The organism is Citrobacter sp. wls706 (assembly GCF_005281305.1).
In the GTDB taxonomy this organism is placed as follows: Bacteria; Pseudomonadota; Gammaproteobacteria; order Enterobacterales; family Enterobacteriaceae; genus Citrobacter; species Citrobacter werkmanii.
In genome coordinates this window covers 84,396-137,870 of the sequence record NZ_SZXG01000030.1, presented here as the reverse complement: position 1 = coordinate 137,870, position 53,475 = coordinate 84,396, and the positions used below count along the sequence as shown (strand labels likewise).

Sequence of the window (53,475 nt, the reverse complement as noted above, 5' to 3'; positions counted from 1 at the left end):
TAGCGGCTGGCGATTAGCAGAAGCTAGACTGAAAAGTTAGGGCTTAAATCATCAAATGGTGCGCTTCGCTTTTTGCTTGTAACGGTCGAAGATTACCGCCGCCAGCAGGATGAGACCACGTACGACGTACTGCGCAAAAGGAGAGATGTTCAGCAGGTTCATCGCGTTCTCAACCGTCCCCAGAATCAACACCCCGGCGACCACATATGAGATTTTTCCGATGCCGCCTTTCAGCGATACGCCCCCTAAAACACATGCAGAAATCACGATCAGCTCATAACCAATTGAGGTCATTGGCTGGCCGCTGGTCATACGCGATGCGAGGATAATTCCCGCAATTGCGGACACCAGACCGGAAAGAATAAAGATAATAATCTTGGTGCGAACAACCGGAACCCCGGCCAGGCGCGCAGCCTCCTCATTCCCACCAATAGCCAGCGTGTTACGACCAAACGTGGTTTTATTCAGCAGTAAGCCAAATACGATGAAACACACGATCGTTATCCAGATAGGTGCCGGCAGCCCAAACCAGTTAGCATAGCCAAGGGTAAAGAAACGCTCGTCTTCAATCCCGACCGCCTTACCGTCAGAGATAATGTAGGCCAGACCGCGGACAATCTGCATCGTCGCCAGAGTGGTGATCAGGGCGTTGATTTTTAACCGTGCAATCACAAACCCATTCACCAGACCGCATAAAATCCCCAGCAACAGCCCGGCAGCGACGCCAATCCACAAGCTTTCGGTCATGTTGATGACTACGGCAGTGGTGACCCCTGCACAGGCAATGACGGACGCAACGGACAGGTCGAAGTCGCCGGATGCCAGGCAAAAGAGCATCCCACATGCGACCATACCCGACATCGATACCGCCAGCCCCAGCCCCTTCATGTTGATAAAGGTGGCAAAGTTTGGCACGAAGATGGCACACACCAGGAACAGCGCGGCGAACACCACCAGCATCCCGTATTGATCCCAAATGCGGCCAAGATTTAGCGCCGACTTCGCAGCACCTGAACCCGATGTAGAAACGGAAGACATCATACTCTCCTTATTCAGGCCACAGCCTGGCTGACTTTAGGCATTGCAAGGCTCAACGCCTGGCGTTCATCCGCCTGTTCATGAAGTAACTCACCGGCAATCTCGCCTTCCCTCATCACCACGATACGATCGGCGACACCGAGAACTTCTGGCAGGTCACTGGATGCAAACAGCACGGCCACGCCGCGCGCCGCGAGGGCATAAATCACGTTATAAATTTCATGCTTGGCGCCCACATCAATGCCGCGGGTAGGTTCATCCAGCAAAATCACTTTCATCTCTTCCGATAACCACCGGCCAAGAATAGCCTTCTGTTGATTACCGCCAGAGAGGTTCATGATCAGTTGCTCCGCCCCCGGTGTTTTGATGTTGAGCGAACGAATATGGTGATCGGCATTGGTTTCTTCCCAGCCGTTATTGATCACGCATCCGCCCAAGACATGTTTACGACGCGCGCTAATGTTGATGTTGTTACGCACCGAATGAACCGGAATAATCCCTTCGGCTTTGCGATCCTCCGGACACAGCATCATCCCTGCTTCAATGGCGTGGCTCGGTTTGCGGATATCAATTGGCTGTTCATCAATAAACACCTGGCCTGCGGTGATACGCGTGCCGCCAAACAATCCTTTCATTAATTCGCTACGTCCGGCGCCCACCAACCCAAACAGTCCGACGATTTCACCGCTACGCACTGATAAACTGATCGGCGTCCGCACGCCGGGGGCTTTGACCTCATGCAAACGCAGACGCTCTGCGCCATAAGGCCTGGATTTCCAGCCATAAATATCACCCAGGTCACGCCCCACCATCGCCTGCACCAGCGCGTCGTGATCAACCTGCTGCATGTCCGTAAACGTTTTAACGTAATGCCCATCTTTAAATACGGTAATGGCATCGCTAAGGGCAAAAATCTCTTCCATACGGTGCGAGACATACAGAATGATGCGCCCTTCGTTGCGCAGCTCACGGATAACGCGAAACAGATTCTCAATCTCGCGTGCCGACAGGGAACTGGTCGGTTCATCAAAAGCGATAATTTTGGCGTTACGCGCCAACGCTTTTGCAATCTCCACCATCTGCCATTGACCAATGGAGAGGTATTTCAATGGCGTATCGGGATCGATATCCATGCCCAGATGCTTAAGCTGTAGCCCCGCTTCATAGTTCAACAGCGAGCGGTTCACAATGCCGCTTTTATGCGGCAGTTGCCCTAAATAGATATTTTCGGCAACGGTCATCTCCGGGACGAGATGCAGTTCCTGGTAAATAATGGCGACACCGGCGTTCAACGCGGCTGTGGTATCCGCAAACGAAACTTCTTGACCGCGGATTGCCAGAGATCCCGTCGTTGGCGCATAGTTACCGCTGAGAATTTTTAAGAGTGTTGATTTTCCGGCGCCATTTTCGCCCATCAGCGCATGCACCTGACCGGCATAGCAATCGAAACTGATATCCGTAAGCGCTTTAACGCCGGGGAACGTTTTGCCAATGCCGCGAAATGAGAGATACGGGGTAGACTGTTGCATAACGTCTCCGTGATTCAGATCTTTATACCGGATGGCGGCTTTGCCTTATCCGGCCTACTGAGTACGTAATTCGTAGGCCGGATCAGACGCTTTGGCGACGCATCCGGCATTGATGTTACTTACCGCCTAAACCTTTCTTCGCCAGTTCTTCTTTGAAGTTATCGCGGGTAATCAGCACCACATCCGTCACTTCAGTAAACGCCGGTGGCTCTGCACCTTTCGTCACCCAGTTGTAGAGCATTTGGCTTGATTTATAGCCGTGAACGTCCGGGCTTGGCAGCAGTGAACCATAGAACCCGGTCGCTTCGCCTTTGGAGAGTTCACTCACCGCGTCAACGCCGTTAATACCGATACCAATCACGTTTGGCGCTTTAAAGCCCTGCCCTTCGGTCGCACGCACGCCGCCCAGTACGGTGTTATCGTTCATGCCAACAATCAGCCAGTGTTTAACTTCAGGATGCTGAACAAGCATGGAGTTGGCGGCGTCGAATGCGCCGGGGATATCATTCGATTTGGTTGGGACCTGGTAGATCTGTTTTTCCGGGAAGCCTGCAGCTTTAAGCGCTTCCATTGAACCCGAAGTACGGCGACGCGCGGTATCCAGTTCGTTCGCAGTAATGGCCATTACCGCGGTAGATTTCACATCCCAACCGCGCTTTTGCATCTCCTTGTACAGTTCCTGGCCCTGGCGTTCACCAATTTTTGTTGCCGCCATCATTACCAGCGGCACGGTATCCATCGGTTTTCCTTTCGCGTTGGCAAACTGGTCATCGACGGCAATGACTTTCATATCGTAGCCGCGCGCCTTCGCCATAATGGCAGGCCCGAGTTTGGGATCCGGCGTACAAATCACAAACCCTTTCGCGCCACTGGCAGCCAGGCTGTCAATCGCGTTAAGGGTTTTCTCACCATCCGGGACGGCGATTTTAATCACCTCAAAACCAAGGTCTTTACCGGCCTTATCGGCAAATTTCCATTCTGTCTGGAACCACGGTTCTTCCGGTTGTTTGACAAGGAAACCGAGCTTCATGGACTCAGCGATAGCGGATTGTGACATAATGGCAGCCAGACCGATGGCAGCCAGCGCTTTAGTGAATTTGTGCATGGTCAACTCCAGCTTTAACGTTCTTTTATGTAGGGTAAAATCAGACGATTTTTTGTAATTCGGACGTAAAACAAGGCATTACCTTTTATTGATAAGATCAATGCCAGTGCTGGGAGTATTTTTAGCGGGAAATTGATTCTCCATAAGAGAGCAGCATCACACCACAGAATTACAGTAATTGCGTACATAAATTCAGCGAGAAATGACATAAAAAAACGCGATTTTGACGAAGAAGAAAAAGAGAAATAGCAGATTAGTCCATAACATCAGTCAGCAAATCCTTGTCCCCGAATGCTCAAGCATTCGGGAGAACAGTGTTTACCATGGGTAATAAATGTGGTCGGCGTGATCGCGAACCGGAATATCATCTCCCAACAGACGCGCCGAAAGCGTAAACGCAAAATCAAAAATATGCCCTAATCCTTTGCCGCTAATAAGATTGCCATCCTCAACAACGGGCGCATCGATATATTCCCCATCCGTGACGTTTTGCCACAAATCTCCCGAGCACACGTAGCGACGCCCCTTTAGCAGACCGTTGCCACCCAGCACGCGCGCGGCCGCAGAGCACACCGGACAAATAAGTTTTCCCGCCTCATCATGGCGGGTGACAAACTGGATGACTGCCTCGCTGGCGGCAAGATTAACGCTACCTTGCGGCCCCCCAGGCAACACGACGGCATCGTAGAGATGCGCCTGACGCGCGGCCAACGTGCTGTCGGTCACCATCGGCACGTCATGATAGCTCACCACCGCACGTGACTCAGCGCAGGCCAGTGTTTCGACTTCGATATTCAGGCGACGCAGAATATCAACAGTAACTATCGCTTCTGCCTCTTCAAAACCGGGCGCCAGCAGCACCGCAACCTTTTTCATTTGTAATCCCTCGCTTTATCCACATAGAGCCAAACAATCAATGCTGAATCGTACAGGCCATTAAAGTTATTAATTTCGGCAAAAATGATCTGGCGCAAAAAATTAGCCATCTGGTAACTTTCAATTACCTCACCAGTCGTGAAGTTTCTACAACCAGAGCGGGTCGAAAATCACCAGAGACAAGACGATAACCGAACGTTAAATTTTATTTTGTGATATGAAACACCATTTCATAAATGAAATTAAGATTTAACTTCATACATATCAAACAATTACATTAACAACCCCTATATTAAGGAATACCTGCATTAAGAATATTGCTATAACAATATGTAAAAAAACATAAATACGCAGATTTAAGGATTTTCTTATTCCGGGTCACGCGCTATGCTGATTCTCGATCGGAAGCGAATATAATTCGTGATCACTAAAGGACCGGCGGAACGGATTTATTCTGCTAACAGTTTTAATTGTACGTAGATGTGAAGTGCGGCGGCAGCCCGTTGCACTGACGTTAGTAACGTACACTCTCCTTTCTGGAAATAAGGATATTGATATGGCTGCTGTTGGAATTGTTCATAAACTCAACACACAAATGAATCTTGAGTTCTACGCATCGAATCTTTACCTGCACCTTAGCGAGTGGTGCTACGAACATAGCCTGACAGGCACCGCAACGTTTCTACGCACGCAGGCGCAGGGTAACGTAACTCAAATGATGCGTATGTTTAATTTTATGAAAAGCGCCGGGGCTAACCCCATCGTCAAGGCCATCGATGTTCCGGGTGATGAACTGACTTCCCTGGAAGAACTGTTTCAGAAAACACTGGATGAGTACCAACAGCGTTCGAGTAAGCTATCACGCTTAACCAATGAAGCAGAAGCATTGAACGATGAGCCAACCGTTGATTTTCTCCACGATCTGGAAAAAGAGCAACAGCAGGATGGCGTGCTGTTACAAACCATTCTTGATGAAGTTCGCAGCGCGAAACGCGCGGGACTGTGCATGGCGCAAACCGATAAGCATCTGCTGAACGTCGTAAACTACCAACATCACTAATCTTCAATTTTCATAACGCTCGCCGGATAGTGATGCCACGCATCTTATCCGGCGAGCGCTCAATGATCTCTACGCTCGCGCCTCTCATTCTCAGAGACACAAAAAAGCCTTTCTAAAACCTGAAACAACGGTTTATTTTAGTGAGACTCATTCTGCGGCGTGAATTTCAACTCGATCAAGGCAACTGCTTTTTGTATTGCGCGCATAGTTACCGGATCGGCGCCCGCAGGGTGACTTGAAAAGTCGATGCTTTTCAGCTGGCTGGACATTTTCTCCCGAACTTCTACCGGGGCGATAACATCAATAACATCCAGAATTTGTTTGATAACTAACTGACAGGCAACAACGTCCGAGAGCAGTTCCTGATCGGCATTCAGTGTTTGGGACATAATGAGCTCCTTATAGAAAGGTCGTCATAGTACCCATTCAGCGATCGAAACGATAGCGGTGTACGCATAGCGGATACGCTGAAAATAAAAATAGTTCCAGTCAGTTTCTTTTGAGATGGCAAGCACAAATGAGTGAACATTTATCGGTTGAGAATAAACGCGGTCTCTCCCCAGCGGCATTACTTGTTGCCGGCGCTTTCTTTATGGAGTTTATTGACGGCACGGTGATCGCCACCGCCCTACCCGACATGGCCAAAAGCTTTGGCGTACAGGCGGTTGACCTCAACATTGGTATCAGCGCCTACCTGATCACCCTCGCCGTACTTATCCCCGCCAGCGGCTGGATTGCGGACCGCTTCGGCGCCAGAAAAGTGTTTACCCTCGCACTGGCGATATTTACCCTCGCCTCGGTCTTATGTGGTTTGTCCACCCGTCTTGAGAGCTTTGTCGCCATGCGAATCTTACAGGGCGTGGGCGGCGCGCTAATGGTTCCAGTTGGCCGCCTTGCGGTACTACGCACCACGCCAAAACATCAGTTAATCACCGCTATTGCGACCCTGACCTGGCCCGCGTTAGTCGCGCCCATCATCGGTCCGCCGCTTGGGGGATTCATCACCAGCTATGCCAACTGGCGCTGGATCTTTTTCATTAACGCCCCACTGGGAATACTGGCGATAGCGCTGGCGCTACGTTTTATTCCGGATATTCATGACGACGAGCGCCGTCCGTTTGATATAACGGGTTTTGTCGCCACCTCTGTTGCCATGGTGAGCCTGGTGTATGCCATGGAATTACTGGGAACACAGCAGCCGCAGGGTTGGCTAACCGCCGGACTTCTCACGCTGGGAATAGCGACTTTCCTGTTTGCTCTACGCCATTTTCGTCGCGCCGCCTGGCCAATGATTCGTCTCGATGCCATGAGTGTCCCAACTTTTCGCGTCACGATGTACGGCGGGTCGCTGTTTCGCGCTTCTATCAGCGCCGTACCATTTCTGCTGCCGTTAATGTTTCAGGTAGGCTTTGGCATGAACGCTTTTCACGCAGGTTCGCTGGTCCTGGCGGTGTTTGTGGGCAATCTGACGATAAAACCTGCCACCACACCGTTAATACGCTGGCTGGGCTTTAAAAAATTGCTGCTGATCAACGGGGCGCTCAACGTCCTGGCACTGCTGGCCTGTGCATTGATAACGCCGCAAACGCCCGTATGGGTTATTTTGCTGGTACTGTATCTGGGCGGCGTATTCCGTTCAATCCAGTTTACCGGCGTCAGTACGCTTGCCTTTGCGGACGTCCCCGCGCCGCAAATGAGCTACGCCAATACGCTGTTCAGTACGGCAACACAGTTAGCTGTGGGATTGGGGATTTCATTAGCCGCTATTGGGATCCGTATCGGCGATGAAGTCAGTGAATGGCTGGCACTGGGCAATATTCCGGGGCTCAGCTTCCGTCTGGCCTTTGTGGTTATCGCCATAATTTGTCTGATAGGTATGGTCGATACGCTGCGGCTTACCCGTGATGCGGGAAGCGCAGTCTCTGATAAGAACAGATAGCCCGGCAGGTGAACACCGCCGGGCCAGCAGGATTTAGCCAATAATCTCGCGCACGAACGCTTCGATAGACTTGTCCTGGCAGTTATCGAAGAAGCATTGCTGGAAGCGTGGACCCGACACGGCGGTTTTCACCAGTTCAGGATCGATAGCGCGCAATGTATCCAGATAATTCTCTTTTACCACTGCCGCTTTCACCTGATTCAGAATACCGGCGTTACGCACCTGCGGTACTTTACGTTCCGGTGGGTAACCTTCCCCGGTACGTCCAGTAAACGCTTTTTCAAACATATAGCGCACATTCAGCTCGGCGCCCCAGCCAAAACCCTTGGCGAAGGCCAGTGAAAGCGCGTTACCGTTGTTGATCTGAGAAAACAAGAATGCGTCCGCCGGATCAAGGCAGTACCCACACACCACTCCCGGATGGATATTCAGTGACATCATTGCGCCCTGACCCGTACCGCAGCCCGTGACCACAAAATCCACGGCTTTGGAATTAAGCAGAATGCTGGCCATAATCCCTAAATGAATGTAGGTCAGATGATGGTCATTTTCATCGCTCATACCGACGTTAAAAACGGGAAAACCTTTCTCATCCGCAACGGCTTTAAGCTCGTTATGAATGATGGCGTTTTTGCTTGCCTGACTGTTTTCCATCATCAATGCAATTTTCATTCTGTCATCTCCTGAATGCGTAGCGGGGACTGCTGAAAGTCATAACATTCAGGCCACATTACTATTTTGCAAACTCACTTTCAAATTTAATGAACTTTTGTTTTATAAATTAATGTAGTGCTCACATTTTTCCCTCAGCAGCCCAGAATAGCCTCAAGAACCAGACGTCGTTGCGATTAATCGCAGGTGATTTTCAGGCTATTCAAGCCATTGATACGTCAACACGTATGCCATGATAGCCTATCTCCGAACTTTCAGAGCGATCACATGAAGACCTTTATCCTTGCCCTTTTGCCGCTCGTGCTGACAGGATGCACTATTACCAAACAGGCGCAGGTCAGCGAAGCCAGCGCTATCACCGGTGTGGTTCGACTGACCTACAACCAGGCCATGTTGCAAACGGCACGAACCGATGACTACGTAACCCAGGGAACAGCCACCAAAGAGTGCCAGCGTATGGGCTACGCCAGCGCCGCAGCATTTGGTCAACCGGTGTCAACCTGTAGCGTATATGCCGGTTCTTTGTGTTTGAATACCAAAATTACGCTCGCCTGGCAGTGTCACGGCGTCGCGGTATCTCAAGCGCCCTCATTCAATTATTAATATTTCGACCAGCATTTTTTTGCTGGTCATTAGTTACTTCGTTATTTATATCCTCCGCTTAATAGCGTTAATGCGTTTTATTCCCATTCGTATTTTTAATAAATAAATTTATTATTTTACCTTTTGCAAATAATTAAATAACAAATTATAGTGGCGCCACGTAATATTTAATGACGTTTGTGGAGCAGAACCATGCTGAAAACAGAAATGATCGACCAACTGAATGAGCAAATGAACCTTGAATTATATTCATCTCTGCTCTACCAACAGATGAGCGCGTGGTGCAGCTATCACAGCTTCGAAGGTGCTGCCGCGTTTCTGCGCCGTCACGCCCAGGAAGAGATGACGCATATGCAGCGTCTGTTCGACTACCTGACTGACACCGGTAGCTTACCGCGTATTAATGCCGTCTCTTCCCCTTTCGCTGAATATGCTTCTCTGGACGAACTGTTCCGTGTAACTTACGAACATGAACAGCTGATCACGCAGAAAATTAATGAACTGGCACATGCGGCAATGACCCACCAGGATTATCCGACGTTTAATTTCCTGCAATGGTATGTTGCTGAGCAGCATGAAGAAGAGAAATTATTTAAATCTGTTATTGATAAGCTATCACTGGCAGGAAAAAGCGGTGAAGGTCTTTATTTCATCGACAAAGAGCTGGCTACGCTCGATACACAGAATTAATTCTGTTAGATAACGGTGGTGAGTTGCCACCGTTATTCGATAATCTTAATGGCGGCAGATCTTGCTTTCGTGCGTAGAGAAGCCGTCTTCTTTTGCAATAAACTTCCCCTTCGCCGCTAAAAATGCCACCAGCTCGGCCGCCGTCATACCTTGCGCAGAACAGGTGTGAAAACGTGCGTGCTCGCCAAAACGTGCCGTAATTGCCGCTTCAAGACTGCCATTTGAATACTGCTCGCCAGATTCAATCATCATATTGAGCACTTCATGACCGTGAATAGATTCCATACTACCTCCTCAATAAAGGGCATAGCCTAATGTGAACCGCAGGGCGCTGCTTTGCGCTAACACAGGTTTACCAGCAGATAAATGTTATTTCGTATGCATCTTAAAATATCAAATAATCGTAAAGTTTAATGTACACGTATTGTAACGGTGATTTGACGAAAATAACGTTTTGCCTTAACCTGCGCCGCAGATATAACCGTTGATTATCTCCGGGACAGAGGAAAGCGTGAAAAACAGAACCCTGGGTAGTATTTTTATCGTGGCGGGAACCACGATTGGTGCCGGAATGTTGGCAATGCCGCTGGCTGCGGCAGGCGTGGGGTTTAGCGTCACGCTGGTATTATTAGTCAGTCTTTGGGCGTTGATGTGCTACACCGCGCTGTTGCTGCTTGAAGTGTATCAACACGTACCGGCTGACACCGGGCTGGGTACCCTGGCGAAACGTTATCTTGGTCGTTACGGACAATGGGTAACGGGCTTTAGCATGATGTTTTTGATGTACGCGCTGACAGCGGCGTATATCAGTGGCGCAGGAGAACTGCTGGCCTCCAGCATAAGCGACTGGACCGGGACAGCTATCTCTCCAACCACAGGTGTGCTGCTGTTCACCTTTGTTGCCGGTGGTGTGGTTTGCGTTGGGACGTCGCTGGTCGATCTGTTCAACCGTCTGTTGTTTAGTGCCAAGATAATTTTCCTGGTGGCGATGCTGGCCCTGTTAATGCCGCATATCCATAAAGTGAATCTGCTTACGCTGCCGCTTCAGCAAGGGCTGGCGCTGTCCGCGATCCCGGTTATCTTCACGTCGTTCGGTTTTCACGGCAGCGTTCCGAGTATCGTCAGCTATATGAACGGTAACATCCGTAAACTGCGCTGGGTATTTATCACCGGTAGCGCCATTCCTCTAATCGCCTATATTTTCTGGCAACTGGCTACACTTGGCAGCATTAACTCGTCCACGTTCATGGGACTGTTAGCCAACCATGCTGGTTTAAACGGATTGTTACAGGCATTACGTGAAGTTGTGGCGTCACCGCACGTTGAACTGGCGGTGCATTTGTTTGCCGATCTTGCGCTGGCGACCTCTTTCCTCGGCGTCGCGCTGGGATTGTTTGACTATCTGGCAGACCTTTTCCAGCGCCGAAATACCGTAGCAGGAAGGATGCAAACCGGCGTGGTGACTTTCCTGCCGCCGCTGGCATTTGCGCTGTTCTATCCCCGTGGCTTCGTGATGGCGCTGGGATATGCAGGCGTTGCCCTCGCGGTACTGGCGCTGCTGATCCCCGCCATGCTGGCGTGGCAAAGCAGAAAACATAACCCGCAGGCTAACTACCGCGTGGCAGGTGGCGCACCGGCGCTGGCGCTGGTGTTTATGTGCGGAATTGTGGTGATAGCGGTACAGTTTTCCATTGCAGCAGGGTTACTCCCCGAAGTGGGTTAAACAAAAGGGGCTTTACGCCCCTTTCTGTTAATGCAGACAGCACTGCTTGTATTTTTTCCCACTGCCGCACGGGCACGGATCGTTACGTCCGACCTTGGCATCCACTTTTACCGGCACCTTCACCGGCGTTTCCTGCGGATGCGCCATCCACCAGGCATGCAGATCCAATGCTGCCAGACGGATAGCGTCCACGCTTTCCTCAAACTCTTCTGGCGTCAGTTTCTCAACCACAGCAAAGTTTTCTTCCGTACCGTGCAGCGCAATAGCCTCGAGCGCCGGTTTCAACGTATCTGGTAGTGCGGACCAGTCCGACAACGCGACGCCGCGCATATAACCAAAGCACCACTCTTCAACGATGGTCAGTTCATGCTCGTCAATTTCACGCAGACCAAACAGCGGCTCAAACTGCTCAGGATATTCGTCCAGACGATCGGCCGTATCCGCCATGTGCTGAAACGCCAGGTTCATGAAACGCGTCATTTCTTTTTCGGAGGACCAGCGCGGCACATATTGCGCGCCGCCCCAAATTGCAACCAGCCACTGCTCCGGTTCAATTTCATACGGTGAACTGAGCACCGCCGTCAGCAAACCATCCAGTTCTGACACATCCAGAATAGCTTTGTCCGTATTGTACTTAGTCAGTACATCATCCAGCCATTCCAGTTCGCTCTCGTTTAATGGTCCCGTTTTCATAACGCTTTTCCTTAGTCAAAAATTCTTGCCTGTGATCATCCTACATGGCTGGAGGGATAACAGATACAAATGGGCGTGGGCGGTTTACAGCTACCGCCAGTTCAGGTTAACAGGATACGAGGGGAATTCCGGTAGTTAACGCACAAAAGAGAACACCAGGCCGCCGGGCATCATACCGGGAAAACAGAACAAAACCACCCGTAGGTGGTTATTGTTGCTCAATACGGTTAAGCGTCGCGCTGTACCCGGTTTTTGCTACCGCTTTAAGGAGAGTATCGGTAGGAAAACCTTCAGGTACGATCGCTTCTGCCTGCCTTGTCTTGAGAGAGGATTTCGCCTTAATGACGCCATCAGTTTCGCGTAACGCCTGATTGACAGAAATTACGCATAACGAGCAGGTCATATTTTGTATATCAAGCACCACTTTTTGATTGGCCGCCTGAACCCATAACGGCAACAATAAGCCTGCCACTAACATGAAAACCTTCATTCAAACACCTCATAAAACCAGGCAACCAGCGTTGGGTAAAATAACACCGGTAGAATCAACGCCAGCGCACACCAGTAGAGAACACGCGCCTGTTTCAGGGTTAGCCAGCCAGAACACCACAACCGCCTGGAGAAATAGAGTCGCCAGAAAACACGCAGTAGTAATCCCAAAGACAGCAGCATCAAAGGAATTCGTAAAAACTCAAACCGGGTTAAAACAGCAAAGCTCGCCGCTGAGATACCAAACAGCAGATATAACAGCGGCCCAACGCAGCATAATCCGGCAGTGACGGCAGCCGCAGCGGCCGTCAGCAGGGTCAGTCCCGCGCCTTTAGCGTTGTTCTGTGGCGACATAGCGGTAGGAGAACGCTTTAGGATCGTAGAAATTGATCGGGTCGCCATCGACTTCGGCGTAAGGATAACCAAAGTTGTTCATAGCTCCCTGCTCTGTCGCCGGATACAGCTCGAAATCACGTCCGTAGTTAAATCCTACCCAGTTCATTTCCCAGTTACCAAACAGGTAAGCGTTGACGGCCTGGACATCGGCATCCTGGTGCGATTTTTTCTCAGCCAGACGCATTTTGGTCACGTCAGCGGGATCGCACGGTAACCAACCGTAACCTGCGAGATAGAATTCGGCGCGACAGTGTTGTCCACCGCTGACATCGGCAACGCCTGCGCTGTCGGCTTTGCCAAAGGCGCTTGTCGAGTAACGCTCGAGCTTATTGGCTTTGCCCAGACGGATGCCAAACAATTCGCGTGCGGGAATACCGCTGGCGCGTGCCAAAGCAACAAAAACGGAGCTCATATCGGTACATTTACCCTTGAGCTTGCCGCTTTTTAAGATCTCTGCCACATCACCGGTACCGCAGCCAATAACGTCATTATCCCGTTCCATATGGCTGCTCACCCACTCGTAAATGAGACGCGCTTTTTTCAGCGGATCTTGCTCATTACCGGTAATTTTGCGCGCAGTTTCCAGAACCACCCCATCCACTGGAGTATGTGCCGTCGGTAACAAGTAGGGTTTTACATCCAGCGGATAAATAATCTGCTCCGGTGCATGCCAGGTTTTTAGCGCATCCTGCTGCAACGGCTCCCAGTCGGCGGTTTCAATATCGATATCAACGTTAATCAACAATTCGCCCTGGGAGTCTGGCCAGGTGGCGAACAGCGTCTTCGCGCCATAGGCATTGTTGGTGGTGACATACGCCTGCTGATAGTTCCCGCTAAAGGCAAGGGCTGTCATTTGTTGAAACACAGTATCTACAGGTAGCGGGATCCAGAGTTTCACCACCCCGCGCGATCCCTTAGGAGGATTGAGTTTATACGTTTGTGATAAGACAAAGCGTCGACGCGCGACAGACGCGACTGTTGGCTCTGCGGCATGTACCGTCTGGCTAACAATCGTAGGGCCGACTAAACCGGCGGCGGAAAGGAGAACGCTATTTTTGAGAAATTGGCGACGTTGCATTGCTGTCTGTCCATGTTGTAAGAGTTGAGCTACGGTCCATTGGGAAACCGTATGCGATCATCACAGCAGACAGACGCTGACTTAAAAAGGCGAGCAGATGGAGGTTATTCATCAATAACAGACCTGTTAACTGTGAATGAAATGAGAAACTACAAGGCCGCTATTAAGCCATTTACAGGCAAAAAAGTACAGCAGTGAGAGCGCCTTCAAAATATATGCACACTGGTTGCCAGCTTACGGGCTAGCCCTCTGGCCCCCTCACGCATGACCATATCGTGATTCCAACGAAATACAGGTGCTGCCAGCGGGGCAAGATAATTCATCCAACGGATCGTGGTACGGACATTCCAGTCATATTTGACAATAGTCTCTTTGCCACTCGCAGTAAAAGACCACACGCCTCGCCCTTCTACCGCCCCGCTGGCTTGTCCTTCAAGCAGAGAGCAAGGCAGAATATTCAATACGTTGATATCAAAGGTTAAGCGATAAGGTAGAACGCCTTTCCAGGTATAACGATGCAGCGCGCCAATGCCCTGTAAATCCCCCTTCTTGATCTCAACGATGCGTTCCAGACTTACCCACCATTCCGGCCACTGATCGGGATGAGAAAAAATATCCCACACCTCCTGAATAGAAGCCTCAACCCGCCAGACCGTGGAAAAATGATACTCAGCCATAGTACAGGCTCCCTCAAGGCGTGAAGAAATTAGCGGGAAAATGGATGTTAATAGCCATCGCTTCCAGAAGATCGATTTCTAATCGCTGCCCATCTGGAGCATAGCCGATCACTTTGGCAGGGAGTCCGTGATAATTATCCAGTCAGACGTCGTAGCGGGGAACGCCATCAACCGCCATTGTTCCCGACCCAACCACAGACACGCGCGTCGTCTCCCACCCCCTCAGACTTAGTATGGACAGCTGGCTTAAATTGTTGGTTTTCTTTTCAGTTGGGATGGCAACAAAAAGCTATACTTTAATAGCCGCACTCTTAACAGGTATTAATCATGAAACTGCCATCGGTATTTTCATGCGCCGTTCTCATATTACTGCTACTGGCATCATTATCTGCCACTGCCAACGCGTTACAAAACCAGGCCGCAAGAGAGCAAGAGTTAAGCGCAGCACTCCGTGCCGGTAATGGAATCATCATCATTGGCGGGACGGATGATTCTGCATTCACGTTGCGGGCACGAAACCGAATCCACAGACATTTAGCGATTCAGGATGACTTTGGCGATCCCATCATGATCAATGGTTTCCAGGACCACAACGATAATCCTGCCCGTAATGGTTTTATCAACAACCCTGCACGAGGGGGCTTTATGTTTAACGCACCGATTCGTCGATAGAGTGATTATCTATAGCAAGCAAGTGTTTGAAGGCGATTTTACGTATCACGCAGGATAAAACGATGGATTGCAGGCACAAAAAAACCACCCGTAGGTGGTTTCACGACACTGCTTATTGCTTTGATTATTCTATTCTTTCCCATGGTACCCGGAGTGGGACTTGAACCCACACAGCGCGAACGCCGAGGGATTTTAAATCCCTTGTGTCTACCGATTCCACCATCCGGGCTCGGGAAGAAATTGGAGGCGCGTTCCGGAGTCGAACCGGACTAGACGGATTTGCAATCCGCTACATAACCGCTTTGCTAACGCGCCGAAATCTTCTGGCTTTTCAGCCAGACACCCGCTATTGCCGATGTCTTTAATTTGGAGCGGGAAACGAGACTCGAACTCGCGACCCCGACCTTGGCAAGGTCGTGCTCTACCAACTGAGCTATTCCCGCATCATCAAGTAACTTTGTTAATCACTTGATTTTGTTATCGTCTGGCAATCAGTGCTGCCGTTCGATGCGTTGCATTCTACTTACCTGACGCAATGAGTCAACGATATTTTTCACCACTGACGATCGTTTGCTGAAATTTGCGCCGAAACGATCACTGTTCAAGCAAATCTCCCCATGCAGCGCTCAAATACTGGAACATTGACCACAAAGTCAGTACCGCGGCAACGAAGAAAAGTGCAATCCCGGCATACTCTACCCAGATATTTGGACGCCACAGCAGCCACGCCAGTGCAGCCATTTGCGAAGTGGTTTTCACTTTACCGATCCAGGACACTGCAACACTGCTGCGTTTGCCCAGCTCAGCCATCCATTCACGTAGCGCAGAGATGATAATTTCACGCGCGATCATCGTGGCGGCAGGAAGCGTCACCCACCAGCTGTGATAGTGCTCCGTCACCAGCACCATCGCGATAGCCACCAGCACTTTATCAGCAACGGGGTCGAGGAAGGCGCCAAAACGCGTGCTTTGGTTCCAGCGACGCGCCAGATAGCCATCAAACCAGTCGGTAACCGCCGCAATACAGAAGATCAGCGCACAAACAAAGGGAGCCCAGGTGAATGGCAGATAAAACGCCAATACAAAGAATGGGATCAGGATGACGCGAAACAGCGTGAGCAACGTAGGGATATTAAATTGCATATGACGGATAACTATCTGTTGTCAGTGAAATTACCCCTATGTTGCTACAGAGGGCCTAATGTTTCAACGAGTAGAAGATCTTTTCTGCCAGAGCTTGCGAAATACCCGGCACTTTTGCAATTTCTTCAATACTTGCGTTACGAAGACCTTGCAAACCGCCCATATATTTCAACAACATCTGCCGACGCTTAGGCCCAACGCCTTCAATGGTCTCAAGCGTACTGGTACTTTTCACCTTCGCGCGTTTTTTCCGGTGTCCGCTGATCGCATGATCGTGAGATTCATCACGGATATGCTGTATCACATGCAATGCGGGCGAATCCGGCGGCAGACTAAAGCCCTCTCCTTCCGGCTCAAAGAACAACGTTTCCAGACCCGCTTTACGGTCGGCCCCTTTCGCCACCCCCAGCAAAAGTGGGTGCTGTTTATCCCAGGGAACATCCAGCTCAGCAAAAACGGCTTTCGCCTGTCCCAACTGCCCTTTACCGCCATCGATCAATATAACGTCCGGAACCTTACTTTCTTCTATTGCCTTACCGTAACGCCGACGCAGAACCTGATTCATCGCCGCATAATCGTCGCCCGGCGTAATGCCGGTGATGTTGTAACGACGATACTCTGCGCGCAGTGGGCCATTGGCATCAAAAACCACGCAGGAGGCGACCGTCTGCTCGCCCATCGTATGGCTGATGTCAAAACACTCCATGCGTTTTACAGCGGGTAACTTCAGTACCGATGCCAGCGCTGTCAGACGCTGAGTAATGGTCGACTGCTGAGAAAGCCTGGTGGTTAACGCCACTGCTGCGTTGGTACGTGCCAGCTTCAGGTACCGCGCACGATCCCCGCGCGGTTTCGTCTGGACGTTAATCTTCCGCCCGGCCAGTTCAGACAATGAATCCGCCAGCAGAGTTTTATCGCTAAGATTAAAATCGAGCAGGATCTCACCGGGTAAGGTACGCATCTGACTTCCCTGCAAATAAAACTGCCCGACAAAGGTTTCCACGACCTCACCGAGTTCTGTACCACCCGGTACTTTCGGGAAATAGCTGCGACTGCCCAACACTTTACCCTGACGAATGAACAGTACGTGCACACAAGCCATGCCGGCGTCAAACGCCACGCCGATAACGTCCAGATCGTCTCCGGAATTCGAGACAAACTGTTTTTCGGTGACGCGACGTACCGCCTGAATTTGGTCACGAATACGCGCAGCCTCTTCAAATTCGAGATTTTGGCTGGCCTTTTCCATCCGGGCGATCAGTTGGGTTAATACCTGATCGTCTTTCCCGGATAAGAATAAACGGACGTACTCGACCTGCTGTGCATACTCTTCCTCACTCACCAGGCCCGCCACACAGGGACCGAGGCAACGGCCAATTTGATATTGCAGGCAGGGTCGCGAGCGATTGCGATACACGCTGTTTTCACACTGGCGGATGGGAAAAATTTTCTGCAGCAGCGCCAGCGTTTCTCGTACGGCATAGCCGTTGGGGAACGGTCCAAAGTACTCGCCTTTAGCATGCTTAGCCCCACGATGCATCGCCAGGCGTGGGTGAGTATCGCCGCTGAGGAAAATAAAAGGATAGGATTTATCATCGCGCAGCAATACGTTATAGCGCGGCTGATACAGCTTGATGTAGTTGTGTTCAAGCAATAACGCTTCGGTTTCGGTGTGTGTCACCGTGACATCAATCTGCTGGATTTGCGCGACCAACGCTTCGGTCTTACGCGATGCGAGATTGCTACGGAAGTAACTGGAAAGCCTTTTTTTCAGGTCTTTCGCTTTCCCGACATAGATAACCGTCCCGGCGGTATCATACATACGATAAACGCCGGGCTGACTGGTTACGGTTTTCAGGAACGCTTTGGCATCAAACTGATCGGTCACTGGCTTGTTAATGTCTCCGCATTACACAGGCCATGGCGAATTGCCAGGTGAGTCAACTCGACATCGCCGTGAATGTTTAATTTACTGAACATTCGATAACGATAGCTGTTCACCGTTTTAGGACTCAGATTCAGTTGTTCTGAAATCTCATTGACCTTCTGGCCTTTGGTGATCATCAGCATAATCTGCAACTCGCGTTCAGACAAACTGGCAAACGGGGTTTCCGTTTTCTCAGGTTCAATCTGGCTGAGCGCCATCTGCTGAGCGATATCGGAGGCAATATAACGTTGCCCGGAATAAACCGAACGAATCGCACTCACAACTTCCTGGGGGGCGGCTCCCTTGCTGAGATACCCCGCGGCACCTGCCTGCATGACCTTTGCGGGTAACGGGTTCTCGGTGTGTACCGTCAGCATAATCACTTTAATATCTGCCGTTGAACGCGCAATTTTGCGGGTTGCTTCGAGACCGCCAATACCGGGCATATTCATATCCATCAGCACAACGTCCACGGAATTTGAGCGGCACCATTTCACCGCATCTTCACCGCAGCACGCTTCGCCGACAACTTTTATGCCTTTTATATCTTCCAGAATGCGTCGTATCCCTGCGCGCACCAGTTCGTGGTCATCAACAAGAAAAACGTTGATCAAAGGAATATCTCCAGAATAGGGATAACGCTACCGATAGTTAATCGGTCCTATGTTAACGGGTTTTATCTCAACTTTGAAATGTAAAAAACGTCCGACTTTCGATTTTGCTCTCGTTTTTGGAAATTAGATTGTACGACGTGTGGAAACTTGCAGGCCACATAGCCTGCTGCCACACTTATATCTGCGTAGCTGTTTCAGAATAGTGACAAAAAATTCATATTCCTGCGCTGAATGCAAAACCGGCAGCCAAACTTGTAACAATAATTAACGAGGAAAATACTCGAAATAAACAACAAGTGGAGAAAATATATGCACTGCAACATGTTGTTTATTTTAATGTCCCTCCCCCTTTGTTTGCACAAAAAACAACCACTGATATTTTTAGCCTCGCTTATGGTATACTCCGCCGCCTTAAGATTTGACATCGCACTTTTTCATTGAAACATAACGAGGAAAATAAATGAGTACGCCTGACTTTTCCACTGCTGAGAATAACCAGGAACTGGCCAATGAAGTTACCTGCCTGAAAGCCCTGTTAACACTGATGCTGCAGGCAATGGGTCAAGCCGATGCTGGACGCGTGATTCTTAAAATGGAAAAACAGATCGCGCTGATTGAAGATCAATCACAGGCTGCGGTATTTTCCAGCACTGTTAAGCAAATTAAACAGGCCTACCGCCAGTAATAAGAAACCGGCTGAGAGCATTGCTATCAGCCGGTTTTGCGTCTGACACTCAGAACGATAATTAATTCAGATAAGCCCGGTCGCAGCGGCATAACACGCTATCTGCGTTTTGTTTGGCGCATTGAATTTCTTTTGCATATTCTTCTGGTGAAAATTAACGGTATTTTCAGAGATCGACAGTATTATCGCTATCTCTGAAGACGTCTTCCCCTCTGCGGTCCATTTCAATATTTCTTTTTCCCGCTTGCTAAAGCGCATCTCTGGCGTCATGACCATGTCATCTTCCAGTCGCGTCAGCACCGACAGACTTTCCCGCACCAGAAGCTGCATTCTGAGCTCCACTTCATCATTCGCAAAACGACTATTACGGATACTCGCTCGCGATACCGATAAAAACCCCAGCGCCCGATTCGGCAACATCAGGCATTGCGTCATCCCTTTGCGTAAACCGTGATTGCGTGCGGCGTCCCACAAAGGTTGGGCATCACGAAACAAGGTATCGTCCCAGGGTAAATGCCCCTGACTGAAGTTTTCAGGCTTCAGCACCGGATCAATGGCGAAATAATTCTCGGACTGATAATGCGCCACCCATGCTTTGGGATAGGTCGTATGAAGTGACGTTTTAGGACGGGTAAAGGGTACGGGATGACGAACACAGAGTGCGTAGAAATCGAACTCTAAATGCTGCGTCTGTTGTTGTAATTCATTATAGACATCCTCTGCCGTCGCCATTTCCTGAAAGCGTAACAGCATGCTCCGTCGCCAGGTGAAGAAATCATGATCCTGCATACTAAGTGGTAATGCCCCTGAGATTGATAATCATCCAAACATATGAAATAAGCTAACACATAAATGTATTTTATATATGCAAATTATCGGACAAATGAAAAATTACTTGAGCGTTACTCAACAGCCAGAGCAAGCAACAGAATCAAGCGTTAATAATAAAGCAATATTTATAAATAGTTATGCGAGCGGCACTCACCACAAAAAATGTCGGTGAGTGCTGCTTGTACTATTTACTGCATGAGGAATTTTTCGAGAAACTGACGGGTTCGCGGCTGTTGCGGATGCGTAAATAAAGATTTAGCCGGCCCCTGCTCCACTATTCGTCCTTGATCCATAAATATCGCCCGGTCGGCCACGTCACGAGCAAAGCTCATTTCATGCGTCACAATCACCATGGTGCGTTTTTCCTGCGCCAGCTGGCGAATGGTATTAAGCACCTCGCCAACCAGTTCAGGATCAAGCGCGGAGGTAGGTTCATCGAATAAAATAACCTCTGGTCGCATCGCCAGCGCCCGGGCAATCGCCACACGCTGCTGCTGCCCACCGGACAGACGGCGCGGATAGCTGGTTTCTTTTCCCGCCAGCCCGACTTTTGCCAGCAGTTCGCGCGCACGGGCTGTCGCTTCGGCTTTCGGTTCGCCTTTGACAATCACCGGACCTTCAATAATGTTTTCCAGCACCGTACGATGGGGAAACAAATTAAAGTTCTGGAACACAAAGCCTACGTGCTGGCGCAACTGGCGAATCAGCCCTTTCTGCTGAGTTAACGACCGCGCGGTATCAATGGTTATCTCACCCACTTTAATGGTGCCCGCCTCCGGTTGCTCCAGCAAATTAATGCTCCGCAGCAGCGTGGTCTTGCCCGAACCGCTCGGTCCGATAATCGCCACAACTTCACCGGGTTTGACGTCGAGATCGATCCCATGCAGTACCGTTTGCCCATGGAATTTTTTGACCAGGTTTCTGACTTCGATAGCGCTCATTTCGGCTCTTTCTCCTGGCGGTTCAGTTGTTCTTCAAAATAGTTCTGCAGCGCAGAAAGCACTGTTGCCATTACCCAATAAATCAAGGAGGCCGCCAGATACATAGTGAACACTTCCAGTGTACGCGAGGTAATCAGCTGCGCCTGACGAAACAGTTCAGGAACCTGGATAGTTGCGGCCAGCGATGTGTCCTTCACCAGGCTGATAAAGCTGTTGCTCAGCGGCGGTAGTGCAACGCGTGCCGCCTGCGGCAGGATCGCCCGGCGCATGGTCTGCCAGCGAGTCATGCCAATACTGGCCCCCGCTTCCCACTGACCTTTGTCGATGGAGGAGATTGCCGCCCGCAGCGTTTCCGCCGCGTAGGCCGCCGTATTCAGCGACAAACCAATCATCGCCGCCGGGATGGGATCCAGCTCAATACCAAACTGCGGCAGACCGTAATAGATCATGAACAATTGGGCGATCAACGGCGTTCCGCGAAAGACCGAGATATAAAAGCGCGCCAGCCAACGTACAGGTAACAGCGGCGACAGCCGCATTAGCGCCAGGATAAACCCCAGCACGAGGCCAAAGAACATCCCGCCGATACTCAGTTGCAGCGTAAAGACCGCGCCTTTAAGCAGATACGGCAGGGAATCGATCACCAGTTGGATACTTTCTTGCATTAGCGTTTTTCTACCTGATTGTTACACGTGAGGATGGTAGGCAAACAGTGCAGGCGCCCCACCGGTATGGATAAAGAGAATTGGCCCTTCATCTTTAAAGCGCTTCTGGCTGATGCCGTCAATCAGACCCGCCATCGCCTTGCCGGTATAGACCGGATCCAACAAGATGCCTTCCAGCCGTGCCAGCAGTTTTACCGCTTCCATGCCCTCTTCGTTTGGCGTACCGTAGCCCGGCGCATAATAATCATCCCATAACAGGATATCCGCGGAGGCCGTCAGTTCCAGTTCACGGGCAATGTCCTGTTGTAGCGTAACAACTTTTGGCTTTTGATCGGCCACGCTGCGCGAGACGGTCACGCCAATCAGCTCAACGTGTGGCATCAGTTGTTCCAGGCCAACGGCCAGCCCGGCATGCGTTCCCGCGCTGCCCGACGCCACGACCACGGAAGACAGCTCTACGGCCCCTTCACACTGTTGCGCAATTTCCAGCGCGCTTTCCACATAGCCCAGCGCGCCCAGAGCATTGGAACCCCCAACCGGGATCACATACGGACGGAACCCTTGCGCTTCAATCCGCGTCGCCAGTTCCTGAAGCTGTGCATTCGGATCGCTCAGCGCATCGCACATTTCAATCTGGGTATTAAACAGGTCCAGCAGCAGACGGTTGCCGTTGCTGAGATAGTTTTCCGCCGTGGTGCCAATCGGGTTTTCCAGCAGCGCCACGCAGTGCAGGCCAAGTTTAGCCGCTACCGCCGCCGTCTGGCGCACATGGTTAGACTGGATAGCGCCCGCGGTTATCAACGTATCGGCCCCTTCACGCAGCGCATCCGCCGCCAGAAACTCCAGCTTACGCAGTTTATTGCCGCCCATGGCCATCGGCGTAACGTCATCGCGTTTGATGAAAATATCGCGCCCAAGATAGTCGGAGAAGCGTGGAAGATATTCGAGCGGTGTTGGCGCGCCAATAAATTCCAGACGTGGAAAGCGCGTTAAGTTATGCAGCGGCATACAGCCTCCGGTATTAGTTGTTGTGATGTTCTTTTTATTATGCACGTTCAGGCGCAATGAAATAAAAAAAGGCGCTGTTAAAGGCGCCTTTTTTCATCGGATGACGATTATTTCGTCACATCCGCTCCAAACCATTTTTCAGACAGCGCTTTCAGCGTACCGTCTTTTTGCATTTCGGCAATGGCAGCATCAACCGCTTTCAGCAGATCTTCATTGCCTTTGCGCAGCGCCACGCCGGACTCCTGGCGGGAGAATGCTTCACCGGTGACGGCCAGCGTATCTTTGGTTTTTTTCACCAGGTCCAGTGCAGCCAGGCGGTCAACCAGAATAGCGTCGATACGGCCTACGCGCAGATCCTGATATTTGGTCGGGTCATCATCATAGGTACGAATATCCACGCCCTGCACGTTCTGGCGCAGCCACTCTTCATAGTTGGTACCCAGACCAACGCCGACTTTTTTACCTTTCAGATCGGCGGCAGTCTTAATAACACCTTCATTGCCTTTCTTCACCAGCGCCTGAATACCAGACACAGTATACGGGGTAGAGAAATCGTATTTTTTCTTACGTTCGTCAGAAATGGTCACCTGGTTGATAACCACGTCAATGCGTTTGGAATCAAGCGAGGCCAGCATGCCGTCCCACTTGGTCGGCTTCAACGTGGCTTGCACCCCAAGGTGCTTTGCCAGTGCTTCGGCGAACTCCACTTCGAAACCGGTCAGCTTGCCGTCATCGCCCTGAAAGCTAAACGGGGGATAGGTCCCTTCCAGGCCCACCAGCAGCGTGCCGCGCTCTTTAACTTTATTTAACAGACCTTCATCTGCAAAAGTCTTTACGCTCATTCCGGCGACAAGTGCAACAGCCATTACACCCATCAGAGCCTGACGTCCCAGAAGTGCTAATTTCATAGTTACCCCGAATATTGTCATTAGTGACCATCATTAATCCACAAAATCATTCGAGTTGTATCAAGGCGGCAAGCGAGTAAGTCCCCAGGAGCTTACTAAAGTAAGTGACTGGGGCGAGGGAGTGCAGCCAACGCAGAGACAGCTTGAAGGATGACGTGTATATGACCGTAGTGTAAAGCGTTTGTCGTGATTCACAAACACCACTCCGTTACACCTTATTCGTTTTTAATATATATCAGAACTGGCTGTCCAGGTGGATTTCTGCATATGTCCCATATGCGTATGGGCTTTAAATTGCTCATACTTACGCAATGCGATGCGATAATTGTTGGTGCTGGTTTCCGGCAGCCACGGGGCAAGGTTTTCGTCGAGGAACCCTTCCTGTAGCAATTCGTGAGAGATATTTTGTTCGGTCAGATGATTGCCAAGGCGGCGCAGGCGGACAACGTATTCACGTACCGTACCGTGGCTCATTTCGGTTTGCTCAAACAAAAATTGTTTAAAACCGATAATGTCAAAAAAGTCGCTCTGCTCTTTGCAATGCAAATCACCGCAAAAACGACACAGCGCCACCCACTCTTTCTTCTCCTGTTCCCACTCAGCTTCATCCAGCAACGTGTCCAGGCGGGCGATGGCGATTTTATTAACAATTTGCCCACGGCGAACCAGCGTGATCCTGTCGAGCAACTTCAGGCAATGGGCGCAATGCGTCTGGCTGTGTTTGAAATCTTTGAGGTAGCGGCTTAGAGGCCGTCTTTTTGATTGCTGCACCGTCATGAGAACTCCTGGTAGTCAATTCGTAATGCGGCATTGTTCAGGGGTAATGATTACCCCTATAGCTTACCCAGCTTGGTGCGTAGACGTTTGATGGCCTGACTGTGCAACTGGCTGACCCGTGATTCCCCGACTTCCAGTACCGCGCCGATCTCTTTCAGATTCAGCTCTTCCTGATAGTACAGCGTTAACACCAGCTTTTCGCGCTCCGGCAACGCCTCGATCGCCTCCATCACGCGCTGGCGAAGGTTACCCTCAAGTAGCTGCTGTAACGGGTTTTCCTGCTGATGTTCTTCCGTCACCAGCTCAATACTATCGCCATGCTCTTCCCGCCACTCGTCATAGGAGAAGAGTTGGCTATTATTGGTATCAAGCAACATCTGACGATACTCTTGCACAGGAATAGCCAGACGCTCCGCCACTTCGGTTTCCGTCGCGTTGCGCCCTAACTCCTGCTCCAGTTGTCCCATCGCCTGTGCCACTTCGCGAGCATTGCGCCGAACGCTACGCGGCACCCAATCCCGGCTACGTAGTTCGTCCAGCATCGCTCCACGAATACGCTGCACTGCGTAAGTGGTAAATGCCGTTCCTTGCAAAGCGTCATATCGGTCAACTGCATTCAATAACCCGATGCCGCCCGCTTGTAGCAGGTCATCCAGTTCTACGCTCGCCGGCAAACGCACCTGAAGGCGCAATGCTTCGTGACGCACCAACGGTACATAACGCTGCCACAGCGAGTGTTTATCCATTACACCTTCAGCGGTATACAGTGAATTCACGATAAACAGCCCTGCGTTAAATGAGTTATCGGCATGATTATCCGTTTCTGCAGGGGTTTTAATCGGGTGAATAGTGGGTGAAATGGGGGGTTATTTGGGGGTTACGGGTAAAGCTAAATGTAAAAAACCCCGCCGGAGCGGGGTTTGCGCGATAAGCGTAAATTAACGCAGCAGAGACAGAACGTTCTGCGGAACCTGGTTGGCCTGTGCCAATACAGAGGTACCTGCTTGTTGCAGGATCTGTGCTTTAGACATGTTGGACACTTCGGTCGCGTAATCAGCATCTTCGATACGGCTACGTGCAGAAGACAGGTTGTTTACTGTGTTGCCCAGGTTAGTGATAGTGGAATCAAAACGGTTCTGCACCGCACCGAGGTCAGAACGCAGTGCATCAACCTGTGCCAGTGCCTTATCGATAGTTTCCAAAGGATTGGCTGTCGCTTTCTTAGCAACGCTTTCGGTAACCAGAGTCGCTTTACCAGCCTGATTCTGGCTCAGGAACATCGTAACACCACCGTTGGTAACTTTGCTACCATCAGCAGAGACATCATAGACCTTGCCATCAATAGTCAGAGCGCTACCAGTTTTTGTACCCGCAGATTTAAGGTCATCAACTGTAGCAGCCAGGTTAGTTTCAGCACTTTTCGTTGTTAACTTACCAGATACAGATGAGGTATAGACACTCTCACTGGACTTTAATGTAGAGTTGGCTAAGTCAGCGCCTGCTGTAGTAAATGTAACAACACTTCCGCCAATGTTTGCAGTGAAGGTACCATGGCCGTCAGCACCTACATCAGAACCACTTACAGTAAAGTCGATACCCGCAGCGTTGAACGTCTGACCAACTTTTAAATCTTTAGCCGCGGTTGCGATTGCTACAGCATCAGCATCAGCAGCGGCGGTTGCTGTTGTGGAATATTTAGCTGTTCCGTTTGTTTTAGTAGCATCTTTAACCAATGCGCCTGTTTTTGCATCTACAAACTTAGCTTCAAAGCCACCAGCACCATCATCGCCAGATACTGCACCTGTTTTCAGATCAACACGAAATTCCTTCCCACCCACGGTATAAGCATCATAACCAGTAGCGTCAAACTTAGACACTAAATCGCTACCTGTTGCTGCTTTTGATCCATTGACGTTAAAACCATCCATTCCCAGAGTTTTGGAATCAATCTTTTTCAGGTCGATAGAGATGGTTTCGCCGTCGTTTGCACCGACCTGGATTTTCAGGGTGTTGTCCTGAGCCAGTACTTTCACGCCGTTGAACTGAGTCTGGCCAGATACGCGGTCAATCTCACTTAAACGTTGTGTGATTTCGTTCTGGATGGAGGTCAGATCGCTATCGGAGTTGGACCCGTTAGTTGCCTGAACAGACAGTTCACGCACACGCTGCAGGTTGTTGTTAATTTCGTTCAGCGCACCTTCAGTGGTCTGCGCGATAGAAATACCGTCGTTGGCGTTACGGGAAGCCTGAGTCAGACCTTTGATGTTTGCGGTGAAGCGGTTTGCGATCGCCTGACCAGCAGCATCGTCTTTCGCGCTGTTGATACGCAGGCCGGAGGACAGACGCTCGATAGCGGAGCTCAGGGTAGACTGAGATTTGTTCAGGTTGTTCTGGGTCAACAGCGACAGGCTGTTTGTATTGATGACTTGTGCCATGATCTTTTCCTTATCAATTACAACTTGATGTTATTGGGCTGTTGCCCACGGTTTCTCACCGTAACCCATGTATCGGCACCTTAAATTCGAACTTTAGAAAATTTTCACTTTCCGCCCTCTTTTTTCTTAGCCCCTGAAATACCCTCTTTATATGCCATTATTCTGCGCATTATTTTTGCAAAACTATCATTAAACTTTGCGCGCAGATTGCCGATAACCCGCTTAACTACTGTTTGCAATCACAAGGAATTAGGCATGCCTTCATTTACTTCATTGGGCGTCGGCTCAAACTTACCACTGGATACATTGCTGACAAACCTGACTACTGCTGAAAAAAAACGCTTAAACCCAATAACCCAGCAGCAGAGTACGAATACTGCAAGACTAACGGCCTACGGCACGCTAAAAAGCGCGCTGGAAAAATTCCAGACGGCAAATACAACGCTGAACAGCGCCGATCTGTTTAAAAGCACAACCGTAACCAGCAGTACAGAAGATCTGACGGCCACGACCACTGCTGGCGCAGCGCCGGGGACCTATATGATCAGCGTAACGCAACTGGCGCAGGCGCAATCATTAAGTACCAAAAGCGGTATCAGTTCGGTGAAAGAGGCGTTAGGTGATACCTCCTCCGACAGCCGCACCATTAAAATTGAGCAAAAAGGTCGCAAAGAGCCGCTGGAAATTAAACTCAGCAAAGACCAGACATCGCTGGAAGGAATTCGAGATGCCATTAACGACGCCGATAGCGGAATTTCCGCCAGCATCGTTAAAGTTAAGGAAAATGATTACCAGCTGGTCTTAACCGCCGACAGTGGTGTTGATAATAAGATGACTATTTCCGTCAGCGGCGACAGCAAGCTCAATGATTTACTGGCCTACGACAGTACCGCCGGCAGCGGAAATATGAAACAGTTGGTGGAAGCCAAAAATGCGCTATTAAAGGTTAATGGCATTGATATTGAGCGCCCAAGCAACACCATTACCGATGCTCCGCAGGGCGTCACACTGAACCTGACTAAAGAAGTCACCGACGCGCGAATTACCGTCACCAAGAGCAATGATAAAGCCACGGAAGCGATTAAAGGCTGGGTTGATGCCTATAACTCGCTGCTGGATACCTTCTCAACGCTGACCAAATACACTGAAGTTGATCCTGGAGCCGAAGCGCAAGATAAAAATAATGGCGCGCTGATCGGCGACAGCGCGGTACGTACTATCCAGATAGGAATCCGCGCCCAGTTTTCCAATGGAGCCAGTGACGGTGCATTTAAAACGTTAGGTGAAATTGGTATTACCACCGACGGCACCTCCGGCAAACTGAAAATTGACGACACCAAGCTCGAAAAAGCGCTGAAAGATAATACCGCGGCGACCCGTCAGTTGCTGGTTGGTGATGGCAAAGAAACCGGGATTACCACCAAAATTGCCACTGAAGTAAAAGGTTACCTGGCCGATGACGGCATTATTGACGTAGCCCAGGACAATATTAACGCGACGCTGAAAAAACTGACCAAACAGTATCTGGCCGTCAGCAATAGCATTGACGATACCGTCGCACGCTATAAAGCGCAGTTTACCCAGCTCGACACCATGATGAGTAAGCTGAACAGCACCAGTACTTATCTGGGCCAGCAATTTTCAGCCATGAGTAATTCCTGATAACACGAGGTAAACATGTATACCGCGAGCGGTACCAAAGCCTATGCGCAGGTCAGCATAGAGAGTGGCGTGATGAGCGCCAATCCGCATCAGTTGATCGAAATGTTGTTTGATGGCGCGAACAGCGCTCTGGTGCGCGCTCGCCTGTTTATGCAACAGGGTGATATCGTCGCCAAAGGCGAGGCCATTAGCAAAGCCATTAATATTATCGACAATGGTCTGAAAGCAGGTCTGGATCAGGAAAATGGCGGTGAAATCGCCACCAACCTGTCTGCGCTGTATGACTATATGATTCGCCGTTTACTGCAAGCCAACTTGCGTAATGATTGTCAGGCTATTGAAGAAGTTGAAGGGTTGCTCGGCAACATTGCGGAAGCCTGGAAACAGATCTCACCGAAAGCGTCGTCCCAGGAGTCTCGTTAATGACCTCAGCCGTGGAGTTTATCAACCGTTGGCAGCGCATCGCGCTACTCAGTCACTCGCTGCTGGAACTGGCGCAGCGGGGTGAGTGGGACCTTTTACTGGAACAGGAAGTTAGCTATCTGCAAAGTATTGAAGTGGTCATGGAAGAGCAAACTCCACCTGGCATTACGCGAAGTATTCAGGACTTAGTGGCCGGGTATATTAAACAGACGCTGGATAACGAACAGTTGCTCAAAACACTGTTGCAGCAGCGGCTGGATGAACTTAGCAATCTCATCGGTCAGTCGACGCGCCAGAAGACGCTCAATAACGCTTATGGCCGTCTTTCCGGCATGCTGTTAGTACCCGACGTCCCCACCGCCCCGCAATAATTTTCTGTTAAATCTGAATAATCTTCCATACTCCAGAGGTCGGCCAAACGACTTCTGGAGCACGGAAGATGAAAAATCCCACGTTATTGCAGTACTTCCACTGGTATTACCCTGATGGCGGTCAACTCTGGCCCGAACTTGCCGAACGCGCAGGCGGACTCAATGATATCGGCATCAATATGGTATGGCTGCCCCCCGCCTATAAAGGCGCGTCCGGCGGCTATTCCGTTGGCTACGACTCCTACGATCTGTTTGATTTGGGCGAATTCGACCAAAAGGGAACCATCGCCACCAAATACGGTGATAAAAACCAGCTGCTGGCGGCGATTGACGCACTTAAGCACAATGATATTGCCGTACTGCTGGACGTGGTGGTTAACCACAAAATGGGCGCGGATGAGAAAGAAAAGATCCGCGTCCAGCGCGTTAACGCCGAAGACCGCACGCAAATAGACGATGAGATTGTCGAGTGCGAGGGATGGACGCGCTATACCTTCCCCGCTCGCGCAGGCCAGTATTCGCAATTCATTTGGGACTATAAATGCTTCAGCGGCATTGACCATATCGAGAACCCCACCGAAGACGGCATTTTCAAAATCGTTAACGATTACACCGGTGAAGGCTGGAACGATCAGGTGGACGATGAACTGGGTAATTTTGATTATCTGATGGGCGAGAACATCGATTTTCGTAATCACGCCGTGACCGAGGAGATCAAATACTGGGCGCGCTGGGTGATGGAGCAAACCCAGTGCGACGGCTTTCGTTTAGATGCGGTGAAACATATTCCGGCATGGTTTTATAAAGAGTGGATTGAACACGTACAGGAAGTCGCCCCCAAACCACTGTTTATTGTCGCGGAATACTGGTCCCACGAAGTCGACAAGCTGCAAACCTACATTAACCAGGTGGAGGGGAAAACCATGCTGTTCGACGCTCCTTTGCAGATGAAATTCCACGAGGCCTCCCGTCAGGGCCGCGATTACGACATGAGCCAGATCTTCACCGGCACGTTAGTCGAGGCCGATCCGTTTCATGCCGTCACGCTGGTTGCCAATCATGACACCCAGCCATTGCAGGCACTGGAAGCCCCTGTCGAGGCGTGGTTTAAGCCGCTGGCCTATGCGTTGATCCTGCTGCGGGAAAACGGCGTACCGTCGGTGTTTTATCCTGACCTGTACGGAGCACATTACGAAGACACCGGCGGCGATGGCGAAACCTATCCTATCGACATGCCAATCATTGAACAGCTTGCCGAACTGATCCTCGCCCGCCAGCGCTTCGCCCACGGCGTACAGACGCTCTTTTTCGATCATCCTAACTGTATCGCTTTTAGCCGCAGCGGAACGGACGAAGATCCCGGCTGTGTGGTGGTGCTGTCTAACGGCGATGACGGGGAAAAAACCATCAATCTCGGGGCGAATTACGGTAATAAAACATGGCGCGATTATTTGGGAAATCGCGAAGAAAGCGTGGTGACCGATGAAAACGGGGAAGCGACGTTTTTCTGCAACGGCGGTAGCGTCAGCGTGTGGGTGATTGAAGACGTGTTGTAATACTCAACCCCGGTGGCTACTGGCTACCGGGGCGTGCTGCTTATGGCAGCGGTGTGGCCAGCGGCGTTTTCGTTAACGCGTCAGCGCACTCCTGCGTCGGGCGATCCACTCGTTGCAGCGTCATGCCATCATACTCCAGCGTATTGCCTTCGCGCTCAATCTCATACAGCTCACGTTTCACCGTCACGTTGGTGAGATCACCGGAAATCATCGTCAGTTTCCCCGGCAGGGCAATGACCCGCTGCCACTGGCGACAATCCAGCGTGTCACCCTCTTTCGTCACTACCAGGCTGGCAATGGCTTCCGGGCTGACCAGGCTACGTTGCGGTCCTTTTGACTGCCAGTAACCTTCCAGACCGGCTGGCGCGGGCGTTTTCACCACGTCGTTATAATTCTCTACTTCGGCGCATCCGCTCAGCGCCAGAAATACCCCAACGATCGCTAATTTTTTCATCATTCATCCTGCATGCGAAGAAAATGGGATTGTGGCATTAAAGACCTGATGCCGCCAGCCTTTCGGTGGCATTGAGAAAAATTGATCCAGACGGTGTTACCTCTTATTACTCATAGTCAAAAATTCTGATCGGTGTAGTATCCACACTTCTTGTTACATACCTTCTGAGTTCAGAGGCAAAACACATGTCATGGCAACACTTCAAACAGGCCTGGTTAATTAAATTTTGGGCCCCTGCCCCTGCGGTCATCGCAGCGGGTATTCTCTCTACTTACTATTTTGGCATTACGGGAACCTTCTGGGCCGTGACCGGTGAATTCACCCGTTGGGGTGGTCAAATCCTGCAATTATTTGGCGTTCACGCCGAAGAGTGGGGTTACTACAAGCTGATCCATCTTGAAGGCTCCCCCCTGACCCGCATCGACGGTATGATGATCCTCGGTATGTTCGGCGGTTGTTTTGCTGCCGCACTCTGGGCCAACAACGTCAAATTGCGCATGCCGCGCAGTCGGATACGCATCATGCAGGCGATAGTCGGCGGGATGATTGCCGGATTCGGCGCCCGTCTGGCGATGGGGTGTAACCTGGCCGCGTTCTTCACCGGTATTCCGCAGTTCTCGCTACACGCCTGGTTTTTTGCGCTGGCAACAGCTATTGGATCATGGTTTGGCGCACGTTTTACCCTGCTGCCGATATTCCGTATTCCGGTCAAAATGCAGAAAGTCTCCGCCGCTTCCCCGCTGACGCAAAAACCGGATCAGGCGCGTCGTCGTTTTCGCCTCGGCATGCTGGTGTTTATTGGCATGATCGGCTGGGCGTTACTCACTGCGATGGATAAACCCAAGCTCGGCCTGGCGATGCTGTTCGGCGTCGGGTTCGGTCTGCTGATTGAACGGGCGCAAATCTGCTTCACTTCAGCCTTCCGTGACCTGTGGATTTCCGGTCGTACCCATATGGCAAAAGCGATCATCTTCGGGATGGCGGTCAGCGCCATCGGTATTTTTAGTTATGTGCAGTTAGGCGTCGAGCCGAAGATTATGTGGGCGGGTCCAAATGCAGTGATCGGTGGCTTGTTGTTTGGCTTCGGTATTGTTTTAGCGGGCGGGTGTGAAACCGGCTGGATGTACCGCGCGGTTGAAGGCCAGGTGCATTACTGGTGGGTTGGGCTGGGCAACGTTATTGGCTCAACCATTCTGGCCTACTACTGGGATGATTTTGCTCCCGCGCTTGCCACCAACTGGGACAAAGTGAATCTGCTCAACACCTTCGGCCCGCTCGGCGGCCTGCTGGTGACCTATCTGCTGTTATTTACCGCGCTGATGCTCATCATCGGCTGGGAAAAACGTTTCTTCCGCCGTGCAGGGCTGACGCCTGCCAAGGAGTCTGTATGAAAAATATCGTGCCTGATTATCGCCTGGATATGGTCGGCGAACCATGTCCGTACCCGGCAGTTGCCACGCTGGAAGCGATGCCGCAATTGAAGAACGGTGAAATTCTGGAAGTGGTGAGCGACTGCCCGCAGTCAATCAATAATATTCCACTGGATGCGCGCAATCACGGCTATAAGGTGCTGGATATTCAGCAGGATGGCCCAACGATTCGCTATTTGATTCAGAAGTAACTGTTTGCCGGATGGCGCTGCGCTCATCCGGCCGACATTATCTGCACGTTGTCCCTACACCTGCATCGACATCACTTCCTGATACGCCGATACCAGTTTATTACGTACCTGAATCCCCATCTGCATCGACACCGATGCTTTTTGCATATCGGTCATCACATCATTCAGCGCAATACCCGGTTCACCGAGGGTAAATTTCTCAGCCTGGACACGGGACGCGGTCTGCACATCGCTGATTCTGTCTAACGCCGCATGCAACTGACCGGCAAAACTCACGGTCGGTTGTGGCTGCATATCCTGCATTTTTGCTGACATCGCCGTGGTTTGTAACTGGCTGATGACCCCTTCAATCCCCTGTATTGCCGACATTCTGATCCCCTGGATGAATTTTCACATAGCTGAGATTACCAGTTAGTCAATAAGATAAAGGCGTTAAATAACGATAAAAAACCACGGTTTTTAACCCATAGAAAAATTCGAAACCGCAAATAATGAGACCGTCAATTTTTCGAGTTTGCTGACCCGGGAGTGAGTCTTGTTCCACTTTGCAAAAAACGCCGTCCACGATAAGCCACGAGGTGCGAGATGAGTGCGACAGCATCGACTGCAACCCAGCTTAAACCTCTCGAGTGGTTAAATCGCCTGCGCGCGAATCCCAGAATTCCTCTGATTGTGGCAGGAGCCGCTGCCGTCGCTATCGTCGTGGCGATGGTTCTATGGGCCAAAGCGCCCGACTACCGCACCTTGTTCAGCAATCTTTCCGATCAGGATGGTGGCGCGATTGTCACCCAACTGACGCAGATGAACGTTCCCTATCGTTTTACGGAGGGAAGCGGCGCTATTGAAGTTCCGGCCGATAAAGTCCACGAGCTGCGCTTGCGTCTGGCGCAGCAAGGCCTACCGAAAGGTGGAGCCGTTGGCTTTGAGCTGCTGGATCAGGAAAAGTTTGGTATCAGCCAGTTTAGTGAGCAGGTCAACTACCAGCGCGCGCTGGAAGGTGAATTAGCCCGCACCATTGAAACCCTGGGCCCGGTAAAACGTGCCCGCGTGCATCTGGCGATGCCTAAACCTTCGCTGTTTGTACGTGAGCAAAAAGCGCCTTCGGCCTCCGTCACCGTTAATCTGGAACCGGGTCGAGCGCTGGATGAAGGTCAAATCAGCGCGGTCACGCATTTGGTCTCCAGCGCTGTTGCAGGCTTACCGCCGGGCAACGTGACGCTGGTCGACCAGGCGGGTCATCTGTTAACCCAGTCGAACACCAGCAGCCGAGATCTCAACGATGCGCAGTTGAAATACGCCAGCGACGTCGAAAGCCGCGTGCAGCGCCGAATCGAATCGATCCTGTCGCCGATTGTCGGCAACGGTAACGTCCATGCACAAGTCACCGCGCAACTGGATTTTGCTAATAAAGAGCAAACCGAAGAGCAATACCGTCCAAACGGTGATGAGTCCCAGGCCGTGCTGCGCTCACGTCAGTTAAACGTCAGTGAGCAGGTTGGTAGCGGAGCGCCTGGCGGCGTACCGGGCGCATTGTCTAATCAGCCAGCGCCGGCTAATACCGCGCCAATCGCCACCCCCCCGGCTAATCAGCAAAATGCGCAAACCACGCAGACAACGAATAACAGTAACAATGCAGGTCCGCGCAGTACGCAGCGCAATGAAACCAGCAACTATGAAGTCGACCGTACCATTCGCCACACCAAAATGAACGTTGGCGATGTGCAGCGTCTCTCGGTAGCCGTCGTGGTCAACTATAAAACGTTACCGGATGGCAAACCGCTGCCGTTAACTGCCGAACAGATGAAACAAATTGAGGATCTGACCCGCGAGGCGATGGGGTTCTCCGACAAACGTGGCGACACCCTGAACGTGGTGAACTCTCCGTTCACAGCGACCGACGATTCCATGGGTGAGCTTCCGTTCTGGAAACAGCCGTTCTTTATCGATCAGTTAATGTCCGCAGGTCGTTGGTTGCTGGTTCTGCTGGTCGCCTGGCTCCTGTGGCGCAAAGCCGTTCGCCCGCAGTTGGTCCGTCGCAGCGAGGAAGCCAAAGCCGCACAAGAACAAACGCGAATCCGTCAGGAAACCGAAGAAGCGGTAGAAGTTCGCCTCAGCAAAGACGAACAGACCCAGCAACGTCGCACGAACCAGCGTCTGGGCGCAGAAGTCATGAGCCAGCGTATTCGTGAAATGTCAGATAACGATCCGCGCGTCGTGGCGCTGGTCATTCGTCAGTGGATGAGTAACGATCATGAGTAATGCCCTTACCGGTACCGATAAAAGCGTCATCCTGCTGATGACCATTGGCGAAGATCGCGCGGCGGAGGTGTTTAAGCACCTTTCCACGCGCGAAGTTCAGGCGCTCAGTACGGCGATGGCCAACGTACGCCAGATCTCCAATAAACAGTTGACGGAAGTGCTGGCGGAGTTTGAACAAGAAGCCGAACAATTTGCCGCGCTAAACATTAACGCTAACGAATATCTGCGCTCGGTGCTGGTGAAAGCGCTGGGTGAAGAACGCGCGTCCAGCCTGCTGGAAGATATTCTGGAAACCCGCGATACCACCAGCGGCATTGAAACGCTCAACTTTATGGAGCCGCAAAGCGCCGCCGACCTTATCCGCGACGAACATCCACAGATTATCGCCACCATTCTGGTGCACCTCAAACGGGGCCAGGCTGCCGATATTCTGGCGCTGTTCGACGAACGTTTACGTCACGACGTCATGCTGCGTATCGCCACTTTCGGCGGCGTACAGCCTGCCGCGCTGGCGGAATTAACCGAAGTATTGAATGGCCTGCTCGACGGCCAGAACCTCAAGCGCAGCAAAATGGGCGGCGTGAGAACGGCGGCGGAAATCATCAATCTGATGAAAACCCAGCAGGAAGAAGCCGTTATTACCGCCGTGCGCGAATTCGACGGCGAACTGGCGCAGAAAATTATCGACGAGATGTTCCTGTTCGAAAACCTGGTGGACGTCGACGATCGCAGTATCCAGCGTCTGCTGCAGGAAGTGGATTCCGAATCGCTGCTGATTGCCCTGAAAGGCGCCGAACAGCCGCTACGCGAGAAGTTCCTGCGCAACATGTCGCAACGTGCTGCCGATATTCTACGCGACGACCTCGCCAACCGTGGTCCGGTGCGTTTGTCGCAGGTAGAAAACGAACAGAAAGCGATTCTGCTTATTGTGCGTCGTCTGGCGGAAACCGGCGAGATGGTGATCGGCAGCGGCGAGGATACCTATGTCTAACGAACTGCCGTGGAAAGTCTGGACCCCGGACGACCTCGCCCCACCGATGGCGGAGTTCGTGCTGGCCGACCACAGTGAAACACCGTTGTCAGAAGCGACCGCCGAGCCGGAACTCTCTGCAGAGCAACAGCTTGAGCAGCAGCTCGCGCAGTTGCAAATGCAGGCCCATGAGCAAGGTTATAACGCCGGTCTGGCGGAAGGTCGACAAAAAGGCCACGAACAAGGCTATCAGGAAGGACTGAATCAGGGCCTGGAGCAAGGCCAGAACCAGGCGCGCGCGCAGCATGCGCCTATCACTGCCCGTATGCAGCAACTGGTGAGCGAATTTCAGAATACGCTGGACGCTCTGGATAGCGTGATTGCCTCGCGCCTGATGCAAATGGCGCTGGAGGCGGCGCGTCAGGTGATAGGTCAGACGCCTGTCGTAGATAACGCCGCGCTGATTAAACAAATCCAACAACTGTTGCAGCAGGAACCGCTGTTTAGCGGTAAACCGCAGCTGCGCGTACATCCGGACGATCTCCAGCGGGTGGAAGAGATGCTCGGCGCCACCCTCAGTCTGCACGGCTGGCGGCTGCGCGGCGATCCCACGTTGCATCACGGCGGCTGTAAAGTCTCTGCCGACGAAGGCGATCTGGATGCCAGCGTCGCTACACGCTGGCAAGAGCTCTGCCGTCTGGCCGCGCCAGGAGTCGTGTAATGACCACTCGTCTGACTCGCTGGCTCAATACGCTGGACAACTTCGAAGAGAAAATGTCGCTGCTGCCTGCGGTGCGTCGCTACGGGCGTCTGACCCGCGCCACCGGACTGGTGCTGGAAGCCACCGGATTACAGCTGCCGCTGGGCGCCACCTGCGTCATTGAACGCCAGGACGGCAACGAAACTCAGGAAGTTGAAAGTGAAGTCGTGGGCTTTAACGGTCAGCGACTGTTTCTGATGCCGCTCGAGGAGGTCGAAGGCGTTCTACCCGGCGCGCGCGTGTACGCGAAGAATATTGCCGGAGAAGGTCTGCAAAGCGGGAAACAATTACCGCTGGGTCCTGCTCTGCTGGGCCGGGTGCTCGACGGCAGCGGCAAACCGCTCGACGGTCTGCCCGCGCCGGACACTACCGAAACCGGGGCGCTGATGACGCCGCCGTTTAACCCGCTGCAGCGTACACCTATTGAACACGTACTGGATACCGGCGTGCGCCCCATTAACGCGTTGTTAACCGTCGGACGCGGTCAGCGTATGGGACTTTTCGCAGGTTCGGGCGTCGGTAAAAGCGTCCTGCTTGGCATGATGGCGCGTTATACCCAGGCAGATGTCATCGTCGTCGGACTGATTGGCGAACGTGGCCGCGAAGTTAAAGATTTTATTGAAAATATTCTCGGCGCCGACGGTCGCGCACGCTCGGTGGTGATTGCCGCTCCGGCAGACGTTTCACCGCTGTTGCGTATGCAGGGCGCGGCCTACGCCACGCGCATCGCTGAAGATTTCCGCGATCGTGGACAGCACGTATTGCTGATTATGGATTCCCTCACCCGCTATGCGATGGCGCAACGTGAGATCGCGCTGGCGATCGGCGAGCCGCCAGCAACCAAAGGCTATCCACCGTCAGTATTCGCCAAATTACCGGCGCTGGTGGAACGTGCCGGAAACGGTATTCACGGCGGCGGTTCAGTTACCGCGTTTTACACCGTCCTGACCGAGGGTGACGATCAGCAGGACCCGATTGCCGATTCCGCACGCGCAATTCTGGACGGCCACATTGTGCTGTCCCGCCATCTGGCCGAGGCTGGTCATTACCCGGCCATCGATATAGAAGCTTCGATCAGCCGCGCCATGACCGCGCTCATTAGTGAACAGCACTATGCGCGGGTGCGTAACTTTAAACAGTTGCTATCCAGCTTCCAGCGTAACCGCGATCTGGTCAGCGTGGGGGCGTATGCCAAAGGCAGCGATCCGATGTTGGATAAAGCCATCGCCTTATGGCCACAACTGGAAGCATTTTTACAGCAAGGCATTTTTGAACGGGCTGACTGGGAAGATTCCCTGCACGCTTTAGAACTGATTTTCCCTGGTGTGTGATTGAGCAGGAGAGCATAGGTCATGGCACAACATGGTGCATTAGCAACGCTGAAAGACCTGGCTGAGAAAGAGGTAGAAGACGCCGCTGTCTTATTGGGAGAGATGCGTCGTGGCTGTCAGCAGGCGGAAGAACAGTTGAAAATGCTAATCGATTATCAGCATGAGTACCGTAACAATCTGAATAACGATATGGGTCAGGGTATTACCAGTAATCGCTGGATTAACTATCAGCAGTTTATTCAGACCCTGGAAAAAGCGATTGAGCAACATCGCCAGCAGCTCAATCAATGGACACAGAAAGTGGACCAGGCGCTGAACAGTTGGCGCGATAAAAAACAACGGTTGCAGGCGTGGCAGACTCTGCAGGACAGACAAAACTCGGCGGCGTTACTCGCCGAAAACCGTCTGGATCAGAAAAAAATGGATGAATTTGCTCAGCGTGCAGCTATGAGGAAACCCGAATGATTACTTTACCCCAACTGATTACCACCGACACCGACGTAGCCGCAGGTCTTCAGTCAGGCAAAGCGGTAGATTCACCCGAGGATTTTTTAGCGCTGCTGGCTGGCGCATTAGGTGCGGACGACGCGCAGGGTAAAGGCGCGCCATTGACGCTTGCCGACTTGCAGGCGGCGGGCAGTAAACTGCAAAAAGGGTTGCTGCAAAAAAATGGTGATGTCACCCAGGCGGTCAAGTTAACCGATCTGCTGGCGCAAAAAGAGATGCAAACCGATGCTTCTCTTGCCGACATGACAGACGCGCAGCAACTGTTGTCAGCGCTGACGCCGTCGCTGAAAGTGAATGCCCTGACAACACTGGGCAAAGTTGCTCCGCAGGATGAAAAAAACACCACGCTCAGCGATGACGATCTCGCCAACCTGAGTGCGCTGTTCGCCATGCTGCCGGGACAACCACTGGCTACGCCTGCCGTCGACAGCCCCCCTGCCCCCGTTGATGCCACGCTTTCGGTGTTGTCTCGAGGCACGGCACACGGCGCTATCCCCGATAACGCGGCCGAGCTGCTGCCCGGTGACGCCAAAAAAGGTAAAGCGGATATTGCCTCTCCTGGCAGCGGCCTGGATCAGACAAACAATCCGCCGCTAACCCCCCTGACGGCAGCGGCGGCGACCAGAGCAGAAATTGACAGCGCCCCCTCGCCGACCAGCATTGGCGTGACGGCTGCTCCGTTAAGTGGCCCACAGACACATGCTCAGCCGTTACCCACCGCCGCGCCGGTGCTAAGCGCTCCGTTGGGTAGTCAGGAATGGCAGCAATCATTGAGTCAGCACGTCACACTATTCACGCGTCAGGGCCAGCAGAGCGCAGAGCTGCGCCTGCATCCACAGGATCTGGGTCAGGTGCACATTTCCATTAAGCTGGATGACAACCTCGCACAGCTGCAAATGGTATCACCACACAGTCACGTGCGCGCCGCGCTGGAAGCCGCGTTACCGATGCTGCGTACGCAGTTGGCTGACAGTGGGATCCAGTTGGGACAAAGCAACATCAGCAGTGAGAGCTTTGCCGGACAACAGCAGTCTTCCGGGCAGCAACAGCAGGCGGGTCGTGCTCAGGGACAAGATATTTTTGCCGCTGAAGATGACACCATCCTGGCAACGCCAGCCTCACTGCAAGCCGCTGCCCGCGGTGATGGCGCAGTAGACATCTTCGCCTAACGCCAGAGGTAGCATGATTATCCGCGTCTTTTCCACGCTTTGTCGTGGACAGGACACGGGATAATCAGCCCATAAGCTGTACCGAAACAGGAAGCCCGTATCTGATGACTGACTCCGCGATTAACAAAAAAAGTAAACGCGCTATTTGGATCCCTCTGCTGGTATTAATTACCCTCGCCGCCTGCGCAACTGCGGGATATAGCTACTGGCGCATGCAGCAGCAGCCGTCCGCCAGCGTCAAAGCGGAACCGGCTCCACCGCCTGCCCCGGTATTCTTTGCGCTGGATACCTTTACCGTCAATCTGGGCGATGCGGACCGTGTGCTGTATATCGGTATCACGTTGCGCATGAAAGACGAGGCGACACGTGCGCGTCTGAATGAATATTTGCCGGAAGTACGCAGCCGCTTGCTGCTGCTGTTTTCTCGTCAAAATGCGGCTACGCTCGCCACCGAGGAAGGTAAACAACAGCTGATTACCGCCATCAAAGAGACGCTCGCGACTCCGCTCGTTGTCGGGCAGCCAAAACAGGTTGTCACCGACGTTCTTTATACAGCTTTTATTCTGCGGTAAAGACATGGGCGACAGTATTCTTTCTCAGGCTGAAATCGACGCATTGCTGAATGGCGATAGCGAAACCAAAGACGAACCCATTACCGGTATCGCAAAAGAGAGCGATATTCGTCCTTATGATCCCAACACCCAACGCCGCGTGGTGCGTGAGCGTTTACAGGCGCTGGAGATCATTAACGAACGCTTCGCGCGCCAGTTCCGTATGGGATTATTTAACCTGTTGCGCCGTAGCCCGGATATTACCGTGGGGGCGATTCGTATCCAGCCGTATCACGAATTTGCGCGTAACTTACCGGTTCCGACCAACCTGAACTTAATCCACCTCAAGCCGCTGCGCGGTACGGGTCTGGTGGTGTTCTCACCAAGTCTGGTATTTATCGCCGTTGATAACCTGTTCGGCGGCGATGGACGCTTTCCGACGAAAGTGGAAGGTCGCGAATTTACGCATACTGAACAGCGCGTGATCAACCGCATGCTGAAGCTGGCGCTTGAAAGCTACAGCGACGCGTGGAAGGCCATCAATCCGCTGGAAGTGGAATACGTTCGTTCCGAGATGCAGGTGAAATTTACCAATATCACCACCTCGCCTAACGACATTGTGGTGAACACCCCGTTCCACGTTGAAATTGGCAACCTGACCGGTGAATTTAACATTTGTCTGCCATTCAGCATGATTGAACCATTGCGCGAGCTGCTGGTGAATCCACCGCTGGAAAACTCACGTAATGAAGATCAGAACTGGCGCAATAATCTGGTGCGTCAGGTCCAGCATTCTGAGCTGGAGCTGGTGGCAAACTTTGCCGACATTCCGCTGCGGCTGTCCCAGATTTTAAAGCTGAAACCCGGCGATGTACTGCCGATTGAAAAACCTGACCGCATTATTGCTCATGTGGACGGCGTGCCTGTACTGACCAGCCAGTATGGCACCGTGAACGGTCAGTATGCGTTACGCGTAGAACATCTGATAAACCCGATTTTGAATTCGCTGAATGAGGAACAGCCCAAATGAGTGATATGAATAATCCGTCCGATGAGAACACTGGCGCATTGGACGATCTGTGGGCTGACGCGTTAAACGAGCAAAAAACCACGACTACCAAAAGTGCGGCCGATGCGGTATTCCAGCAGTTAGGCGGCGGCGACGTCAGTGGTGCTTTGCAGGACATCGACCTGATCATGGACATTCCGGTCAAACTGACCGTTGAACTGGGCCGTACCCGCATGACCATCAAAGAACTGCTGCGTCTGACGCAGGGTTCCGTTGTCGCGCTGGATGGTCTGGCGGGCGAACCGCTGGATATCCTGATCAACGGTTATCTGATCGCCCAGGGTGAAGTGGTGGTGGTCGCGGATAAATACGGCGTGCGTATCACCGACATTATCACTCCATCAGAACGTATGCGTCGTCTGAGCCGTTAATCATGAACACCCAGGCAACAGTTTCTCAGCCAGCCGCCGTCCCCGGCTCACCGCTGGTGCAGGTAAGCGGTGCGCTGCTTGGGATCATCGTGTTGATCCTGGCGGCAGCCTGGGTCATTAAACGCCTGGGCTTTGCCCCCAAAAGCAACGGTACGCGAGGGCTGAAGGTTGCGGCAAGTACCTCACTGGGCCCACGTGAGCGCGTGGTGATTGTTGAGGTTGAAGATGCGCGCCTGGTGCTGGGCGTCACGGCCTCGCAAATTAACATATTGCACACCCTGCCCCCGGCACCTGCCGATGCAGAAGAAAAACCGGCCTCCCCTGCGGATTTCCAGGCCATGATGAAGAGTTTGCTCAAGCGTCCCGGGAGATCCTGATGCGCCGTTTGTTTTCCATCACGCTGGCAGGCTTATGGCTTTTCAGTCCAGTCGCCCTCGCCCAACTGCCGGGTCTGGTCAGTCAACCGCTGCCAGGCGGCGGACAAAGCTGGTCATTGCCTGTACAGACGCTGGTGTTTATCACCTCACTGACGTTCCTGCCTGCCATTTTATTGATGATGACCAGCTTCACCCGCATCATCATCGTTTTCGGTTTGTTGCGAAATGCGTTGGGAACGCCATCTGCGCCCCCCAACCAGGTGCTACTGGGCCTGGCGCTATTTTTGACCTTTTTCATCATGTCGCCAGTAATCGATAAAATCTACGTTGACGCGTATCAGCCGTTCAGCGAAGAGAAGATCTCCATGCAGGAAGCCATAGAGAAAGGCGCCCAACCGTTGCGCGAGTTTATGTTGCGCCAAACCCGTGAAGCCGATCTGGCGCTGTTCGCCCGGCTTGCAAACAGCGGTCCCTTACAGGGACCCGAAGCCGTACCAATGCGAATTTTGCTTCCGGCTTATGTCACCAGTGAATTGAAAACCGCCTTCCAGATAGGCTTTACCATTTTTATCCCGTTTCTGATTATCGATCTGGTTATCGCCAGCGTGCTGATGGCGCTCGGGATGATGATGGTGCCGCCCGCCACGATCGCGTTACCGTTTAAGCTGATGCTGTTTGTGTTGGTGGACGGTTGGCAGTTGCTTGTCGGCTCGCTGGCACAAAGCTTTTACAGTTAGAGGCGCGAAATGACACCTGAATCGGTCATGATGATGGGGACAGAAGCGATGAAAGTCGCTCTGGCCCTTGCTGCGCCTTTGCTGTTGGTGGCCCTCGTCACAGGTCTTATCATCAGCATTTTGCAGGCGGCGACCCAGATTAACGAAATGACGCTGTCCTTCATTCCCAAAATTGTTGCGGTGTTTATTGCCATCATTGTTGCCGGCCCGTGGATGCTTAACCTGCTGCTCGACTACGTGCGTACGCTGTTCAGCAATTTACCGTATATCATCGGGTAGACAACGTTATGTTGCAGGTGACCAGCGTTGAGTGGATGCAGTGGCTGAATCTTTACTTCTGGCCGTTGCTGCGCATTCTGGCGCTCATCTCCACGGCCCCCATTCTCAGCGAACGCGCCATCCCCAAGCGGGTAAAACTGGGGCTGGGATTGATGATAACCATCGTTATCGCCCCATCGATTCCCCCTGCAGACGTCCCCATCTTTTCCATCGGCGCGTTGTGGCAGGCCATGCAACAAATTTTGATCGGCATCGCCTTGGGCTTCACCATGCAGTTTGCGTTTGCCGCCGTGCGTACCGCCGGGGAACTGATTGGCCTGCAAATGGGGCTTTCCTTTGCAACATTTTTTGACCCCGGTAGCCGCCTGAATATGCCGGTCCTGGCACGACTGATCGACATGCTCGCCATGCTGTTATTCCTCACCTTTAATGGCCATCTTTGGCTGATTTCGCTACTGGTGGATACGTTTCATACTTTGCCCATTGGCGGCAATCCGGTTAACAGCAATGCATTTCTCGCGCTGGCACGGGCGGGTAGCCTGATTTTCCTCAACGGACTCATGCTGGCCCTACCGGTTATGACGCTGCTGCTGACGCTGAACCTTGCGCTTGGTTTGTTAAACCGCATGGCGCCACAACTGTCGATTTTTGTCATTGGCTTTCCTCTCACCCTGACAGTGGGTATTTCATTAATGGCGGCGCTGATGCCATTAATTGCGCCATTCTGCGAGCGCTTGTTCAGCGAAATTTTTAATTTGTTGGCCGATATCGTCAGCGAAATGCCCGGAAAATAATAACCCTTAATTTTTATCCTGTTTTACTAAGGATTGTCCTAAATTTAAAAACCGACAACATCCACCAGGATATCGCTGTCGCGGTTTATTTGTTTTTGCTTCACTCACATAACGCAACATTTACTTTACTTTAAGATGTTTCCTGGCAAATTATACGCAACTTTACGGGATAGTAAATTCGCCTGAAAACAGCGAAAGCGTCATCTTGGGTCGTTATTATTCCGTTTAGTTGTGATGCAATAATCAGGTAAGGGGAATTATCGTTACGCATTGAGTGAGGGTATGCCATGTCAACGATTATTATGGATTTATGCAGTTACACCCGGCTAGGGTTGACCGGTTATCTGGTCAGTCGGGGGGTGAAAAAAAGGGAAATCAACAATATTTCCAGCGTTGGTGAACTCAGTCTCGCCTGTGTTTCTCTGCAACCCGCTGTGGTGTTTATTAATGAGGACTGTTTTATCCACGATCCTGCTGACAGTCAGCAAATCAAGCAAATCATTAATCAGCATCCCAGTACATTATTTATTGTATTTATGGCAATTGCCAATGTACATTTTGATGAGTATCTTTTAGTCAGAAAAAATTTATTGATCAGTTCTAAATCAATTAAGCCTGATTCACTGGATGAACTTCTTGGCGATATTCTGAAAAAGGAAGTGAATATTGCTATCGATGTTAATCTGCCGACGTTGTCATTAAGCCGTACCGAATCCAGCATGCTACGCATGTGGATGGAGGGACAGGGAACAATACAGATCTCAGACCAAATGAATATCAAGGCCAAGACCGTCTCATCCCATAAGGGAAATATAAAACGAAAGATTAAGACGCATAATAAGCAAGTTATCTATCACGTGGTTCGACTCACGGATAACGTCACCAATGGTATCTTTGTGAATATGCGCTAAGACGTTCTGACTGGTGGCGGAACCACCAGTCAGCATCAAGCAGAAGAACTCACCTCACTCTATTTTTTCCACAAAGATACCATCCTGATGACCTGATTCATTAAAGAACCAGATACCGAGCGGGTAGTCTTCCAGCGAAACCAGGTACATGGTGCCTTCACTAAACTCTTCGATTGCCAGTACCACGCCCGGCCGACGTGGACCGCCGTCCGTTTTGACTGTAACCCGATCATTCACCTTCATCGTTTTCCTCCTGTGGCTTTGTGCCAGTGTAGAACAAATTCCTTTATGTGGCAGCGTCCGGCGCATGCGATTGCGGGTTTTCTCGACGGTCTATACTTAAGTGGTGCGCATCTGAGGTTTTGATGCGCTCCCCCGGTATCCTTAACGGTTGAGAGGTATGAGGATGAAAACCGCGAAAGAGTACAGCGATACGGCCAAACGTGAAGTGAGCGTCGATGTAGACGCTCTGCTGAAGGCAATCAACGAAATCTGCGAGAGTGAAATTCATCGCAGTCAGGACGATCCGGAACGCGTCAGCATCGACGGGCGTGATTTCCATACATGGCATGAACTGGCCGACGCGTTCGAGCTTGATATCCATGATTTTAGCGTGTCGGAAATCAATCGCTGACTGAGGGCGAAAAAAATCCCGGCCCTCATCGGGCCGGGATCAAGCTTGCTTATGCAAGAAGCACTTGAAAATTCGTTACACCAGGAAATCTGATGTGAAACAAACCTTATCTGCAATTTTTTTGCCTGACAAGTAAATAATTCTCACCAAAATGATAAATATAACTAATGGTTGAGAGCTCGCCGGGTTACGATCATGCTCAATGTCAGGCGTCCTGGCAGAGCGATCTTTGCTCGCCGGGCACCAGTTCATCTTCACGGAATGCTTCCCGTTTAACGCCAAAGCCGTCGTACCAGCGACACTCCACCATTCCGCTGGCATACCCGGTAACGATCATGCGTGGGCCACCCTCTTTCGAGGTGACTTCCTCACTGACAGAAAAGACCATACCTGCCTCCTGTATCAAGAGAAACCTTTACACCTTAGACGACAAAGAGGCTTTTTGCGTAATTAATCCGACGACAATTAGTGCGAAACTCCACGCAGTCTGGCAACGGCTTTTACCAGCAGAACGACTATTCCACCAATAATAAAGCCGAGCACCAGATTAAGCAGGGTTGGAAGCATTAGCGCAATCAATGAGCTTTGCTGCTGGGCAAAATGTTCTATCGCATGATGCAGCGGTGATATTCCATGTACAACAATCCCGCCCCCCACTAAAAACATCGCCAGCGTGCCAACCACCGAAAGTGTTTTCATCAGCCAGGGAGCAACAACCAGCAGTCCTTTACCCAGAGATTGAGCAAGCATGCTGCGCTTTTCTGCCAGCCAGTAGCCGATATCATCAAGCTTAACGATAATCCCCACAAGGCCATACACGCCCACGGTCACCACTAACGCGATGCCTGATAACACCAGCACCTGATTCAACAACGGCGCATCCGCCACAATGCCGAGGGTGATCGCGACAATCTCAGCAGATAAAATGAAGTCGGTACGTATCGCTCCTTTGATTTTATCTTTCTCAAAGGTCAGTGGATCCTGCGCCGCCAGAGATGCCAGACGCTGCTGGCGTTCTTCCGGGGTCTCTTTGTGTTTACGCGCTTCCAGGGTGTGAAGAACTTTTTCCACCCCTTCAAAACAGAGAAACGCCCCGCCTACCATTAATAAGGGGGTGATCGCCCAGGGAATGAAGGCGCTAATCAATAGCGCCAACGGCACAAGAATAACTTTGTTAACAAACGACCCTTTAGCCACGCTCCAGACCACCGGGAGTTCGCGGTTTGCCCGCACGCCCGACACCTGTTGCGCGTTAAGCGATAAGTCATCTCCCAAGACGCCCGCGGTTTTTTTCGCGGCCAGTTTTCCCATGACCGAGATATCGTCCAATAAGGTTGCGATATCATCGAGTAAGGTCAGTAAGCTACTTCCTGCCAAAATGTTAACCCTCAATATTATTTTTTTGCAGTATTAAGTATGAAGTAAAACACGCCATGCGGAAACTGGCCTTTCTGGTCAACAAATATTTAACAATGGCATGCAATTATAAATCTCGCCAGCACGATAGTTTTGACGTTTACTATGTTGCACCTTTTTATTTCTACCGTGAGGGATTATGCGTTTCAGGCAATTGCTACCGCTTTTCAGTGCGCTTTTCGCGCTGTACATCATTTGGGGTTCCACCTACTTCGTTATTCGCATTGGCGTTGAAAGCTGGCCGCCGTTGATGATGGCTGGCGTGCGTTTTCTCTCCGCGGGCATTTTGTTAACCGCATTCTTACTAATTCGCGGGCATAAACTGCCGCCTCTGCGCCAGCTCCTGAACGCCGCGTTAATTGGTATCTTGCTGCTGGCTGTGGGTAATGGGCTGGTCACCGTCGCAGAGCATCAAAATGTGCCTTCCGGTATCGCCGCCGTGGTGGTTGCTACCGTTCCGCTGTTTACGCTGTGCTTTAGCCACTTTTTTGGTATTAAAACGCGTAAGCTGGAGTGGATGGGAATAGCCATTGGGTTGGCAGGTATCATCATGCTGAACAGCGGCGGTAATTTAAGCGGTAATCCTTGGGGTGCTGTTTTAATCCTGATAGGTTCGATGAGTTGGGCGTTTGGCTCGGTGTACGGCTCACGCATAACGTTACCCGTTGGCATGATGGCCGGAGCCATTGAAATGTTAGCCGCCGGAGTTGTGCTGATGTGCGCTTCACTGGTCTCCGGGGAAAAACTGACCACTATGCCGACATTTTCAGGATTTATGGCGGTGGCGTACCTGGCCCTGTTTGGCTCTATTATTGCCATTAACGCGTATATGTACCTGATCCGCAACGTCAGTCCGGCGCTCGCCACCAGCTATGCCTACGTTAATCCAGTTGTCGCCGTGCTGCTAGGTACCGGTCTGGGAGGAGAAAGTCTGGCGCTCATCGAATGGCTGGCGCTCGGCGTTATCGTATTTGCGGTGGTATTGGTCACCTTGGGTAAATACTTATTCCCCATGAAAGCGGATGCCGTTGCGACCCCGTCGGAAAAGACGTTACAGTAAATGAATACCGAGAGTGTCGATCTGCGCGCTGGTACCGCCGCCGCAGATCCACTCGATGACACGTTCAGATAACGCGTCATCGCCGAGTTTTTCGCGCCCACGCAGGGCGCATTCCCAGACAATCAGTATACGCCAGCCCAGCGCCTGCAACATTTCACAGTCCCGCACGTCACGCTGGACATTTTTGCCAATTTTTTCCAGCCAGAATTCCGTCCGTGTTGCGGGGACTTTAAACAAGTAGCAGTTGTGATGATGCCAGAAACAGCCATGGGTAAAGATCACACAACGGTAATCATCGACCACGAAATCGGGGCGACCAGGTAACGTCGCATCCTGCACACGAAACGTTACGCCCTGCTCTGTCAGTACGCTGGCAAGGCGTTTTTCAATGGCAGTATCGCGGGTTGCTATCGCCCGCATATTTTTACTACGCGTTGCTTTATCGTGAACGTCTGCCATGCAGGTTCTCTTTCTCGCGAATAGCAACCGCCTGTTTGATTTTCGGCTCCAGCAGTCTGGCAACCGCCGCGAATGCCGGAACGACCACCGAATTACCAAACTGGCGATAAGCCTGAGTATCTGACACCGGGATCCTGAATTGATAGCCCTGTGGTGATTCAAATCCCATCAGGCGCGCACACTCCCGTGGTGTAAGCCGGCGCGGACGGTGCTGCTGGTTCAACGGATCGTCAAAATCCTTTTCACCCAGCGCCATATCCCAGCCGCGGTCGATAAGGATCTCGGCGCCATCTTTATAATAGCGTGCCGATAATGTGCGGGTTACGCTATCGGGATTATCGGGGTATACCATGCCATAGCCAAACCCATTGCCCCGCGCCTGGTGCTTTTTCGCATAGCGATAGAGATATTTCCACAACACCGGCGTCAGCACATATTTCGCATCGACGGTCGGCTCAAGCAACTCCGCCAGCGTCGTACGCCGCTGCGGATAGCGAGTGACAATATTTCGCAGCGTGAAGTCTGATTTCAATTGCAGATCGCGTCGAAATCCGACGAGCACAATACGTTCGCGATGCTGCGGCAAAAAATGTTGTCCATCGATAATTTTCGGATCGTCAGGTCCATTATCCGCCGCATCCGCGACGTCATAACCCAGCTCATCCAGCGTCTGCATGATGATGCGAAACGTTTTACCCTGGTCGTGACTTTTCAGGTTTTTGACGTTTTCGAGCACAAATATGGCTGGTCGACGCGCGTCGATAATACGCACCACGTCAAAAAAGAGGGTGCCTTGTGTATCACAGGCAAAGCCGTGGGCCCGCCCTAACGCATTTTTCTTTGATACCCCAGCCAGGGAGAAAGGCTGACAAGGAAATCCTGCCAGCAGTACGTCATGCTCAGGAATATGTTGGCGAATATGTTCCGCAGCCTGCTGGTCGCTCACCCCATCATGATGACTCAGCGTGACATCGCGAATATCTTCATTAAAGTGATGCTGGAGTGGATCGCAATAATTGTTCGCTTTGTAGGTACGCACCGCATGCTTGTTCCATTCGCTGGTAAACACGCACTGCCCGCCAATCGCCTCAAAGCCTCGACGAATCCCGCCAATGCCGGCAAACAGATCGATAAATCGAAAGGCATAATGCGGATGATGCGCAGGTGGCGTCGGCAGCAAGGAATTCAGATGAGTAAGCTCATTGTCGCTGAGGCGATGCCATGTTTCGTTCGCCATCACTCGCTTAAAGATGGCCGGACTCCAGCGGTTCTCGCCAACACCATTCAGATGAGCAACCAGGGTTTTCACGTCATATATTTCAAGCAACTTAGCCAAAATCACCTGCGCGGCGGCCTTGTTATCATCTGTCATCGGGTTCATGGAGCCTGCTACTGAAAAATTATCCTGCATACATTTAACCGGCCGAAATGGATAACCGACAGATTAACATAAAATAGCGCGGTTGACGTTGCGGCTGTACTGGCGGCTAACCTGCTTTAAAGGGTTGAATCGCGTCAGGATCCAGCATTTCATACTCCCCTTTTAACTCCGCACTCAGCTTCGCCATGTACGTCAGTAAGAAGTCAGCATTATGCTGCGCTAAATGTCGGCCTTGTTCAGTTTGCATCGTCGACGGCAACGTCAATAACTTGGTCTGGAAGTGATCGAGCGCGTACTGTTTATCGTCAAGACCACGCTGACGGGCAAACGGATCTTCCGCATCAAATAGCGCCACTCCTAACGCACCAGACACGGCAAACACGCGCGCTAACCCAATGGCGCCCAACGCCTCAAGCCTGTCAGCATCCTGCACGATTTTAGCTTCAATGGTTTCCGGTGCGATCTTCGCGCTGAAACTGTGCGCCTCAATGGCATGGCACACGGCCGGTATACTGTGTTGCGGAAAATCTGGGAAGTCGCGCCTCAACATGCGACGTGTTTCCTGCGCCGCCAATACTGACGAGCGATGACGATCCGGATGGTTTTTCGGTAAGCTAACAAGATCATGGAAGTAGCACGCCGTCAGCACCACCAGCCAGTCTACGCTCGCATCTTGACTTAGCTTTTGCGAGGTCTTCCACACGCGACGAAAATGAGAAATATCATGGGCAGCATCCTGCCCGGAGTGGTTATCACGTAGCCAGGCTTCAAATTTTGACTGCCAGTCCTGTAGTTCCATAGGGTCTCTCTTTGCAGAAAGAAAACCACCTTAACAACAATTTCCATTTCAGACTACTGCCAGCGCTGCGATTTATATCTATATATTATTATTTTTACATTTACATAACCCCAAAGAATTAATTATCTCGTGGAATGAATATCTCTCGGTCATTACTCGTTATCAAATAACAAATAATCGACAGCAATAAAATAAACAATGCAAATAAAAAACAAAAAACCATAATTTATAGATAAACATTAATTTATGCAATGAATGGCGTTATCGAAAACATACACATATAGTTATAAAAAGACAAACAAGAAACAATTTGAAATATTTTAAATATATTTGTTACACGTTATATTTTAAATAAAATGAACTTCATAGATAGTATCAAAATGTAGTCTTTCGGATAGTACTACATATTCATATTAATTATTATCATAAGGGAATACATAATGAAAAGAAAAGTACTGGCACTTCTCCTCCCTGCTTTATTAGCTGCAGGCGCAGTAAATGCGGCTGAAATTTATAATAAGAACGGCAATAAACTGGATCTGTACGGTAAAGTTGATGGTCTGCGTTATTTCTCTGACGATGCTGGCAGTGATGGCGATCAGACCTATGCTCGTGTGGGCTTTAAAGGCGAAACCCAGATCAACGATATGCTGACTGGTTATGGTCAGTGGGAATATAACATTCAGGCCAACGGTACCGAAGGTGATAAAGGCGATTCCTGGACTCGTCTGGCTTTCGCTGGCTTAGGATTTGGTGAGAACGGCACCTTCGATTACGGTCGTAACTATGGCGTCGTCTACGACGTAGAAGCCTGGACCGATATGCTGCCGGAATTTGGCGGCGATACTTACACCCAGACCGATGTGTATATGCTAGGTCGTACCAACGGCGTGGCCACCTATCGTAATAAAGGCTTCTTTGGTCAGGTTGATGGCCTGAACTTCGCCCTGCAGTATCAGGGTAATAACGAAGGTAGCAGCTTAGGTCAGGAAGGTTCTGGTAACAGCACTAACCGTAAACTGGCGAAAGAAAACGGCGACGGCTTCGGTATGTCTACCTCCTATGACTTTGACTTCGGTTTAAGTTTGGGTGCAGCGTACTCCGCATCTGACCGTACCGACGATCAAGTTGCTCGTGGCTACCAGGACGGAATGAATCATCGTAACAACTATGCAGGCGGTGAAACCGCTGAAGCCTGGACCGTGGGCGCAAAATATGATGCCAATAACGTTTACCTGGCTGCTATGTATGCAGAAACCCGCAACATGACCTACTACGGCGGTGGCAACGGCGAGGGTAATGGCGGTATTGCCAACAAAACCCAGAACTTTGAAGTTGTTGCACAGTATCAGTTCGACTTCGGCCTGCGCCCTTCCATCGCTTATCTGCAATCTAAAGGCAAGGATTTAGGTGGCCAGGAAGTAAGTCGTGGTAACTGGCGTTATGTCGACAAAGATCTGGTCAAATATGTTGATGTAGGTATGACCTACTACTTCAACAAAAACATGTCTACCTACCGACGTAGAAGCCTGGACCGATATGCTGCCGGAATTTGGCGGCGATACTTACACCCAGACCGATGTGTATATGCTAGGTCGTACCAACGGCGTGGCCACCTATCGTAATAAAGGCTTCTTTGGTCAGGTTGATGGCCTGAACTTCGCCCTGCAGTATCAGGGTAATAACGAAGGTAGCAGCTTAGGTCAGGAAGGTTCTGGTAACAGCACTAACCGTAAACTGGCGAAAGAAAACGGCGACGGCTTCGGTATGTCTACCTCCTATGACTTTGACTTCGGTTTAAGTTTGGGTGCAGCGTACTCCGCATCTGACCGTACCGACGATCAAGTTGCTCGTGGCTACCAGGACGGAATGAATCATCGTAACAACTATGCAGGCGGTGAAACCGCTGAAGCCTGGACCGTGGGCGCAAAATATGATGCCAATAACGTTTACCTGGCTGCTATGTATGCAGAAACCCGCAACATGACCTACTACGGCGGTGGCAACGGCGAGGGTAATGGCGGTATTGCCAACAAAACCCAGAACTTTGAAGTTGTTGCACAGTATCAGTTCGACTTCGGCCTGCGCCCTTCCATCGCTTATCTGCAATCTAAAGGCAAGGATTTAGGTGGCCAGGAAGTAAGTCGTGGTAACTGGCGTTATGTCGACAAAGATCTGGTCAAATATGTTGATGTAGGTATGACCTACTACTTCAACAAAAACATGTCTACCTACGTTGATTACAAAATCAACCTGCTGGATGAAGACGATAGCTTCTATGAAAGCAATGGTATCGCGACTGACGACATCGTTGCCGTTGGTTTAGTCTACCAGTTCTAATTACCCACAAAAATACGCAAGCCCGCTTAAAATGAAGCGG

Annotated in this window: 60 protein-coding genes, 3 tRNA genes and 3 pseudogenes; 32 read left to right on the top strand and 34 right to left on the bottom strand. The window is 51.3% G+C overall.

All coding sequences use genetic code 11. The annotated features are described in order from the left end of the window. Positions 1–51 precede the first annotated feature (51 nt). The 4 genes from araH to FDW92_RS08530 all read right to left on the bottom strand — a co-directional run bounded on the left by araH (position 52) and on the right by FDW92_RS08530 (position 4,548). Positions 52–1,038: an L-arabinose ABC transporter permease AraH gene (gene araH, locus FDW92_RS08545; RefSeq protein ID WP_042307755.1), complete on the bottom strand. Its 987-nt coding sequence runs from the start codon at positions 1,036–1,038 to the stop codon at positions 52–54. Positions 1,039–1,052: 14 nt separating this feature from the next. Continuing rightward, a complete protein-coding gene (gene araG / locus FDW92_RS08540; protein ID WP_042307754.1) occupies positions 1,053–2,567 on the bottom strand; it encodes an arabinose ABC transporter ATP-binding protein AraG in 1,515 nt (504 codons plus the stop codon). A gap of 115 nt (positions 2,568–2,682) precedes the next feature. After that, on the bottom strand, positions 2,683–3,672 hold the full coding sequence (locus FDW92_RS08535; RefSeq protein WP_042307751.1) for an arabinose ABC transporter substrate-binding protein: 990 nt from the start codon (positions 3,670–3,672) through the stop codon (positions 2,683–2,685). Positions 3,673–3,990: 318 nt separating this feature from the next. Then, positions 3,991–4,548 (bottom strand): DJ-1/PfpI family protein, encoded by a 558-nt coding sequence (locus FDW92_RS08530; RefSeq protein WP_042307749.1) that lies wholly within the window; start codon positions 4,546–4,548, stop codon positions 3,991–3,993. 556 nt (positions 4,549–5,104) lie between these two features. Here FDW92_RS08530 and FDW92_RS08525 point away from each other — a divergent pair. Further along, the gene (locus tag FDW92_RS08525) at positions 5,105–5,608 is read left to right on the top strand and encodes a non-heme ferritin-like protein (protein WP_038641501.1); all 504 of its coding nucleotides are present in this window, start codon (positions 5,105–5,107) and stop codon (positions 5,606–5,608) included. 137 nt (positions 5,609–5,745) lie between these two features. Here the strand turns inward: FDW92_RS08525 and FDW92_RS08520 are convergent, their stop codons facing one another. Then, positions 5,746–5,997 carry a DUF2766 family protein gene (locus tag FDW92_RS08520; RefSeq protein ID WP_005127709.1) on the bottom strand — a complete coding sequence of 84 codons (252 nt, stop codon included), beginning with the start codon at positions 5,995–5,997 and terminating at the stop codon, positions 5,746–5,748. A gap of 128 nt (positions 5,998–6,125) precedes the next feature. Here FDW92_RS08520 and FDW92_RS08515 point away from each other — a divergent pair, with 128 nt between their 5' ends. Continuing rightward, positions 6,126–7,547 carry an MFS transporter gene (locus FDW92_RS08515; protein WP_137400600.1) on the top strand — a complete coding sequence of 474 codons (1,422 nt, stop codon included), beginning with the start codon at positions 6,126–6,128 and terminating at the stop codon, positions 7,545–7,547. A gap of 33 nt (positions 7,548–7,580) precedes the next feature. Here FDW92_RS08515 and FDW92_RS08510 read toward each other — a convergent pair whose 3' ends face one another. Further along, positions 7,581–8,219 carry an RpiB/LacA/LacB family sugar-phosphate isomerase gene (locus tag FDW92_RS08510; RefSeq protein ID WP_042307745.1) on the bottom strand — a complete coding sequence of 213 codons (639 nt, stop codon included), beginning with the start codon at positions 8,217–8,219 and terminating at the stop codon, positions 7,581–7,583. Positions 8,220–8,486: 267 nt separating this feature from the next. On the opposite strand from FDW92_RS08510, the gene yecR reads away from it, so the two are divergent. Further along, complete coding sequence (gene yecR / locus FDW92_RS08505) at positions 8,487–8,822, top strand: YecR family lipoprotein (RefSeq protein WP_042307742.1); 336 nt, start codon at positions 8,487–8,489, stop codon at positions 8,820–8,822. Positions 8,823–9,014: 192 nt separating this feature from the next. After that, positions 9,015–9,512, top strand: a complete 498-nt coding sequence (gene ftnA / locus FDW92_RS08500; RefSeq protein ID WP_042307740.1) for a non-heme ferritin — start codon at positions 9,015–9,017, stop codon at positions 9,510–9,512. A 45-nt stretch (positions 9,513–9,557) separates the two neighbouring features. Here ftnA and FDW92_RS08495 read toward each other — a convergent pair whose 3' ends face one another. Then, positions 9,558–9,797 carry a YecH family metal-binding protein gene (locus FDW92_RS08495; protein ID WP_042307738.1) on the bottom strand — a complete coding sequence of 80 codons (240 nt, stop codon included), beginning with the start codon at positions 9,795–9,797 and terminating at the stop codon, positions 9,558–9,560. A 226-nt stretch (positions 9,798–10,023) separates the two neighbouring features. On the opposite strand from FDW92_RS08495, the gene tyrP reads away from it, so the two are divergent. Next, positions 10,024–11,235, top strand: a complete 1,212-nt coding sequence (gene tyrP / locus FDW92_RS08490) for a tyrosine transporter TyrP (RefSeq protein WP_042307736.1) — start codon at positions 10,024–10,026, stop codon at positions 11,233–11,235. Between the two features lie 27 nt (positions 11,236–11,262). Here the strand turns inward: tyrP and FDW92_RS08485 are convergent, their stop codons facing one another. The 5 genes from FDW92_RS08485 to FDW92_RS08465 all read right to left on the bottom strand — a co-directional run bounded on the left by FDW92_RS08485 (position 11,263) and on the right by FDW92_RS08465 (position 14,568). Continuing rightward, the gene (locus FDW92_RS08485; protein ID WP_042307734.1) at positions 11,263–11,928 is read right to left on the bottom strand and encodes a YecA family protein; all 666 of its coding nucleotides are present in this window, start codon (positions 11,926–11,928) and stop codon (positions 11,263–11,265) included. 208 nt (positions 11,929–12,136) lie between these two features. Further along, on the bottom strand, positions 12,137–12,418 hold the full coding sequence (locus FDW92_RS08480) for a heavy metal-associated domain-containing protein (RefSeq protein ID WP_042307732.1): 282 nt from the start codon (positions 12,416–12,418) through the stop codon (positions 12,137–12,139). Then, positions 12,415–12,771 carry a mercuric transporter MerT family protein gene (locus FDW92_RS08475; RefSeq protein ID WP_042307729.1) on the bottom strand — a complete coding sequence of 119 codons (357 nt, stop codon included), beginning with the start codon at positions 12,769–12,771 and terminating at the stop codon, positions 12,415–12,417. The genes FDW92_RS08480 and FDW92_RS08475 overlap by 4 nt, the downstream gene beginning before the upstream one ends. Beyond that, positions 12,749–13,891 (bottom strand): transglutaminase domain-containing protein, encoded by a 1,143-nt coding sequence (locus FDW92_RS08470; RefSeq protein WP_042307727.1) that lies wholly within the window; start codon positions 13,889–13,891, stop codon positions 12,749–12,751. The genes FDW92_RS08475 and FDW92_RS08470 overlap by 23 nt, the downstream gene beginning before the upstream one ends. Positions 13,892–14,097: 206 nt before the next feature. Next, entirely contained in the window at positions 14,098–14,568 is a 471-nt protein-coding gene (locus FDW92_RS08465; protein ID WP_042307725.1) for an SRPBCC family protein, read from the bottom strand. 327 nt (positions 14,569–14,895) lie between these two features. On the opposite strand from FDW92_RS08465, the gene FDW92_RS08455 reads away from it, so the two are divergent. Beyond that, a complete protein-coding gene (locus FDW92_RS08455) occupies positions 14,896–15,240 on the top strand; it encodes a hypothetical protein (RefSeq protein ID WP_042307722.1) in 345 nt (114 codons plus the stop codon). Between the two features lie 142 nt (positions 15,241–15,382). Here FDW92_RS08455 and FDW92_RS08450 read toward each other — a convergent pair. The 6 genes from FDW92_RS08450 to uvrY all read right to left on the bottom strand — a co-directional run bounded on the left by FDW92_RS08450 (position 15,383) and on the right by uvrY (position 18,924). Continuing rightward, positions 15,383–15,469, bottom strand: a tRNA-Leu gene (locus FDW92_RS08450). Between the two features lie 12 nt (positions 15,470–15,481). After that, positions 15,482–15,555: transfer RNA gene (locus FDW92_RS08445), tRNA-Cys, on the bottom strand. A gap of 52 nt (positions 15,556–15,607) precedes the next feature. Next, positions 15,608–15,683, bottom strand: a tRNA-Gly gene (locus tag FDW92_RS08440). Between the two features lie 151 nt (positions 15,684–15,834). Then, a complete protein-coding gene (gene pgsA / locus FDW92_RS08435; protein WP_038641531.1) occupies positions 15,835–16,383 on the bottom strand; it encodes a CDP-diacylglycerol--glycerol-3-phosphate 3-phosphatidyltransferase in 549 nt (182 codons plus the stop codon). A 55-nt stretch (positions 16,384–16,438) separates the two neighbouring features. Then, entirely contained in the window at positions 16,439–18,271 is a 1,833-nt protein-coding gene (gene uvrC, locus FDW92_RS08430) for an excinuclease ABC subunit UvrC (protein ID WP_042307718.1), read from the bottom strand. Further along, a complete protein-coding gene (uvrY, locus tag FDW92_RS08425) occupies positions 18,268–18,924 on the bottom strand; it encodes a UvrY/SirA/GacA family response regulator transcription factor (protein ID WP_006684079.1) in 657 nt (218 codons plus the stop codon). Before uvrY ends, uvrC begins: the two co-directional genes overlap by 4 nt. A 314-nt stretch (positions 18,925–19,238) precedes the next feature. Between uvrY and FDW92_RS23190 the strand changes: the two are divergent. Continuing rightward, positions 19,239–19,343: pseudogene (locus FDW92_RS23190) on the top strand (hypothetical protein); the annotation flags it as partial. 41 nt (positions 19,344–19,384) lie between these two features. Then, positions 19,385–19,609 carry a DUF2594 family protein gene (locus FDW92_RS08420; protein WP_006684077.1) on the top strand — a complete coding sequence of 75 codons (225 nt, stop codon included), beginning with the start codon at positions 19,385–19,387 and terminating at the stop codon, positions 19,607–19,609. Positions 19,610–19,675: 66 nt separating this feature from the next. Here FDW92_RS08420 and sdiA read toward each other — a convergent pair whose 3' ends face one another. The 8 genes from sdiA to FDW92_RS08380 all read right to left on the bottom strand — a co-directional run bounded on the left by sdiA (position 19,676) and on the right by FDW92_RS08380 (position 27,174). Further along, the gene (gene sdiA / locus FDW92_RS08415; protein WP_042307713.1) at positions 19,676–20,398 is read right to left on the bottom strand and encodes a transcriptional regulator SdiA; all 723 of its coding nucleotides are present in this window, start codon (positions 20,396–20,398) and stop codon (positions 19,676–19,678) included. A 230-nt stretch (positions 20,399–20,628) separates the two neighbouring features. Then, entirely contained in the window at positions 20,629–21,381 is a 753-nt protein-coding gene (tcyN, locus tag FDW92_RS08410; RefSeq protein WP_003030477.1) for an L-cystine ABC transporter ATP-binding protein TcyN, read from the bottom strand. After that, complete coding sequence (gene tcyL / locus FDW92_RS08405) at positions 21,378–22,046, bottom strand: cystine ABC transporter permease (RefSeq protein WP_006684074.1); 669 nt, start codon at positions 22,044–22,046, stop codon at positions 21,378–21,380. The genes tcyN and tcyL overlap by 4 nt, the downstream gene beginning before the upstream one ends. Positions 22,047–22,067: 21 nt before the next feature. Beyond that, the gene (dcyD, locus tag FDW92_RS08400) at positions 22,068–23,054 is read right to left on the bottom strand and encodes a D-cysteine desulfhydrase (protein ID WP_042307711.1); all 987 of its coding nucleotides are present in this window, start codon (positions 23,052–23,054) and stop codon (positions 22,068–22,070) included. A 107-nt stretch (positions 23,055–23,161) separates the two neighbouring features. Further along, entirely contained in the window at positions 23,162–23,962 is an 801-nt protein-coding gene (gene tcyJ, locus FDW92_RS08395) for a cystine ABC transporter substrate-binding protein (RefSeq protein ID WP_042307710.1), read from the bottom strand. A 225-nt stretch (positions 23,963–24,187) separates the two neighbouring features. Continuing rightward, positions 24,188–24,739 (bottom strand): flagella biosynthesis regulatory protein FliZ, encoded by a 552-nt coding sequence (fliZ, locus tag FDW92_RS08390; protein WP_042307708.1) that lies wholly within the window; start codon positions 24,737–24,739, stop codon positions 24,188–24,190. A gap of 56 nt (positions 24,740–24,795) precedes the next feature. Further along, positions 24,796–25,515, bottom strand: coding sequence for an RNA polymerase sigma factor FliA (fliA, locus tag FDW92_RS08385; RefSeq protein WP_038641545.1), 720 nt, complete (start codon positions 25,513–25,515; stop codon positions 24,796–24,798). A gap of 162 nt (positions 25,516–25,677) precedes the next feature. After that, positions 25,678–27,174 carry a flagellin gene (locus FDW92_RS08380; protein WP_042307698.1) on the bottom strand — a complete coding sequence of 499 codons (1,497 nt, stop codon included), beginning with the start codon at positions 27,172–27,174 and terminating at the stop codon, positions 25,678–25,680. Between the two features lie 255 nt (positions 27,175–27,429). Between FDW92_RS08380 and fliD the strand changes: the two genes are divergently transcribed. The 4 genes from fliD to amyA all read left to right on the top strand — a co-directional run bounded on the left by fliD (position 27,430) and on the right by amyA (position 31,186). Next, entirely contained in the window at positions 27,430–28,836 is a 1,407-nt protein-coding gene (gene fliD, locus FDW92_RS08375) for a flagellar filament capping protein FliD (RefSeq protein WP_042307696.1), read from the top strand. Positions 28,837–28,851: 15 nt separating this feature from the next. Further along, positions 28,852–29,259, top strand: coding sequence for a flagellar export chaperone FliS (fliS, locus tag FDW92_RS08370; protein WP_042307694.1), 408 nt, complete (start codon positions 28,852–28,854; stop codon positions 29,257–29,259). After that, a complete protein-coding gene (gene fliT, locus FDW92_RS08365; RefSeq protein WP_042307692.1) occupies positions 29,259–29,630 on the top strand; it encodes a flagella biosynthesis regulatory protein FliT in 372 nt (123 codons plus the stop codon). Before fliS ends, fliT begins: the two co-directional genes overlap by 1 nt. A gap of 68 nt (positions 29,631–29,698) precedes the next feature. Continuing rightward, positions 29,699–31,186, top strand: a complete 1,488-nt coding sequence (amyA, locus tag FDW92_RS08360) for an alpha-amylase (RefSeq protein ID WP_042307691.1) — start codon at positions 29,699–29,701, stop codon at positions 31,184–31,186. A gap of 40 nt (positions 31,187–31,226) precedes the next feature. On the opposite strand, the gene yedD is transcribed toward amyA, so the two are convergent. Next, positions 31,227–31,640 carry a lipoprotein YedD gene (yedD, locus tag FDW92_RS08355; RefSeq protein ID WP_042307689.1) on the bottom strand — a complete coding sequence of 138 codons (414 nt, stop codon included), beginning with the start codon at positions 31,638–31,640 and terminating at the stop codon, positions 31,227–31,229. A 128-nt stretch (positions 31,641–31,768) separates the two neighbouring features. On the opposite strand from yedD, the gene yedE reads away from it, so the two are divergent. Together yedE and yedF are read left to right on the top strand one after the other, a co-directional pair. After that, a complete protein-coding gene (gene yedE, locus FDW92_RS08350) occupies positions 31,769–33,031 on the top strand; it encodes a selenium metabolism membrane protein YedE/FdhT (RefSeq protein ID WP_349290312.1) in 1,263 nt (420 codons plus the stop codon). Next, entirely contained in the window at positions 33,028–33,261 is a 234-nt protein-coding gene (yedF, locus tag FDW92_RS08345; protein WP_042307685.1) for a sulfurtransferase-like selenium metabolism protein YedF, read from the top strand. The genes yedE and yedF overlap by 4 nt, the downstream gene beginning before the upstream one ends. A 54-nt stretch (positions 33,262–33,315) precedes the next feature. Here the strand turns inward: yedF and fliE are convergent, their stop codons facing one another. Beyond that, the gene (gene fliE / locus FDW92_RS08340) at positions 33,316–33,630 is read right to left on the bottom strand and encodes a flagellar hook-basal body complex protein FliE (RefSeq protein WP_016153486.1); all 315 of its coding nucleotides are present in this window, start codon (positions 33,628–33,630) and stop codon (positions 33,316–33,318) included. 216 nt (positions 33,631–33,846) lie between these two features. On the opposite strand from fliE, the gene fliF reads away from it, so the two are divergent. The 14 genes from fliF (at position 33,847) to rcsA (ending at position 45,346) form a co-directional block, all read left to right on the top strand. Beyond that, positions 33,847–35,520, top strand: coding sequence for a flagellar basal-body MS-ring/collar protein FliF (gene fliF, locus FDW92_RS08335; RefSeq protein ID WP_042307682.1), 1,674 nt, complete (start codon positions 33,847–33,849; stop codon positions 35,518–35,520). Then, positions 35,513–36,511 (top strand): flagellar motor switch protein FliG, encoded by a 999-nt coding sequence (gene fliG / locus FDW92_RS08330; RefSeq protein WP_003030443.1) that lies wholly within the window; start codon positions 35,513–35,515, stop codon positions 36,509–36,511. Before fliF ends, fliG begins: the two co-directional genes overlap by 8 nt. Continuing rightward, positions 36,504–37,211, top strand: a complete 708-nt coding sequence (gene fliH / locus FDW92_RS08325; RefSeq protein WP_042307681.1) for a flagellar assembly protein FliH — start codon at positions 36,504–36,506, stop codon at positions 37,209–37,211. Before fliG ends, fliH begins: the two co-directional genes overlap by 8 nt. Further along, positions 37,211–38,581, top strand: coding sequence for a flagellar protein export ATPase FliI (gene fliI / locus FDW92_RS08320; RefSeq protein ID WP_042307679.1), 1,371 nt, complete (start codon positions 37,211–37,213; stop codon positions 38,579–38,581). The genes fliH and fliI overlap by 1 nt, the downstream gene beginning before the upstream one ends. Positions 38,582–38,602: 21 nt before the next feature. Beyond that, the gene (gene fliJ, locus FDW92_RS08315) at positions 38,603–39,046 is read left to right on the top strand and encodes a flagellar export protein FliJ (protein ID WP_042307676.1); all 444 of its coding nucleotides are present in this window, start codon (positions 38,603–38,605) and stop codon (positions 39,044–39,046) included. After that, positions 39,043–40,257: a flagellar hook length control protein FliK gene (gene fliK, locus FDW92_RS08310; RefSeq protein WP_137400598.1), complete on the top strand. Its 1,215-nt coding sequence runs from the start codon at positions 39,043–39,045 to the stop codon at positions 40,255–40,257. Before fliJ ends, fliK begins: the two co-directional genes overlap by 4 nt. Before the next feature lie 104 nt (positions 40,258–40,361). Continuing rightward, positions 40,362–40,829, top strand: coding sequence for a flagellar basal body-associated protein FliL (gene fliL / locus FDW92_RS08305; RefSeq protein WP_038641578.1), 468 nt, complete (start codon positions 40,362–40,364; stop codon positions 40,827–40,829). Positions 40,830–40,833: 4 nt separating this feature from the next. After that, a complete protein-coding gene (gene fliM / locus FDW92_RS08300; protein WP_038641580.1) occupies positions 40,834–41,838 on the top strand; it encodes a flagellar motor switch protein FliM in 1,005 nt (334 codons plus the stop codon). Beyond that, the gene (fliN, locus tag FDW92_RS08295) at positions 41,835–42,248 is read left to right on the top strand and encodes a flagellar motor switch protein FliN (protein ID WP_005127761.1); all 414 of its coding nucleotides are present in this window, start codon (positions 41,835–41,837) and stop codon (positions 42,246–42,248) included. Before fliM ends, fliN begins: the two co-directional genes overlap by 4 nt. After that, positions 42,248–42,625: a flagellar biosynthetic protein FliO gene (fliO, locus tag FDW92_RS08290; RefSeq protein ID WP_094301050.1), complete on the top strand. Its 378-nt coding sequence runs from the start codon at positions 42,248–42,250 to the stop codon at positions 42,623–42,625. The genes fliN and fliO overlap by 1 nt, the downstream gene beginning before the upstream one ends. Beyond that, a complete protein-coding gene (gene fliP / locus FDW92_RS08285) occupies positions 42,625–43,362 on the top strand; it encodes a flagellar type III secretion system pore protein FliP (RefSeq protein WP_042307670.1) in 738 nt (245 codons plus the stop codon). The genes fliO and fliP overlap by 1 nt, the downstream gene beginning before the upstream one ends. A 9-nt stretch (positions 43,363–43,371) precedes the next feature. Beyond that, on the top strand, positions 43,372–43,641 hold the full coding sequence (fliQ, locus tag FDW92_RS08280; RefSeq protein WP_032939600.1) for a flagellar biosynthesis protein FliQ: 270 nt from the start codon (positions 43,372–43,374) through the stop codon (positions 43,639–43,641). Positions 43,642–43,649: 8 nt separating this feature from the next. Beyond that, on the top strand, positions 43,650–44,435 hold the full coding sequence (gene fliR, locus FDW92_RS08275; RefSeq protein ID WP_042307668.1) for a flagellar biosynthetic protein FliR: 786 nt from the start codon (positions 43,650–43,652) through the stop codon (positions 44,433–44,435). A gap of 287 nt (positions 44,436–44,722) precedes the next feature. Beyond that, the gene (rcsA, locus tag FDW92_RS08270; RefSeq protein ID WP_038641587.1) at positions 44,723–45,346 is read left to right on the top strand and encodes a transcriptional regulator RcsA; all 624 of its coding nucleotides are present in this window, start codon (positions 44,723–44,725) and stop codon (positions 45,344–45,346) included. 54 nt (positions 45,347–45,400) lie between these two features. On the opposite strand, the gene dsrB is transcribed toward rcsA, so the two are convergent. Beyond that, complete coding sequence (gene dsrB, locus FDW92_RS08265) at positions 45,401–45,589, bottom strand: protein DsrB (protein WP_038641589.1); 189 nt, start codon at positions 45,587–45,589, stop codon at positions 45,401–45,403. Positions 45,590–45,752: 163 nt separating this feature from the next. Between dsrB and yodD the strand changes: the two genes are divergently transcribed. Next, on the top strand, positions 45,753–45,980 hold the full coding sequence (gene yodD / locus FDW92_RS08260; RefSeq protein WP_042307665.1) for a YodD family peroxide/acid resistance protein: 228 nt from the start codon (positions 45,753–45,755) through the stop codon (positions 45,978–45,980). Positions 45,981–46,185: 205 nt separating this feature from the next. On the opposite strand, the gene FDW92_RS08250 is transcribed toward yodD, so the two are convergent. Next, positions 46,186–46,368, bottom strand: a complete 183-nt coding sequence (locus FDW92_RS08250; protein WP_042307663.1) for a DUF2158 domain-containing protein — start codon at positions 46,366–46,368, stop codon at positions 46,186–46,188. 77 nt (positions 46,369–46,445) lie between these two features. Continuing rightward, a complete protein-coding gene (locus tag FDW92_RS08245; RefSeq protein ID WP_169742008.1) occupies positions 46,446–47,360 on the bottom strand; it encodes a DUF808 domain-containing protein in 915 nt (304 codons plus the stop codon). Between the two features lie 175 nt (positions 47,361–47,535). Here FDW92_RS08245 and yedA point away from each other — a divergent pair, with 175 nt between their 5' ends. Further along, complete coding sequence (gene yedA / locus FDW92_RS08240) at positions 47,536–48,456, top strand: drug/metabolite exporter YedA (RefSeq protein WP_042307659.1); 921 nt, start codon at positions 47,536–47,538, stop codon at positions 48,454–48,456. Here the strand turns inward: yedA and FDW92_RS08235 are convergent. The 3 genes from FDW92_RS08235 to FDW92_RS08225 all read right to left on the bottom strand — a co-directional run bounded on the left by FDW92_RS08235 (position 48,448) and on the right by FDW92_RS08225 (position 51,095). Further along, entirely contained in the window at positions 48,448–48,915 is a 468-nt protein-coding gene (locus FDW92_RS08235; protein ID WP_042307657.1) for a very short patch repair endonuclease, read from the bottom strand. The genes yedA and FDW92_RS08235 overlap by 9 nt on opposite strands. Continuing rightward, on the bottom strand, positions 48,896–50,326 hold the full coding sequence (locus FDW92_RS08230) for a DNA cytosine methyltransferase (protein ID WP_042307655.1): 1,431 nt from the start codon (positions 50,324–50,326) through the stop codon (positions 48,896–48,898). The genes FDW92_RS08235 and FDW92_RS08230 overlap by 20 nt, the downstream gene beginning before the upstream one ends. A 76-nt stretch (positions 50,327–50,402) precedes the next feature. Further along, complete coding sequence (locus tag FDW92_RS08225; protein ID WP_042307653.1) at positions 50,403–51,095, bottom strand: phosphohydrolase; 693 nt, start codon at positions 51,093–51,095, stop codon at positions 50,403–50,405. A gap of 440 nt (positions 51,096–51,535) precedes the next feature. Between FDW92_RS08225 and ompC the strand changes: the two are divergent. Together ompC and FDW92_RS08215 are read left to right on the top strand one after the other, a co-directional pair. Then, positions 51,536–52,612: pseudogene (gene ompC / locus FDW92_RS08220) on the top strand (porin OmpC); the annotation flags it as partial. 1 nt (position 52,613) lies between these two features. Beyond that, positions 52,614–53,435 (top strand): annotated as a pseudogene (locus tag FDW92_RS08215) (porin); the annotation flags it as partial. Between the last annotated feature and the right edge of the window lie 40 nt (positions 53,436–53,475).

Bases quoted from the DNA above. Each gene is read 5' to 3' on its own strand.
- araH (WP_042307755.1), bottom strand. From the start codon at position 1,038: ATGTCTTCCGTTTCTACATCGGGTTCAGGTGCTGCGAAGTCGGCGCTA.
- araG (WP_042307754.1), bottom strand. From the start codon at position 2,567: ATGCAACAGTCTACCCCGTATCTCTCATTTCGCGGCATTGGCAAAACG.
- FDW92_RS08535 (WP_042307751.1), bottom strand. From the start codon at position 3,672: ATGCACAAATTCACTAAAGCGCTGGCTGCCATCGGTCTGGCTGCCATT.
- FDW92_RS08530 (WP_042307749.1), bottom strand. From the start codon at position 4,548: ATGAAAAAGGTTGCGGTGCTGCTGGCGCCCGGTTTTGAAGAGGCAGAA.
- FDW92_RS08525 (WP_038641501.1), top strand. From the start codon at position 5,105: ATGGCTGCTGTTGGAATTGTTCATAAACTCAACACACAAATGAATCTT.
- FDW92_RS08520 (WP_005127709.1), bottom strand. From the start codon at position 5,997: ATGTCCCAAACACTGAATGCCGATCAGGAACTGCTCTCGGACGTTGTT.
- FDW92_RS08515 (WP_137400600.1), top strand. From the start codon at position 6,126: ATGAGTGAACATTTATCGGTTGAGAATAAACGCGGTCTCTCCCCAGCG.
- FDW92_RS08510 (WP_042307745.1), bottom strand. From the start codon at position 8,219: ATGAAAATTGCATTGATGATGGAAAACAGTCAGGCAAGCAAAAACGCC.
- yecR (WP_042307742.1), top strand. From the start codon at position 8,487: ATGAAGACCTTTATCCTTGCCCTTTTGCCGCTCGTGCTGACAGGATGC.
- ftnA (WP_042307740.1), top strand. From the start codon at position 9,015: ATGCTGAAAACAGAAATGATCGACCAACTGAATGAGCAAATGAACCTT.
- FDW92_RS08495 (WP_042307738.1), bottom strand. From the start codon at position 9,797: ATGGAATCTATTCACGGTCATGAAGTGCTCAATATGATGATTGAATCT.
- FDW92_RS08485 (WP_042307734.1), bottom strand. From the start codon at position 11,928: ATGAAAACGGGACCATTAAACGAGAGCGAACTGGAATGGCTGGATGAT.
- FDW92_RS08480 (WP_042307732.1), bottom strand. From the start codon at position 12,418: ATGAAGGTTTTCATGTTAGTGGCAGGCTTATTGTTGCCGTTATGGGTT.
- FDW92_RS08475 (WP_042307729.1), bottom strand. From the start codon at position 12,771: ATGTCGCCACAGAACAACGCTAAAGGCGCGGGACTGACCCTGCTGACG.
- FDW92_RS08470 (WP_042307727.1), bottom strand. From the start codon at position 13,891: ATGCAACGTCGCCAATTTCTCAAAAATAGCGTTCTCCTTTCCGCCGCC.
- FDW92_RS08465 (WP_042307725.1), bottom strand. From the start codon at position 14,568: ATGGCTGAGTATCATTTTTCCACGGTCTGGCGGGTTGAGGCTTCTATT.
- FDW92_RS08455 (WP_042307722.1), top strand. From the start codon at position 14,896: ATGAAACTGCCATCGGTATTTTCATGCGCCGTTCTCATATTACTGCTA.
- pgsA (WP_038641531.1), bottom strand. From the start codon at position 16,383: ATGCAATTTAATATCCCTACGTTGCTCACGCTGTTTCGCGTCATCCTG.
- FDW92_RS08420 (WP_006684077.1), top strand. From the start codon at position 19,385: ATGAGTACGCCTGACTTTTCCACTGCTGAGAATAACCAGGAACTGGCC.
- sdiA (WP_042307713.1), bottom strand. From the start codon at position 20,398: ATGCAGGATCATGATTTCTTCACCTGGCGACGGAGCATGCTGTTACGC.
- tcyN (WP_003030477.1), bottom strand. From the start codon at position 21,381: ATGAGCGCTATCGAAGTCAGAAACCTGGTCAAAAAATTCCATGGGCAA.
- tcyL (WP_006684074.1), bottom strand. From the start codon at position 22,046: ATGCAAGAAAGTATCCAACTGGTGATCGATTCCCTGCCGTATCTGCTT.
- dcyD (WP_042307711.1), bottom strand. From the start codon at position 23,054: ATGCCGCTGCATAACTTAACGCGCTTTCCACGTCTGGAATTTATTGGC.
- tcyJ (WP_042307710.1), bottom strand. From the start codon at position 23,962: ATGAAATTAGCACTTCTGGGACGTCAGGCTCTGATGGGTGTAATGGCT.
- fliZ (WP_042307708.1), bottom strand. From the start codon at position 24,739: ATGACGGTGCAGCAATCAAAAAGACGGCCTCTAAGCCGCTACCTCAAA.
- FDW92_RS08380 (WP_042307698.1), bottom strand. From the start codon at position 27,174: ATGGCACAAGTCATCAATACAAACAGCCTGTCGCTGTTGACCCAGAAC.
- fliD (WP_042307696.1), top strand. From the start codon at position 27,430: ATGCCTTCATTTACTTCATTGGGCGTCGGCTCAAACTTACCACTGGAT.
- fliS (WP_042307694.1), top strand. From the start codon at position 28,852: ATGTATACCGCGAGCGGTACCAAAGCCTATGCGCAGGTCAGCATAGAG.
- fliT (WP_042307692.1), top strand. From the start codon at position 29,259: ATGACCTCAGCCGTGGAGTTTATCAACCGTTGGCAGCGCATCGCGCTA.
- amyA (WP_042307691.1), top strand. From the start codon at position 29,699: ATGAAAAATCCCACGTTATTGCAGTACTTCCACTGGTATTACCCTGAT.
- yedD (WP_042307689.1), bottom strand. From the start codon at position 31,640: ATGAAAAAATTAGCGATCGTTGGGGTATTTCTGGCGCTGAGCGGATGC.
- yedF (WP_042307685.1), top strand. From the start codon at position 33,028: ATGAAAAATATCGTGCCTGATTATCGCCTGGATATGGTCGGCGAACCA.
- fliE (WP_016153486.1), bottom strand. From the start codon at position 33,630: ATGTCGGCAATACAGGGGATTGAAGGGGTCATCAGCCAGTTACAAACC.
- fliF (WP_042307682.1), top strand. From the start codon at position 33,847: ATGAGTGCGACAGCATCGACTGCAACCCAGCTTAAACCTCTCGAGTGG.
- fliG (WP_003030443.1), top strand. From the start codon at position 35,513: ATGAGTAATGCCCTTACCGGTACCGATAAAAGCGTCATCCTGCTGATG.
- fliH (WP_042307681.1), top strand. From the start codon at position 36,504: ATGTCTAACGAACTGCCGTGGAAAGTCTGGACCCCGGACGACCTCGCC.
- fliI (WP_042307679.1), top strand. From the start codon at position 37,211: ATGACCACTCGTCTGACTCGCTGGCTCAATACGCTGGACAACTTCGAA.
- fliJ (WP_042307676.1), top strand. From the start codon at position 38,603: ATGGCACAACATGGTGCATTAGCAACGCTGAAAGACCTGGCTGAGAAA.
- fliK (WP_137400598.1), top strand. From the start codon at position 39,043: ATGATTACTTTACCCCAACTGATTACCACCGACACCGACGTAGCCGCA.
- fliL (WP_038641578.1), top strand. From the start codon at position 40,362: ATGACTGACTCCGCGATTAACAAAAAAAGTAAACGCGCTATTTGGATC.
- fliM (WP_038641580.1), top strand. From the start codon at position 40,834: ATGGGCGACAGTATTCTTTCTCAGGCTGAAATCGACGCATTGCTGAAT.
- fliN (WP_005127761.1), top strand. From the start codon at position 41,835: ATGAGTGATATGAATAATCCGTCCGATGAGAACACTGGCGCATTGGAC.
- fliP (WP_042307670.1), top strand. From the start codon at position 42,625: ATGCGCCGTTTGTTTTCCATCACGCTGGCAGGCTTATGGCTTTTCAGT.
- fliQ (WP_032939600.1), top strand. From the start codon at position 43,372: ATGACACCTGAATCGGTCATGATGATGGGGACAGAAGCGATGAAAGTC.
- fliR (WP_042307668.1), top strand. From the start codon at position 43,650: ATGTTGCAGGTGACCAGCGTTGAGTGGATGCAGTGGCTGAATCTTTAC.
- rcsA (WP_038641587.1), top strand. From the start codon at position 44,723: ATGTCAACGATTATTATGGATTTATGCAGTTACACCCGGCTAGGGTTG.
- dsrB (WP_038641589.1), bottom strand. From the start codon at position 45,589: ATGAAGGTGAATGATCGGGTTACAGTCAAAACGGACGGCGGTCCACGT.
- yodD (WP_042307665.1), top strand. From the start codon at position 45,753: ATGAAAACCGCGAAAGAGTACAGCGATACGGCCAAACGTGAAGTGAGC.
- FDW92_RS08250 (WP_042307663.1), bottom strand. From the start codon at position 46,368: ATGGTCTTTTCTGTCAGTGAGGAAGTCACCTCGAAAGAGGGTGGCCCA.
- yedA (WP_042307659.1), top strand. From the start codon at position 47,536: ATGCGTTTCAGGCAATTGCTACCGCTTTTCAGTGCGCTTTTCGCGCTG.
- FDW92_RS08235 (WP_042307657.1), bottom strand. From the start codon at position 48,915: ATGGCAGACGTTCACGATAAAGCAACGCGTAGTAAAAATATGCGGGCG.
- FDW92_RS08230 (WP_042307655.1), bottom strand. From the start codon at position 50,326: ATGCAGGATAATTTTTCAGTAGCAGGCTCCATGAACCCGATGACAGAT.
- FDW92_RS08225 (WP_042307653.1), bottom strand. From the start codon at position 51,095: ATGGAACTACAGGACTGGCAGTCAAAATTTGAAGCCTGGCTACGTGAT.